The sequence below is a fragment of the Clostridium homopropionicum DSM 5847 genome (assembly GCF_001263795.1).
Classification (GTDB): Bacteria; Bacillota; Clostridia; order Clostridiales; family Clostridiaceae; genus Clostridium_H; species Clostridium_H homopropionicum.
This window is the reverse complement of the sequence record NZ_LHUR01000047.1, coordinates 1-57,671: the sequence shown is the minus strand read 5'-3', so window position 1 is coordinate 57,671 and position 57,671 is coordinate 1. Positions and strand designations below refer to the sequence as shown.

At 32.2% G+C, this 57,671-nt stretch carries 53 protein-coding genes, 2 pseudogenes, 1 riboswitch and 1 other annotated feature (1 of these 57 running past the window's edge); of the genes and pseudogenes, 18 read left to right on the top strand and 37 right to left on the bottom strand.

Going from position 1 to position 57,671, the window contains the following annotated elements:
* The 7 genes from mbhE to CLHOM_RS17645 all read right to left on the bottom strand — a co-directional run.
* On the bottom strand, window positions 1-61 hold the beginning of the coding sequence (gene mbhE, locus CLHOM_RS17675) for a hydrogen gas-evolving membrane-bound hydrogenase subunit E (RefSeq protein ID WP_052223002.1). The gene continues 224 nt to the left of window position 1, outside the view; 61 of the gene's 285 nt are visible here — the first part of the coding sequence; its start codon is at window positions 59-61; its stop codon lies off the left edge, out of view.
* 4 nt (window positions 62-65) lie between these two features.
* Entirely contained in the window at window positions 66-296 is a 231-nt protein-coding gene (locus CLHOM_RS17670) for a hydrogenase subunit MbhD domain-containing protein (protein WP_052223001.1), read from the bottom strand.
* Window positions 293-601, bottom strand: coding sequence for a monovalent cation/H(+) antiporter subunit G (gene mnhG, locus CLHOM_RS17665; RefSeq protein ID WP_052223000.1), 309 nt, complete (start codon window positions 599-601; stop codon window positions 293-295). Before mnhG ends, CLHOM_RS17670 begins: the two co-directional genes overlap by 4 nt.
* Window positions 598-867, bottom strand: coding sequence for an MrpF/PhaF family protein (locus CLHOM_RS17660; protein ID WP_052222999.1), 270 nt, complete (start codon window positions 865-867; stop codon window positions 598-600). Before CLHOM_RS17660 ends, mnhG begins: the two co-directional genes overlap by 4 nt.
* Window positions 860-1,348 carry a Na+/H+ antiporter subunit E gene (locus CLHOM_RS17655; protein ID WP_052222998.1) on the bottom strand — a complete coding sequence of 163 codons (489 nt, stop codon included), beginning with the start codon at window positions 1,346-1,348 and terminating at the stop codon, window positions 860-862. Before CLHOM_RS17655 ends, CLHOM_RS17660 begins: the two co-directional genes overlap by 8 nt.
* A 258-nt stretch (window positions 1,349-1,606) precedes the next feature.
* Complete coding sequence (locus CLHOM_RS17650) at window positions 1,607-3,586, bottom strand: sigma-54-dependent Fis family transcriptional regulator (protein ID WP_082204472.1); 1,980 nt, start codon at window positions 3,584-3,586, stop codon at window positions 1,607-1,609.
* A 41-nt stretch (window positions 3,587-3,627) separates the two neighbouring features.
* Entirely contained in the window at window positions 3,628-3,831 is a 204-nt protein-coding gene (locus CLHOM_RS17645; RefSeq protein ID WP_052222997.1) for a hypothetical protein, read from the bottom strand.
* A 141-nt stretch (window positions 3,832-3,972) separates the two neighbouring features.
* Between CLHOM_RS17645 and CLHOM_RS17640 the strand changes: the two genes are divergently transcribed.
* On the top strand, window positions 3,973-4,623 hold the full coding sequence (locus CLHOM_RS17640; protein ID WP_052222996.1) for an ABC transporter ATP-binding protein: 651 nt from the start codon (window positions 3,973-3,975) through the stop codon (window positions 4,621-4,623).
* Window positions 4,616-5,395, top strand: a complete 780-nt coding sequence (locus CLHOM_RS17635) for an ABC transporter permease (RefSeq protein WP_052222995.1) — start codon at window positions 4,616-4,618, stop codon at window positions 5,393-5,395. The genes CLHOM_RS17640 and CLHOM_RS17635 overlap by 8 nt, the downstream gene beginning before the upstream one ends.
* A 49-nt stretch (window positions 5,396-5,444) precedes the next feature.
* Here CLHOM_RS17635 and CLHOM_RS17630 read toward each other — a convergent pair whose 3' ends face one another.
* From CLHOM_RS17630 to CLHOM_RS17605, 6 genes are all read right to left on the bottom strand, one after another.
* The gene (locus tag CLHOM_RS17630) at window positions 5,445-7,097 is read right to left on the bottom strand and encodes a glutamine--tRNA ligase/YqeY domain fusion protein (RefSeq protein ID WP_052222994.1); all 1,653 of its coding nucleotides are present in this window, start codon (window positions 7,095-7,097) and stop codon (window positions 5,445-5,447) included.
* 183 nt (window positions 7,098-7,280) lie between these two features.
* Window positions 7,281-7,985: an ABC transporter ATP-binding protein gene (locus CLHOM_RS17625; RefSeq protein ID WP_052222993.1), complete on the bottom strand. Its 705-nt coding sequence runs from the start codon at window positions 7,983-7,985 to the stop codon at window positions 7,281-7,283.
* Between the two features lie 2 nt (window positions 7,986-7,987).
* Window positions 7,988-8,761 (bottom strand): ABC transporter ATP-binding protein, encoded by a 774-nt coding sequence (locus CLHOM_RS17620; RefSeq protein ID WP_052222992.1) that lies wholly within the window; start codon window positions 8,759-8,761, stop codon window positions 7,988-7,990.
* Window positions 8,739-9,689, bottom strand: coding sequence for a branched-chain amino acid ABC transporter permease (locus CLHOM_RS17615; protein ID WP_052222991.1), 951 nt, complete (start codon window positions 9,687-9,689; stop codon window positions 8,739-8,741). Before CLHOM_RS17615 ends, CLHOM_RS17620 begins: the two co-directional genes overlap by 23 nt.
* Before the next feature lie 10 nt (window positions 9,690-9,699).
* On the bottom strand, window positions 9,700-10,584 hold the full coding sequence (locus CLHOM_RS17610) for a branched-chain amino acid ABC transporter permease (protein WP_052222990.1): 885 nt from the start codon (window positions 10,582-10,584) through the stop codon (window positions 9,700-9,702).
* 101 nt (window positions 10,585-10,685) lie between these two features.
* The gene (locus CLHOM_RS17605) at window positions 10,686-11,858 is read right to left on the bottom strand and encodes an ABC transporter substrate-binding protein (RefSeq protein ID WP_052222989.1); all 1,173 of its coding nucleotides are present in this window, start codon (window positions 11,856-11,858) and stop codon (window positions 10,686-10,688) included.
* A 156-nt stretch (window positions 11,859-12,014) separates the two neighbouring features.
* Window positions 12,015-12,243 (bottom strand) — a binding site (T-box leader).
* A 280-nt stretch (window positions 12,244-12,523) separates the two neighbouring features.
* On the opposite strand from CLHOM_RS17605, the gene CLHOM_RS17600 reads away from it, so the two are divergent.
* A complete protein-coding gene (locus CLHOM_RS17600) occupies window positions 12,524-13,732 on the top strand; it encodes an NADP-dependent isocitrate dehydrogenase (RefSeq protein WP_052222988.1) in 1,209 nt (402 codons plus the stop codon).
* 58 nt (window positions 13,733-13,790) lie between these two features.
* Here the strand turns inward: CLHOM_RS17600 and rluF are convergent, their stop codons facing one another.
* From rluF to CLHOM_RS18425, 10 genes are all read right to left on the bottom strand, one after another.
* Window positions 13,791-14,555 carry a 23S rRNA pseudouridine(2604) synthase RluF gene (gene rluF / locus CLHOM_RS17595; RefSeq protein WP_052222987.1) on the bottom strand — a complete coding sequence of 255 codons (765 nt, stop codon included), beginning with the start codon at window positions 14,553-14,555 and terminating at the stop codon, window positions 13,791-13,793.
* 47 nt (window positions 14,556-14,602) lie between these two features.
* The gene (locus tag CLHOM_RS17590) at window positions 14,603-14,794 is read right to left on the bottom strand and encodes a GNAT family N-acetyltransferase (RefSeq protein WP_052222986.1); all 192 of its coding nucleotides are present in this window, start codon (window positions 14,792-14,794) and stop codon (window positions 14,603-14,605) included.
* Window positions 14,795-14,949: 155 nt separating this feature from the next.
* Window positions 14,950-16,659, bottom strand: coding sequence for a phosphoenolpyruvate--protein phosphotransferase (ptsP, locus tag CLHOM_RS17585; protein ID WP_052222985.1), 1,710 nt, complete (start codon window positions 16,657-16,659; stop codon window positions 14,950-14,952).
* 32 nt (window positions 16,660-16,691) lie between these two features.
* Window positions 16,692-16,952 (bottom strand): HPr family phosphocarrier protein, encoded by a 261-nt coding sequence (locus CLHOM_RS17580; protein ID WP_052222984.1) that lies wholly within the window; start codon window positions 16,950-16,952, stop codon window positions 16,692-16,694.
* Between the two features lie 39 nt (window positions 16,953-16,991).
* Complete coding sequence (locus tag CLHOM_RS17575; RefSeq protein ID WP_052222983.1) at window positions 16,992-18,869, bottom strand: PTS fructose transporter subunit IIABC; 1,878 nt, start codon at window positions 18,867-18,869, stop codon at window positions 16,992-16,994.
* Between the two features lie 16 nt (window positions 18,870-18,885).
* The gene (pfkB, locus tag CLHOM_RS17570; protein WP_052222982.1) at window positions 18,886-19,803 is read right to left on the bottom strand and encodes a 1-phosphofructokinase; all 918 of its coding nucleotides are present in this window, start codon (window positions 19,801-19,803) and stop codon (window positions 18,886-18,888) included.
* Window positions 19,781-20,551: a DeoR/GlpR family DNA-binding transcription regulator gene (locus CLHOM_RS17565; protein ID WP_052222981.1), complete on the bottom strand. Its 771-nt coding sequence runs from the start codon at window positions 20,549-20,551 to the stop codon at window positions 19,781-19,783. The genes pfkB and CLHOM_RS17565 overlap by 23 nt, the downstream gene beginning before the upstream one ends.
* A gap of 268 nt (window positions 20,552-20,819) precedes the next feature.
* Window positions 20,820-22,025 (bottom strand): aspartate aminotransferase family protein, encoded by a 1,206-nt coding sequence (locus CLHOM_RS17560; protein ID WP_052222980.1) that lies wholly within the window; start codon window positions 22,023-22,025, stop codon window positions 20,820-20,822.
* A 414-nt stretch (window positions 22,026-22,439) separates the two neighbouring features.
* Window positions 22,440-22,829, bottom strand: a complete 390-nt coding sequence (locus CLHOM_RS17555) for a hypothetical protein (RefSeq protein WP_052222979.1) — start codon at window positions 22,827-22,829, stop codon at window positions 22,440-22,442.
* Window positions 22,807-22,977 (bottom strand): hypothetical protein, encoded by a 171-nt coding sequence (locus tag CLHOM_RS18425; protein WP_161803237.1) that lies wholly within the window; start codon window positions 22,975-22,977, stop codon window positions 22,807-22,809. The genes CLHOM_RS17555 and CLHOM_RS18425 overlap by 23 nt, the downstream gene beginning before the upstream one ends.
* A 243-nt stretch (window positions 22,978-23,220) precedes the next feature.
* On the opposite strand from CLHOM_RS18425, the gene CLHOM_RS17550 reads away from it, so the two are divergent.
* The 9 genes from CLHOM_RS17550 (at window position 23,221) to CLHOM_RS17510 (ending at window position 32,427) form a co-directional block, all read left to right on the top strand.
* Complete coding sequence (locus CLHOM_RS17550; RefSeq protein WP_052222978.1) at window positions 23,221-23,616, top strand: VOC family protein; 396 nt, start codon at window positions 23,221-23,223, stop codon at window positions 23,614-23,616.
* Window positions 23,617-23,807: 191 nt separating this feature from the next.
* Entirely contained in the window at window positions 23,808-25,754 is a 1,947-nt protein-coding gene (locus CLHOM_RS17545; RefSeq protein ID WP_052222977.1) for a U32 family peptidase, read from the top strand.
* A gap of 14 nt (window positions 25,755-25,768) precedes the next feature.
* A complete protein-coding gene (locus tag CLHOM_RS17540) occupies window positions 25,769-27,058 on the top strand; it encodes an aspartate aminotransferase family protein (protein ID WP_052222976.1) in 1,290 nt (429 codons plus the stop codon).
* A gap of 1 nt (window position 27,059) precedes the next feature.
* Window positions 27,060-28,508 (top strand): menaquinone biosynthesis decarboxylase, encoded by a 1,449-nt coding sequence (locus CLHOM_RS17535; RefSeq protein WP_052222975.1) that lies wholly within the window; start codon window positions 27,060-27,062, stop codon window positions 28,506-28,508.
* The gene (locus tag CLHOM_RS17530) at window positions 28,495-29,364 is read left to right on the top strand and encodes a UbiA-like polyprenyltransferase (protein WP_052222974.1); all 870 of its coding nucleotides are present in this window, start codon (window positions 28,495-28,497) and stop codon (window positions 29,362-29,364) included. Before CLHOM_RS17535 ends, CLHOM_RS17530 begins: the two co-directional genes overlap by 14 nt.
* Before the next feature lie 21 nt (window positions 29,365-29,385).
* Entirely contained in the window at window positions 29,386-29,961 is a 576-nt protein-coding gene (locus tag CLHOM_RS17525; RefSeq protein ID WP_052222973.1) for a UbiX family flavin prenyltransferase, read from the top strand.
* A 3-nt stretch (window positions 29,962-29,964) separates the two neighbouring features.
* Window positions 29,965-30,915 carry an ABC transporter substrate-binding protein gene (locus CLHOM_RS17520; protein ID WP_052222972.1) on the top strand — a complete coding sequence of 317 codons (951 nt, stop codon included), beginning with the start codon at window positions 29,965-29,967 and terminating at the stop codon, window positions 30,913-30,915.
* A gap of 16 nt (window positions 30,916-30,931) precedes the next feature.
* Window positions 30,932-31,687 carry an ABC transporter ATP-binding protein gene (locus CLHOM_RS17515; protein ID WP_052223009.1) on the top strand — a complete coding sequence of 252 codons (756 nt, stop codon included), beginning with the start codon at window positions 30,932-30,934 and terminating at the stop codon, window positions 31,685-31,687.
* Window positions 31,684-32,427: an ABC transporter permease gene (locus CLHOM_RS17510; protein ID WP_052222971.1), complete on the top strand. Its 744-nt coding sequence runs from the start codon at window positions 31,684-31,686 to the stop codon at window positions 32,425-32,427. The genes CLHOM_RS17515 and CLHOM_RS17510 overlap by 4 nt, the downstream gene beginning before the upstream one ends.
* Window positions 32,428-32,474: 47 nt before the next feature.
* On the opposite strand, the gene CLHOM_RS17505 is transcribed toward CLHOM_RS17510, so the two are convergent.
* Window positions 32,475-33,770 (bottom strand): hemolysin family protein, encoded by a 1,296-nt coding sequence (locus tag CLHOM_RS17505; protein ID WP_052222970.1) that lies wholly within the window; start codon window positions 33,768-33,770, stop codon window positions 32,475-32,477.
* A gap of 192 nt (window positions 33,771-33,962) precedes the next feature.
* Between CLHOM_RS17505 and CLHOM_RS17500 the strand changes: the two genes are divergently transcribed.
* Both CLHOM_RS17500 and CLHOM_RS17495 read left to right on the top strand, forming a co-directional pair.
* Window positions 33,963-34,991 carry a threonine aldolase family protein gene (locus CLHOM_RS17500; protein ID WP_052222969.1) on the top strand — a complete coding sequence of 343 codons (1,029 nt, stop codon included), beginning with the start codon at window positions 33,963-33,965 and terminating at the stop codon, window positions 34,989-34,991.
* A 256-nt stretch (window positions 34,992-35,247) separates the two neighbouring features.
* Complete coding sequence (locus CLHOM_RS17495) at window positions 35,248-36,039, top strand: flavodoxin family protein (RefSeq protein ID WP_052222968.1); 792 nt, start codon at window positions 35,248-35,250, stop codon at window positions 36,037-36,039.
* Window positions 36,040-36,131: 92 nt separating this feature from the next.
* On the opposite strand, the gene CLHOM_RS17490 is transcribed toward CLHOM_RS17495, so the two are convergent.
* The 4 genes from CLHOM_RS17490 to CLHOM_RS17475 form a co-directional block, all read right to left on the bottom strand.
* A complete protein-coding gene (locus tag CLHOM_RS17490; protein WP_423230645.1) occupies window positions 36,132-38,159 on the bottom strand; it encodes an ABC transporter ATP-binding protein in 2,028 nt (675 codons plus the stop codon).
* A 1,250-nt stretch (window positions 38,160-39,409) separates the two neighbouring features.
* A complete protein-coding gene (locus CLHOM_RS17485) occupies window positions 39,410-41,137 on the bottom strand; it encodes an ABC transporter ATP-binding protein (RefSeq protein WP_052222967.1) in 1,728 nt (575 codons plus the stop codon).
* 45 nt (window positions 41,138-41,182) lie between these two features.
* Window positions 41,183-41,635: a MarR family winged helix-turn-helix transcriptional regulator gene (locus tag CLHOM_RS17480; protein WP_052222966.1), complete on the bottom strand. Its 453-nt coding sequence runs from the start codon at window positions 41,633-41,635 to the stop codon at window positions 41,183-41,185.
* A gap of 182 nt (window positions 41,636-41,817) precedes the next feature.
* Entirely contained in the window at window positions 41,818-43,062 is a 1,245-nt protein-coding gene (locus CLHOM_RS17475) for a dicarboxylate/amino acid:cation symporter (RefSeq protein WP_052222965.1), read from the bottom strand.
* 128 nt (window positions 43,063-43,190) lie between these two features.
* On the opposite strand from CLHOM_RS17475, the gene CLHOM_RS17470 reads away from it, so the two are divergent.
* A complete protein-coding gene (locus CLHOM_RS17470) occupies window positions 43,191-44,054 on the top strand; it encodes an AraC family transcriptional regulator (protein ID WP_052222964.1) in 864 nt (287 codons plus the stop codon).
* A gap of 146 nt (window positions 44,055-44,200) precedes the next feature.
* On the opposite strand, the gene CLHOM_RS17465 is transcribed toward CLHOM_RS17470, so the two are convergent.
* From CLHOM_RS17465 to CLHOM_RS17445, 5 genes and pseudogenes are all read right to left on the bottom strand, one after another.
* Window positions 44,201-44,857 (bottom strand): ATP-binding cassette domain-containing protein, encoded by a 657-nt coding sequence (locus CLHOM_RS17465; protein WP_052222963.1) that lies wholly within the window; start codon window positions 44,855-44,857, stop codon window positions 44,201-44,203.
* A 2-nt stretch (window positions 44,858-44,859) separates the two neighbouring features.
* Window positions 44,860-45,783: a sensor histidine kinase gene (locus CLHOM_RS17460; protein WP_052222962.1), complete on the bottom strand. Its 924-nt coding sequence runs from the start codon at window positions 45,781-45,783 to the stop codon at window positions 44,860-44,862.
* Between the two features lie 75 nt (window positions 45,784-45,858).
* Window positions 45,859-46,479, bottom strand: coding sequence for a response regulator transcription factor (locus tag CLHOM_RS17455; protein ID WP_341377418.1), 621 nt, complete (start codon window positions 46,477-46,479; stop codon window positions 45,859-45,861).
* Between the two features lie 87 nt (window positions 46,480-46,566).
* A pseudogene (locus CLHOM_RS17450) lies at window positions 46,567-47,703 on the bottom strand (serine hydrolase domain-containing protein); the annotation flags it as partial.
* A gap of 105 nt (window positions 47,704-47,808) precedes the next feature.
* Window positions 47,809-48,042, bottom strand: a pseudogene (locus CLHOM_RS17445) (winged helix-turn-helix transcriptional regulator); the annotation flags it as partial.
* Window positions 48,043-48,192: 150 nt separating this feature from the next.
* Here CLHOM_RS17445 and CLHOM_RS18610 point away from each other — a divergent pair.
* Window positions 48,193-48,429, top strand: a complete 237-nt coding sequence (locus CLHOM_RS18610; RefSeq protein WP_052222960.1) for a hypothetical protein — start codon at window positions 48,193-48,195, stop codon at window positions 48,427-48,429.
* 169 nt (window positions 48,430-48,598) lie between these two features.
* On the opposite strand, the gene CLHOM_RS17435 is transcribed toward CLHOM_RS18610, so the two are convergent.
* Window positions 48,599-49,768, bottom strand: coding sequence for a phosphoribosylaminoimidazolecarboxamide formyltransferase (locus CLHOM_RS17435; RefSeq protein ID WP_052222959.1), 1,170 nt, complete (start codon window positions 49,766-49,768; stop codon window positions 48,599-48,601).
* A gap of 52 nt (window positions 49,769-49,820) precedes the next feature.
* Window positions 49,821-49,902: riboswitch (ZMP/ZTP riboswitch) on the bottom strand.
* 229 nt (window positions 49,903-50,131) lie between these two features.
* Here CLHOM_RS17435 and CLHOM_RS17430 point away from each other — a divergent pair.
* Window positions 50,132-52,189 (top strand): two-component system response regulator, encoded by a 2,058-nt coding sequence (locus CLHOM_RS17430; protein ID WP_052222958.1) that lies wholly within the window; start codon window positions 50,132-50,134, stop codon window positions 52,187-52,189.
* 77 nt (window positions 52,190-52,266) lie between these two features.
* On the opposite strand, the gene CLHOM_RS17425 is transcribed toward CLHOM_RS17430, so the two are convergent.
* Window positions 52,267-52,686, bottom strand: coding sequence for a hypothetical protein (locus tag CLHOM_RS17425; RefSeq protein WP_052222957.1), 420 nt, complete (start codon window positions 52,684-52,686; stop codon window positions 52,267-52,269).
* Window positions 52,687-52,830: 144 nt separating this feature from the next.
* Between CLHOM_RS17425 and argC the strand changes: the two genes are divergently transcribed.
* A complete protein-coding gene (argC, locus tag CLHOM_RS17420) occupies window positions 52,831-53,871 on the top strand; it encodes an N-acetyl-gamma-glutamyl-phosphate reductase (RefSeq protein ID WP_074782942.1) in 1,041 nt (346 codons plus the stop codon).
* A gap of 83 nt (window positions 53,872-53,954) precedes the next feature.
* On the opposite strand, the gene CLHOM_RS17415 is transcribed toward argC, so the two are convergent.
* Together CLHOM_RS17415 and CLHOM_RS17410 are read right to left on the bottom strand one after the other, a co-directional pair.
* Window positions 53,955-56,915, bottom strand: a complete 2,961-nt coding sequence (locus CLHOM_RS17415) for an ABC transporter substrate binding protein (RefSeq protein WP_052222955.1) — start codon at window positions 56,913-56,915, stop codon at window positions 53,955-53,957.
* Window positions 56,916-56,970: 55 nt separating this feature from the next.
* Entirely contained in the window at window positions 56,971-57,411 is a 441-nt protein-coding gene (locus tag CLHOM_RS17410; RefSeq protein ID WP_242846802.1) for a LysR substrate-binding domain-containing protein, read from the bottom strand.
* Between the last annotated feature and the right edge of the window lie 260 nt (window positions 57,412-57,671).

Here is a 57,671-nt window from a genome sequence, read left to right as displayed (position 1 = left end):
CTCCTAAAAGTAAAATTAATATTAAACTCCCTGTAATTAATATAGCTGCTAACCTTTTCATATTTTTACTCCTTAATTCTCTTTAATGTAAGCATAAATAGCACTGTAGTTACACCTGCACCTACAGCTGCCTCTGTAATGGCTACATCTGGTGCATTAAGCTGCTGCCAAATAACCGCCATAATTAAGCTGTAAACCATAAAAATAATAATAGCTGCCAAAACATTTCGCATTATAGCAACTGCTATGGATGATCCAATCAAAAACATAAGCATAATTATACTTAATAAGGTCATCTTTCTATTCCCCCTCCTTTTATTGACTTCTTAAAGCTCTGCTCAGTATTTGCTTTTGCAATTAAATGCGTTGCAGTTGGGTTTGTAAGCCAAAGAAATAAAATTATAAGTATAAGCTTTAGACTTACTATATTTAATCCATTGTAAATTATTAAAGCAGTTAATATTAAAGCAGCTCCTAAGGTATCGCATTTTGCTGCACTATGCATTCTTGTGAGCATATCTGGAAATCTCATTAATCCAATAGTTCCTACCACTAAGAAAAATAAACCTCCTATAGCTAACATTCCAAAAACTATAATCATGTCTTTTTCTCCCCCCATTTTTTAATGTATTGAGCTATAACAATAGAAGCAATGAAGCTAATTAAAGCATAAACTAAGGCTACATCTATGAAGTAAGTTTCATGAAGTATAAATGAAACTACTAGTATCAATATAATTGTCTTTGTTCCAACAACATTTATTGCAATAAGCCTATCTCCTGCAGTAGGACCTTTAACTGCTCTAAATATACAAAGAAATATGGTTATACATAATATTAAGGTTACAAAAACTAATATTTTAATCATTCATACTCCCCTCTATTCTTAATAAAATCTTCTCAAACTCTGAATTTACTAGCCCCTGTCCATATTCTCTTTTTAAACAATGTACTTCAAATTCATCACCAATCACATCTACAGTTACGGTACCTGGAGTTAAGGTTATAGAATTCGCTAAGATAGTCCTTAGAAAATCTGATTTTAGATTAGTAGTAAACGTTGTCATGCAAGGGGATATTTCTACCTTTGGAGTTAGAACCACCTTAGCCACATGAATATTTGCTAAAACAATTTCCCTAAGTAATACTAAAAGAAATAATGCCCAATACTTAATTTGTAAACCTATATTCTTAAAGCTTCTTTGGTGTATTCTCACTAGAGTATATCTTTTGTTGAATACTCCTATAACAGCAGAAATACCCGTTCCTATAACTATACTTTCCATGCTGTTGCCTTCAGATAGTATTAACCAAAACATTATATACATAAACATAACTTTAAATATCATATTAAATACCTCCTTTACTTGTTATATTAACTTTATAAAGCAATTATTGTGCCAATTATATATAGGATTAAAAAATATTTGTAAACCCTTATTTTTACTTATTCTCATCCAGTGTTTTTTAGAAAAATAAAAAAAACAATTACATAATACAGTAATTGTTTTTTTAAATGTTTCATTAAGAAACACATTTTCAATTTATGTCATTTTTCGTGTTTCATTATGAAACGAATGTTTCATGATGAAACACTTTATTACAAGCTATTTTTCTTCAATATTATATTTTTTCATCTTTCTATACATGGTTGTTCTTCCTATACCTAAAGCTTTTGAAGCTGCTGCTATATTGCCGTTACATTCTTGTATAGCCTTACTTATATAGTTCTTCTCTAATTCATCAAGTGTAACTAGTTGCTTGCCAAATTCCATATTTTCCTTAGAATCTTTATCTACAATGTATGGTGGTAAATCCTTAATTGTTAGTGTAACATTATTATCCACCATGTTAATAACTCTTTGCATTACATTTTGTAATTCCCTAACATTACCTGGCCAATTATAGCTTAGCATAGCTTTATAAAAGCTTGATCCAATTCCTTTGACTGTTTTATTAGTAGTTTTACACAACTTCTCAATAAAGTAATCTATTAATATTCTTATATCTTCTTTTCTTTCCCTCAAGGTAGGGGTATATATAGGCATTACGTTTATTCTATAGAATAAGTCGCTTCTAAAATTACCAAGCTCAACTTCCTTCTTTAAATCCTTATTTGTAGCAGCAATCACTCTAACATCTATTGGTATAACCTCATTTCCCCCAACTCTTACTATTTTTTTATCTTCAAGTACTCTTAACAAGCTTACCTGAGCATCTAGAGGCATATCTCCAATTTCATCTAGAAATATTGTTCCTCCATCAGCTAATTCAAACTTGCCAGGATGACCTCCTCTTTTAGCCCCTGTAAAAGCACCCTCAATATATCCAAAAAGCTCACTTGATACTAATTCTCTAGGTATGGCTCCACAATTTAAGAATACAAAGGGATATCCTTTTCTATCACTTTCATTATGAATAGCCTGTGCAAACATTTCCTTACCAGTACCGCTTTCCCCCTGAAGCAGAATAGTTGTATTAGTATTAGCCGAAACAGAAGCAAGCTTTATTGCTTTGTTTATGGCATCACTTTTCCCTAGAATATCACTAAAGGTAAACTTGGCATTTGCACCTACAATTTTATTTACTAAGCTATGAAGCATTTTTGTTTCCCTGAAAGTAATTACAACCCCTCCAGCAGATTTTATAGGAGTAATATTAGCAATACACGCTTTTTTTCTACCATTCCTAGTCTTAAAGTTAACCTCTTCTTCCACATGACTTTTTCCATTTATAATTCCCTTAAGTATATCTTGTCTGTTATCTGGACTAAGAATTGTTTTAATATCTTTTCCAATAATATTTGCTTCACTAAAGGAAAGTAATTTACGAGCAAACCTATTTATACTAACTATATTCTCTTTATCATCCACTCTTATTATTCCTTCAGAAACTGATTCTGTTATTTGATAAAATCTTTCATTAATAGCTCTTAGCTCATTGTTATACTCTTCAAGTTTAATTTCTTTTTCTATAGCTTCTGCTGCTGCAACTATCATACCTAAAGTATGTGTATGGACTTGCTTGTAACTCCCAGTTATGCTTAAAACTCCAAGTATTGTTCCATTTTTATCTTTTATGGGGCATGCCGACGATGTCAGCTTGTGATATTCCTTTAAATAGTGTTCTCCTCCTACGACCTGCATTGGTTCACCAGTAATAAGTGCCATGCCAATAGCAGTAGTACCGACGAACTCCTCTTTTACATTATATCCGTCATCTGCGCCTATAGAGAAATACATATCCACTATTTTTTCTTCTCCAATATGAGTTAATACAAATCCATCTTTATCTGTTAACCTTATGATAAAATCTGTATCCCTAACTATTTTATATATACTTTCCATAAATGGCTTTGCTGTTTTCAATAGTAAGTTTGATTCTTTGTGCCTCTTCTTTAGTTTTTCCTCGCTAAGGCATTTTGTAAAATCTTGAGAATAAGGATTTACTCCATAAGCCTTGCTCCTTTTCCAAGAATCTGCAATAGATTTTCTAATTTCTTTCTCATTCAATATATCTTCTTCAATAAATAGTTCCCATTTTTCAACAATCTCTTCATTGTAATTTATGAAGTTTTTCTCAGGCAATAAAACCCCTCCATTAAAATTTAGCTTTCATAAAATTAAACTTAATTTTTATTCTTCTTTTCATTTTCCTGTATTTCTTTTTTTTCTTCCTTTGGTTTTGATTTAAACCAATCTTCAGGGTCTTTTATTTCAAAGGGGAAAATGTTTCCATTAAACTCTCCTGAGTCATCCATAGGATTTTCTAACATTTTTAAAACTATTATAACCAGTATTATTAATACAACAGCACCCAAAATCATCATCATTCTTTTACCCCTCTTTCCTTTATTTATACTATTATTATATCACAGCATAAATATAATTATATCCTAATGTTAATTTTATGTAATTCTATTGAATTTATATTTTTGAAATAGTAAAGTAGAACTATCAGAAGGAGGTATATTATGTATACTCTTAAAGCCGTAAAATACAAAAATATATTGAAAATAGATGAACTTCATATTCCTAAAGAAAAAGTTACCTGTATAATAGGTCAAAGCGGAAGTGGCAAAACAACCTTAATTCGCCTATTAAACAAATTAATAAGTTGCGAAGAAGGAGAAATTCTTTATAAAGGTAAAAATTTAAAAGAAGTAGATTCAATTCTACTTAGACGAGAAGTTATAATGCTGCCTCAGAATCCCGTAATATTCCCTGGTACTATACAAGAAAATCTACTAATAGGATTAAAATTTTCTGAAAAGCCTTTAGTAAGTGAAAATGAACTATTAGAAATGTTAAGTTTCTTGAACTTAGAAAAATCTCTTAAGGAAAATGCAGAAAAATTATCTGGTGGAGAAAAACAAAGAATTTCCTTAGGAAGAATTCTATTGATGGAGCCAGAAGTATTATTATTAGATGAACCTTCCTCAGCACTGGATGAAGAGACAGAGAATCTAATTATTTCAAAGGTAATAACTTATGTAAAGTCTAATAAAAAAACTCTTACAATGGTAACCCATTCCTCTAGAGTTGCAGAGATCTTTTCCGATAACATAATAGAGATTGCTAAAGGAAAAATTATAAACCATACAGGAGGTAAAAACCTTGGATAGTGTTTTAAATCTTAATCTATGGCAAATGGCTTCAGCATATATTTTCGTTCTAGTTCTACTTGCTATAGTTAAAATAAAAGGTATATCTCGAGAAAAGGAAATCATAATTTCAACAATAAGAATGACTCTTCAATTAATATTAACTGGGTATATTCTCTCATATATATTCCAAAATAGTAACGCTTTTTACACCATATTCTTTATGATATTAATGGAACTTTTCGCAATTTATAATACCTTTAAACGTGTAAAGGTAGAACTTTCAAAGCAAATGAAGTTTACCATTGGAATTTCTATGATTTCAGGAACCTTAATAACCATTCTTTACTTTATTTTTGTTGTTTTAAGACTTGTACCTTGGTTTGAGCCAAGATATTTTATTCCAATTGGAGGCATGATAATCGGAAATTCTATGACAGGCATATCCTTAGGAGTTACTAAACTTGTAGATGGAATGACCAATAAACGAGACTTAGTTGAAATGGCTCTTATGCTTGGCGCTACCCCTAAAGCTGCATCTAAGTCAATTGTTGATAGTGCTTTTGATTCCTCAATTCTTCCAACAATAAACTCTATGGTTGGCATGGGAATTGTGTTTCTTCCTGGAATGATGACAGGTCAAATCCTATCAGGAGTTTCTCCTTTTACAGCTATTGAATATCAAATTGCCATTATGCTTGGAATTTTAGGTAGTGTAGCCTTAACAGTAATAATGTTTGTGCAATTAGGATATAAAACCTTCTTTAATGAAGAAGATCAGTTAAATATATAATAAAATAAAAGAGGGAATGTTAGTCCAAACCCTCTTTTGCTATTTTATATTATAATTTAAAAGAACTCTTTAAAGATACTATTCTGTTAAATACTATTTTATCTTTAGAAGTGTATTTTGTATCTACATTAAAGTAACCATGTCTAAAGAATTGGAATTTTTCTCCTCCTAATAGACCTTTCATATTAGGCTCAATAAAGCCTTGTAATACTTCAAGTGAATTCGGATTTACTTGCTCTAGGAAATTTTTATCCTCATCATTTTCATCATCTAGTATTAGAGAATCATATAATCTAAACTCAGCTGGAACAGCATTACTTGCTTCAACCCAATGAATAGTTCCTTTAACCTTTCTTCCAGTGAATCCGCTTCCACTCTTTGTCTCAGGATCATAGGTACAGTGTATTTCTACAACATTTCCTGCTTCGTCCTTTATCACATCATTACAAGTAATGAAATATGCATTTTTTAATCTTACTTCATTTCCTGAGAATAGCCTAAAGTATTTCTTTGGAGGATTCTCCATGAAATCTTCCTGTTCAATATATATTTCCCTAGAGAATGGAATCTGTCTAGTTCCCATTTCAGGTTTGTCTTGATTGTTTTCTGCCTCAAGCATTTCAACCTTTCCCTCTGGATAATTTGTAATGACCACCTTTAAAGGTCTTAAAATTGCCATCGTTCTTGGTGCCTTTTCATTTAAGTCTTCTCTTAGGAAATGCTCAAGCATTTGGTAATCTACTATACTGTTGCTTTTAGCTACACCGATTTCTCTACAGAAATTACGGATTGCCTCAGGTGTAAATCCTCTTCTTCTTAGCCCTGCAATTGTAGGCATACGTGGATCATCCCAAGCATCTACAAATCCTTCATCTACTAATTGCTTCAATTTTCTTTTACTCATTACTGTATTTGTAAGGTTCAATCTAGCAAATTCTATTTGCTTAGGCTTGCTTTTCATTTCACATTCATTAATTACCCAATCATATAGCGGGCGGTGATCTTCAAATTCTAGTGTACATATGGAGTGAGTAACCCCTTCAATAGCATCTTCAATAGGATGCGCAAAATCGTACATAGGATAAATACACCATTTATCTCCAGTATTATGATGTTCTGCATGAGCAATACGATAAATTATCGGATCTCTCATATTTATATTTGAAGATGACATATCAATCTTAGCTCTTAATACCTTTTCTCCATCTTTAAATTCTCCATTTTTCATTCTTTCAAAAAGGTCAAGATTTTCTTCTATAGTTCTATTCCTATATGGACTTTCTTCTCCTGGTTTAGTTAAAGTACCTCTATATTCTTTTATTTCTTCAGCAGATAAATCACATACATAGGCTTTACCCTTCTTAATCAAAATCAAAGCGCGATTATACATTTTCTCAAAATAATCAGAAGCAAAATATAATCCGTCCCATTGAAATCCTAGCCACTCAACATCTTCTTTAATAGATTCTACATATTCTGTATCTTCTTTAACTGGATTTGTATCATCAAAACGCAAATTTGTTTTACCCTTAAATTCATCAGCTAATTCAAAATTTAAGACTATTGATTTTGCATGCCCTATATGCAAATATCCATTTGGTTCTGGTGGAAAACGAGTTATTATCTCTTTATGTTTCCCTGATTCTAAATCCTCAACAACAATATTTCTAATAAAGTTTGACGAACTGCGTTTATCCTCCATGTCTGTTACCTTCCTTTTCTAATGGTGTTCTTATTTTTCCTCTACATTGAAATAAATATATCATAAAATGATTTATTTTTCTACTTTAGCTAAAAATTAAATTTACTATAGAAAAGGACTGATGTAAGCTTATATATTATAACTGCTTAACTTCAGTCCTTCTAAATCTAAAAAATAATATTTTTATCCACCTAAATATGCACTTCTTACCTTTTCATCGTTAAGAAGCTCATTTGCTGGTCCTTCCATTTCCACACGTCCATTTTGAATTACATAAGCTCTATTAGCAATGTTAAGTGCCATTGCAGCATTTTGCTCTACCAGTAAAACAGTAGTTCCTTTTTCATTTATATCTTTAATAATTGAAAAAATCTGTTTTACTACTAATGGAGCAAGTCCCATAGAAGGTTCATCTAGGAGTAATAGCTTTGGTCTTGACATTAAAGCACGACCTATAGCAAGCATTTGCTGTTCTCCTCCTGAAAGGGTCCCTGCCATTTGATTTTTACGTTCTAATAATCTTGGAAAGGTTTCAAATACCATTTCATAGTCTTTTTTAATTTCAGCTTTATCTTTTCTTGAGTAAGCTCCCATTTCGAGATTTTCCATAACTGACATACTGGAGAATACTCTTCTACCTTCAGGTACATGGGAAATTCCAAGACTTACAATATTACTAGCATTCACCTTATTTATCTCATTTCCTTGAAACTTTACTACACCAGTTTTAGGTTTTAAAACTCCAGAGATTGTTTTAAGTGAAGTAGTTTTACCTGCTCCATTTGCACCTATTAAAGTAACAATTTCCCCTTCATTAACCTTTATGCTTATCCCTTTTAATGCATGAATAGCACCATAGTATACATTAACATCTATCATCTCTAACATGACTAGTCATCACCTCCAAGATAAGCTTTTATAACTGCAGGGTTGTTTTGAATTTCTTCAGGTAATCCTTCAGCTATCATTTTTCCATAGTCTAAAACATATATTCTATTGCAAACATTCATTACTAATGACATGTCGTGTTCTATAAGTATAATTGTAATCTTGAATTCATCTCTAATCCATCTGATTAGCTCCATTAGCTGGTTTGTTTCATTTGGATTCATACCTGCAGCTGGTTCATCAAGAAGAAGTACAGTAGGCTCAGATGCAAGTGCTCTTGCTATTTCGAGTCTTCTTTGTTCTCCGTAAGGCAAGTTTTTTGCAAGTTCTTCTTTTTTATCTAAAAGCTTAAAAACTTCAAGCAATTTTTCTACTTTATCTTGTGCAATTTTCTCTTCCTTATAGAATACAGGAAGTCTAAAAAAGGATGAAATTGCACCACTTTTTATGTTATTGTGTAATCCAATTTTAATATTTTCCTCTACAGTCATATTACCAAATAGTCTTATGTTCTGAAAAGTTCTAGAAACACCTAAGGCAGATATTTCATAAGGCTTTTTATTTTTAATTGAAAGCTCTTTATCAAAATTATATACTATATCACCTTCTGTAGGTGAATATATTCCCGTTAGCAGATTAAAGAGAGTAGTCTTTCCTGCCCCATTGGGTCCAATAAGACCAACTATTTCCTCAGAGTTTATGTCCATATTTACTTCAGATACAGCCTTTACTCCTCCAAAAAATCTAGATAGGTTACTTACCTTTACCACTGACATGTTCGGCTCCTCCTCTCTTAAAGAATTTTATTTTGTAATTACCCATAATTCCTTGTGGTCTGTAAACCATTATTACGAAAAGAATTACGGAATATATAACCATTCTGAGTTCAGGTACACTTTGAAGTACTAATGAAATTATTGAAAGAGCAACAGCTCCAACAACAGAACCCACCATACTTCCCATGCCTCCGAATACAACAATTACAAGTATGTCTATAGATTTCATAAATCCAAAAGCATCAGGTTTTATAAAGTAAAAATACCCAGAATATAATCCACCAGCTATTCCCGCAAAAAGTGCTCCTATTGCAAAAGCAAGTACTTTATAGTAAGTAGTATTTATTCCCATAGCTTCAGCAGCAATTTCATCTTCTCTAATTGCTATACAAGCTCTACCACTTTTTGAATCTATAAAGTTTTTTAGTAAAACTAAAGTTAACGCTACCATGAAAAAAAGCCATGTCCAAGTAGTATACTGTGGTATGTCATTCATTCCACTGGCTCCGCCTACATATTCATTGTTAAGTATAACAATTCTAACTATCTCTCCGAAACCAAGAGTAGCAATAGCTAAATAATCTCCCTTTAGTCTTAAGGTAGGTATTCCTATTATAATTCCTGCTAATGCAGCACATATAGCAGCTACAATTAATCCAACTACAAATGGTAACCCAAGCTTTGCTGTAACTACAGCTGAGGCATAAGCTCCTATTGACATAAAGGCTGCATGCCCTAGGGAAAATTGTCCTGTAAAACCTGTAATAAGATTAAGACTTACAGCTAATATTATGTTGATTCCTATTACAACTATATTAAGCAAAACATATGAATCAATAGTACCCATTCCAATTAATATTTGTCCTAATGCATAAAGGAGTAGGATAACTACTAATGATATGATATTCTTCTTATTTACTGCTTTCATAATATCCCTCCTACACCTTTTCTTTAGAGTTTTTACCTAATAAACCATTAGGTTTTATTAAAAGAATTATAATCAAAATTGCAAAGGCAACTCCATCTTTATATAGTGAGCCTCCATAAGCACTTACCATAGTTTCTGTCATGCCAAGGAAATACCCACCAAAAACAGCTCCTGGTATAATTCCTATACCGCCTATTACAGCTGCAACAAAGGCTTTAAGACCAGGTAAAATACCCATTAAAGGATTAATTGAGTTATAGTATACTCCCACAAGTACACCTGCAACTCCAGCTAGAGCAGATCCTATTGCAAAAGTAAAAGATATTGTTCTGTCTATGCTGATACCCATATATTGAGCTGCTTCACTATCCATTGATACGGCTCTCATTGCCTTACCGATTTTAGTTTTGTGAATTACATATTGAAGTAATAACATAAGAACTACTGTAATCACTATTATGTATATATCTGTAGTATTTAAAACTACTCCGCCATTAAAAAGCTTTATGCTTTTATTTGCTAGAACGCTTGGAAATGTTCTTGTTTCTGCTTTTACAAAATACATTGTTCCATACTCTAAAAACAAAGAAACTGCTATTGCAGTAATAAGTGCAGCAATTCTTGTAGATTTTCTGATTGGTTTATAAGCTACTTTTTCAATTATTATTCCGATTATTGCACAAGCTACCATAGCTATTATAAGTGCTGGGAAAAATCCAAGATGAAGAGAGGTTGTTACTGCAAATCCTATATAAGCTCCAAGCATGTATATATCACCATGTGCAAAATTAATCAGGTTTATGATTCCATATACCATTGTATATCCTAGTGCGATCAAAGCATATATACTTCCCAGAGAAAGTCCATTCACTAACTGCTGTAAAAACTGTTCCAATTCTTCTCACTTCCTTTTAAAAATTTATTAGAGAGCACAAAATTATTCAATTCATAAATGTACTCTCTAATAATAAAATTTATGGTTACTTTAGTTAATTCTTATTGTGGTGCTAATTTCTTTAAGAAAGTTTGTTCACCATTTTTCATTTCAAGTATAGTTATTGATTTTACTGGGTTATGATTTGCATCTATTGAAATTTCTCCAGTAATTCCTTTAAAGTTTTTAGTTGCTGCTAAAGCATCTTTAAGTTTAGTAGAATCTGCTTCTCCTGCTCTCTTTAAACCATCAGCAAGGAAATATGCAAGGTCATATCCAAGAGCGTTGAAAGCATTTGCTTCTTTATTGTATTTAGTCTTGAAAGCTTCTCTGAACTTAGTAACTTCTGGTGCAGTATCCATTGGAGAGTAGTGGTTTGTAAAGTAAACTTGATTTAAAGCAGCTTTTCCTGCAAGTTCTGCAAGTTTTGGAGATTCATATCCGTCTCCTCCAAGTACTGGTACGTTAAGACCAAGCTCTCTTGCTTGTTTTACTATTAAACCTACTTCTTCATAGTATCCTGGAAGGAATAATATATCAGGATTCGCTCCTTTAATCTTAGTTAAAACAGCTTTAAAATCTGTATCTTTTGCTTGATAAGCTTGTTCAGTTACTATTTGTCCTCCAAACTTAGCGAAAGTTTCTTTAAAGTTCTTAGCAAGTCCTTTACTATAATCACTTGTACTATCTATAAGTAAAGCAGCTTTTTTCTTTCCTAAATCTTGTGCTGCAAAGTTACCCATGATAACTCCTTGGAAAGAGTCACTGAAACAAGTTTTAAATACATATTCTCTTACTTTACCATTACTATCAACAGTAACGTCATCTGCTGTTGCAGAAGCTGAAATTAGAGGTACCTTATTTTGTATTGCTATTGGTGCTGCTGCTTTAGTATTTCCTGATGTTGCAGGTCCTAATATAGCAACAACCTTATCTTTAACTGCAAGCTTTGAAGCAACATTAGCTGACTCAGCATTATCCGACTTGTTGTCAACTTTAACTAATTCAATTTGTTTGTTTAAAACTCCACCATTTTTGTTTATTTCCTCTACCGCTAATTCAATACCCTCAACGAGTCCTTGTCCGTATGTTGCTACTCCCCCTGTTAGCTCATAGTTAAGACCCACTTTTATTGTTTTTGAATCTTTTGATGAGGTTGCTGCACTTTTGCTGCATCCAACAAAGGAACTAACAACTAATGCTGATGCTAGTAATAATGATAACTTTTTTTTCATAATATTTCCCCCTTTATAAATATTAAGAATTTGCCCTATTTCGAGAAAATTTAACAATTCTATAATTTTTAAACAATTATATGGAATTTATAAGATTTTCTGCATAAATATAGACTAAATTTTATAAAAAAAACGTCTCTACATGTATTTCATACACATAGAGGCGTTATTTACGCTGTACCACTCTACTTCACTATTAATTTTCATTAATAGTCTCCATTAGGTTCTTTTGACCCTAGCTTATTAACGCAGCCATGCGATATAACTTACTGAGATTCAGTTATACAACTCGGGAGTGAGTATTGCTACAAGATTTTGCCAGTTTTCAGCTGCCCCGGCTCTCTTTAAAAATCTTTAATAGTTTTGTCTCCGTCATTATTTTTATAAAAATATACAATAGATTTTAATCAATTTTTGTTAACTTACCTTAGTAAGTTATCAATGATGATATCATATTCTAAGCCATATGTCAACTATCATCTTTAATATTTGATAATGTGTTAAAACAATTATAATTGGCTCTGATATTATTATCCATTTTCACCATTCTACTTGTATCTAAATTAAACTAATGATAAAATAATGAATAATTATACTTAATATTAATCATTATATATGATAATGTATTTTGTTAATATTATTTTGGAAAGGAATGGAGTTTTTTTATGGAAAAAATTAAAATGAACGTGCCTCTTGTGGAGATGGACGGAGATGAAATGACTAGAATAATCTGGGCTAAGATTAAAGAGCACCTTTTGGAGCCTTATATAGATCTTAATACAGAGTACTATGACTTAGGTCTTGAGAAAAGAAACGAAACTGATGATAAAATAACTACAGACTCTGCAAATGCCATAACGAAATATGGTGTTGGAGTTAAATGTGCTACTATAACTCCTAATGCTGCTAGAGTTAAAGAATATAATTTAAAAAGTATGTGGAAGAGTCCAAATGGAACTATCAGAGCAATATTAGATGGTACTGTATTTAGAGCACCTATTATAGTAAATAACATTAAGCCTTCCGTAAAAACTTGGACAAAACCAATTACTGTTGCAAGACATGCTTATGGTGACGTATATAGAGATGTAGAAATTAAAGTTGAAGGAGCTGCCAAAGCTGAATTAGTAGTTACATATGCAAATGGAGAAGTTGCAAAACAAACTATTCACGATTTTTCAGGAGCAGGTGTAGTTTTAGGAATGCATAACACCGATAAATCTATTGAAAGCTTCGCAAGATCTTGCTTCAATTATGCACTAGATCAAAAACAAGATATCTGGTTTGCTACTAAGGACACTATTTCTAAAACTTACGATCATAGATTTAAGGATATTTTCCAAGAAATTTATGATAATGAATATGATGATAAATTCAAAGCTGCTGGCATTGAATACTTCTATACTCTTATAGATGATGCTGTAGCTCGTGTTGTAAAGTCAGAAGGCGGATTTATTTGGGCATGTAAAAACTATGACGGAGATGTAATGTCAGATATGGTAGCTACTGCATTCGGCAGCCTTGCTATGATGACTTCTGTTCTAGTATCGCCTGAAGGATTTTATGAATATGAAGCAGCTCATGGAACAGTTCAACGTCACTATTATCAACATTTAGAAGGAAAAGTAACTTCTACAAACTCCATGGCTACTATTTTTGCTTGGACAGGAGCTTTAAGAAAAAGAGGAGAGCTAGATAACAACGAAGCTCTAATAAACTTTGCAAACAAATTAGAGGAAGCTTCAATAAAAACTATTGAAGAAGGAGTAATGACAAAAGACTTAGCTTCTCTTGCAGAAGGTACAAATATAAAAACAGTAAACACAGAAGAATTCTTACTAGAAGTTAAACAACGTTTAGAAACTTTAATCTAAAACAAATGGTACTGGGGCTAAATTTCTTATATTTTCAGATTTTTTAGCCCCAGTACCATTACTTATTTAAATAAGAAGCTTCTTCTGTTTTAATTGATTCTCCTACTAACTTATTAATCTGCCTTATCTCTTCCTTTGTTAAGTATCTCCACTTTCCAGTAGGTAGCTCCCCTAACTTTACATTCATGATTCGTATTCTCTTAAGTTTTACAACATTATACCCTAGGTAGTCGCACATTCTTCTTATCTGTCTATTTAATCCTTGAGTTAAAATTATTCTAAATATATACTTACTCTTTTTTTCTACAAAGCATTTTTGAGTTACAGTATCTAAAATAGGTATACCATTTCCCATTCTTTTAATAAATTCAGGTGTAATTGGCTTATCTACTGTAACTATATATTCCTTTTCATGATTATTTCCTGCCCTTAAAATCTTATTTACTATATCTCCATCATTAGTTAAAAAAATAAGTCCCTCTGATGGCTTATCTAATCTTCCAATAGGGAAAATCCTCTTTGGATGATTTATGTAGTCTATTATATTGCCCTTAACTTTATGTTCAGTGGTACAGGTAATGCCCACTGGTTTGTTAAAAGCTACATATATAGGTTCTTCTTTAGCTTTTATAGGCTTCCCATTTACACTGACCTGGTCTTCATATGTAACCTTAGTTCCCATTTCTGCAACTATCCCATTAACTATCACTTTACTCTGTTCAATTAACTTATCTGCTTCTCTCCTTGAGCAAATTCCAGTTTCACTTATAAACTTATTTAATCTTATAGGTTCTCTACAGTTATCCTGCTCCTTATTCTTCATCTTCTACCTTCCCTTATATTATAATGTAATATACATTTCGTACTGAGCTAGCTTTTCTTTTGTAAAGCCTCATCTTTATGTAGGTTATAAAGTGCATTACTTATACCTAGCCCTCTATAATTAGAGCTTAAAGCTAAAGTTCCACACCTGATAGTTTTTATACCTTCATAATTTTTAATTCCACCAAGAATAACTCCTACAGGTTCATCTCCCTCTATTGCAATGATAATATTTAACACACCGCTTGTCTACCCCAAATTTTGTAAGACTTTTATAGGATAAGATCATAACTAGTTAAATCATTATTTAAATAAAATAATAGGAGGCGTTTATTAGATAAATTATCTAACAAACGCCTCCTTAGAGTAAAACATTTAGAATTATATAAACACTACTATTTATTTATTAAGCTCTTTATATAATTATTTATATCTTCATCAGTTTCCAAGCCTAAAACCTTATCAGCTATTTTTTTTGCATCTTCGTATTTTAGCGAATTTATAAGTTTTCTAGCAGGTAAAATAGATATTGGACTCATGCTGAATTCATCTAGCCCCATTCCCAATAGAATAGGAATCATTCTCTCATCTCCTGCAGATTCTCCACACATTCCCACCCATTTTTGTGCCTTGTGTGCATTATCAATAACCAGCTTTATTAATCTTAATACTGCTGGATTAAATTGATTATAAAGATGAGTTATCTTCTCATTCATTCTATCTACTGCACAAGTGTATTGTATTAAATCATTTGTTCCAATACTAAAGAAATCTACATATTTAGCAAGTATATCTGATATTATTGCTGCTGAAGGAACCTCTATCATCATACCAACTTCTATATTTTCAGAATATGAAAGCTTTTCTTGTTTAAGTTCCACTTTAACCTCTTCCAATATAGCTTTTGCTGATAAAAGTTCTTGCAGGCTGGATATCATAGGAAACATAATCTTTAGGTTTCCATAAACACTTGCCCTTAAAAGAGCCCTTAATTGAGTCTTAAACAAATCCTTTTTATCAAGGCAAAGCCTTATAGCTCTATATCCTAGGAAAGGATTCATTTCTTCTTCAATTTTTAAATATGGAAGCTTTTTATCTCCACCTATATCTAGGGTTCTTATAACTACTGGTTTATTATTTAATGCTTCTAGTACAGTCTTGTAAGCTTCAAATTGTGCCTCTTCACTTGGGGCTTCCTCCCCTTCCATATAAAGAAACTCTGTTCTATAAAGGCCTACACCTTCAGCATCATTTTTTAATATACCACTAATATCCTTAACTGAACCCATGTTGCTAACTAACTCTACTATTCTTCCATCTACAGTTTTTGTTTCTTTGCCAATAAGTCCTTGAAGCTCTTCTTTTTGTTTTGTATACTTTGCTTTTAATTGTTTAAATGCCTCAATAGTTTTATCGTCAGGATTAATAAAAACTTCCCCCGTAGATCCGTTAAATGCTATATAATCTCCATCTTTCACTCTGTCTGTTATGTCCTTTAGTCCAACAACTGCTGGTATTTCTAAGGATTTTGCCATAATTGCTGTATGAGAGGTCTTTCCTCCAATATTGGTTGCAAACCCTAAAACTTTAGTCTTATCCATAATAGCAGTATCTGAAGGAGTCAAGTCATGGGCTACAAGTATTACTTCTTCTTCTAAGCAAGATAAGTCAATATGCTTTATGCCTAAAATATGCCTTATAATTCTACTTGACACATCCTTTACATCTGCTACTCTTTCTTTCATATAATCATCATCCATGGCTTGAAACATATCAACGAACATATCTCTAACTTCTGAAATAGCATATTCTGCATTAACCTTATCTTCTCTTATTTTTTCAAATGCAGAATCTATAAATCCAGGGTCCTCTAGAACTAATAGATAGGTCCCAAATATTTTGGCCTTATCTTCTCCAAAGTCTTTCATAGCCTTATCTTGAACTTTAATTAGCTCTTTTCTTGATTCTTCTACAGCATCCTGTAATTTTTTTTCTTCCATTTCAGCGTTTTCAATATTTAATTTGCTAATTTCAAATTCACTGTGTTCAATTTTTAATACTTTCCCCAAAGCTATACCGGGTGAGGCATTAGTTCCTTTCAACATATTAATATCTCCTCATAAATATTAATTTTACTCTATTCGCCAAAGCCACTTTCGACAAGTTCAACTAAAGCATTTAATGCTTCCTCAGCATCTTCTCCATTGGTTATTATTGTTATTTCATTACCTTTCTTTAGCCCTAAGCTCATTAATATCATTACAGATTTTCCATTAACTTTTTTCCCTTTAAAATCAATTTGAACTTGTGATTTATATTTTGAAGCTGTTTTTACAAACTCTCCAGCTGGCCTAATATGAATTCCTTTTTCATTTTTTATTACAACTGTTTTTTCCATTATATTATCCTCCAAATCGCTTATAATTTATACTAAACTTTACTCTGTTACTGGCTTTTTTAGTGCTCCTAACATAAATGCTGTTACTAAAGAACCTATTAAAATTGCTAGAATATAAAACCAAGGATTTCCCTTAACTATTGGAATAACAAATAGTCCACCGTGAGGTGCTGGCAGTCCTATATTAAATAACATTGTTAATCCTCCAGCGATAGCTGATCCTACAATAATTGAAGGAATTACTCTAGCTGGGTCTGCAGCAGCAAATGGTATAGCTCCTTCAGTTATAAATGATGCTCCCATTACATAACAAGTTTTTCCTGCATCTCTTTCATTTCTAGTAAACTTATTTTTAAATATAGTAGTTGCAATAGCTATTCCTAAAGGTGGTACCATTCCACCTGCCATTATGGCAGCATGTGGTGCAAAATTTCCAGCATCTATCATTGCAATTCCAAAGGTAAAAGCTGCTTTATTTATTGGTCCGCCCATATCAACGGCCATCATACCGCCTAAAATTACTCCAAGTATTATTCTATTAGCTGCGCCCATACCGCTTAGCCAGTGTTGTAAAGCAAGATTCATACTCTTTACAGGATCAACTATCAAGAATAACATAATAGCTCCAGTAATAAATATACCTAATAGCGGATATAAAAGTACTGGTTTTATACCTTCTAAAGATTCCGGCAATCTACTAAATAGTTTTTTCAAAAATACTACTACATATCCACCTAAGAAACCTGCTATTAATCCGCCTAAGAAACCTGCTCCATTATTTGCTGCTATGAATCCTCCTACCATAGCTGGCGCAAAACCTGGTTTATCAGCTATACTTAATCCAATAAATCCCGCAAGCACAGGTACCATAAGTGAGAAAGCACTACCTCCACCTATATCCATTAACAATTTTGCAATTGGATTAAAGGCTGGGTCCTTAGGATCAAAAGCCTTGATTCCAAACATAAAGGATATAGCTATTAATATACCTCCACCTACTACAAATGGAAGCATATTTGAAACTCCGCTCATAAGGTGTTTATAAAAACCTGTTCTTTCATGTTTTACAGAGGAAACTGATTTATTTCCTCCTTTATGATGGTATATTTGTCCTTCTCCGTTTAATCCACTATTCAATAAACCTTCAGGATCTTTTATAGCTTGTGCTACAGGAACTATAATAACCTTCTTCCCTTCAAATCTTTCCATTTCTACTTGTCTATCAGCAGCAACTATTATAGCTTCTGCTTCTTCTATCTCTTCATTTGTTAATCTATTTTTAACTCCTGTAGAACCGTTTGTTTCTACCTTAACTTTTACTCCCATTTCCTTAGCTTTATTTCTAAGTGAATCCGCTGCCATGTAAGTGTGAGCAATTCCTGTTGGGCATGCTGTAACTGCTAAAATAAGTTTATCTGACTTCTTTTCTTCAATTTCTATGCTTTCTTCTTCTAATGAATTTTTCTTATCTTCCTCATCAATCAAGTTAAGTAACTCTTCTTTGCTTTTAACTTGAGCTACCTTTTCTCTAAATTCCTCATTTAAAAGTATCATGGATAATTTTGATACAGTTTCTAGATGCTCATTATTAGCTGTTTCTGCCCCAGCTATCATAAAAAATATATGCGCTGGCTGTCCATCCATTGAATCAAAATCTATTCCTTCCTTAGAATATCCAAAAGCTAAGCTTGGCTTTGTAACTACAGCACTCATAGCATGTGGAACTGCTACTCCATCTCCTACTCCAGTAGTAGATAATTCTTCCCTTTTCCGTATAGCTTTTTTAAATTCTCCCTTATCCTTTATATTTCCCGCGGAATAAAGTTTATCTATAAGTTCATCAAGTACTTCAATCTTTGTCTTAGCTTTTAATTCTAATATAATAGTCTCTTTGCTTAACAAATCTGTTATTTTCATAATTATTCTCCCTTCCTTATAATTTAATTTTTGTAATTTTTACTTCATTTATTAAATTCTCAACGTCTTTTTTCGTACATAGATCCATCGAAAAAGCTGTAGCACTTCCTGAAGCCGCTGCCCATTTAAATGCTTCAACTACATTAAAGTTTTTTGAATAATCTGCAAGGAACCCTCCTATCATTGAATCTCCTGCCCCTACAGAGTTTTTAACTATCCCTTTAGGTGCCGATGCATGATAATAACCTTCACTGCACACTAAAAGTGCCCCTTCTCCTGCCATTGAAATTACTACATTTTGCGCTCCCATTTGGATTAGCTCTTGCCCATATTGTAATGCCTCTTCTCTAGTAATTATATGAGCATCAAATATCTCAGCTAATTCTTTTATGTTAGGCTTAACTAAAAAAGGTTTATATTCTAAAGTACTTACTAAAGCTTCACCAGTTGTATCCACAATAAACTTTACCTCTTTATCTGTACAACCTTTTTGAATTTCTGTATAGACATTTCTTGGTAAACTACTCTGTGCATTACCCGCAAGCACTATAAAATCTCCTGCTTTAGCATTTTGAACTTTCTTTATCAGCTCTTCTAAATGTGTTTTTTCAATATTAGGTCCTGCACCATTAATTTCAGTCTCCTCATTGGATTTAAGTTTAACGTTTATTCTTGTATCTTCTGTAACATTAATAAAATCTGTCTCTATTCCCTCATTTTCAAGAAATCTCTTAACATATTCTCCAGTAAATCCTCCAGTAAATCCTAGGGCCTTATTTTTTATATTAAATCCATTTAGAACTCTTGATACATTTATTCCTTTGCCTCCAGGATACTTTTGGTCCATTTCGACTCTATTTACTTCACCAGCTTTGAAATTTTTCACTCTAACAATGTAGTCAATAGATGGATTAAAGGTTATTGTGTAAATCATCTTCCGATACCACCTTTATTTTAGTTTTCTCCTTGTATATCTTATAGTTTTCCACTCTTGCGTTGGTTATTATACTTGCTTTATTCAGCTCAGCAACCTTACAAAAGGTTATCTCACCGAATTTGCTATCATCAGCAAGAACAAAGGACTCTTTAGAAAATTTTATAGCATTCTCCTTCATCGCTGCTTCCTCTATATCTGGAGTTGTATAGCCATAATTAAAGTGAATTCCGTTTATCCCTATAAATGCTTTGTCAAATCTAAATTTTTCAATACTTCTTACAGCATCTATTCCAATAATTGCTTTAGTTATTGCTTTTACTTTGCCTCCAAGGATGTAAGCGTTTATTCCTTTTTCAACTAGAGCATCTAAGTGCTTTAACCCATTAGTTACAACAAAGATATTAGACTTATTTATGTGTTTTATCATTTCAAAAGTAGTAGTTCCTGCATCTAAGTATATACAATCTCCTTCTTGTACTAAGGAAGCTGCATATTCAGCTATAATTGACTTTTCATTTATATTTTTATCAAGTTTTTCATTGTAACTGAGTTCAGTATAGCTTCTATTTAAAAGCGTAGCTCCTCCATGAACTCTTTTAAGAGCATTTATACTTTCTAAGTAAGTCAAGTCACGTCTTATGGTAGATTCAGAAGTATCAGTTAAGTTAACAAATTCATTAATTTTTACAATTCCTTTTTTTGATAAAATATCTATTATAAGTTTATGTCTTTCTTCAGTTAACATGTAATCACCTCTCTATGCAATCATTATAATCCAAAATCAATCAAAAAGCAATCGATTTCATTTAAATTTCAATCATTTTTAATCAAAAATAATCAACACTGATCATTCATAATCAAAACCTATTATCCCTTAACTTATTCATAAGTAAACTAAGGTATTTTTATTAATTTATTAATTAATAATTTTTACATAAATAAAAAAGATGCTGCTGGTTAAAATACTACTTATATTCAGAAACATCTTAAATTTAAATTTTTGATTATATTTTCTACAATAATACTCTATCTAGTACCTTGCAAAGAATACTTATCATATCATCTGTATCCTTCTGAGTAACTATTAAAGGTGGCATAATACGAATAATATTAGGCCTTGGTGAATTTAATAAAAGTCCTTCACTTAAGCATCCCGCTGCAACCTCACTGCCTTTATCTTCAGGAAGATCAAAAGCTATAAGCAATCCTCTTCCCCTTATATTTGTTAATTCGTATTTATCTTTTATTTCATTTAGTTTTTCTACTATATATTCACCTTGCACTTTGGCATTATATGAAAGATTTTGATTGATTATTTCACTAACTACAGCCTTTCCTACAGCCATACCAAGTGGCTGAGCGGAATAGCTACCTCCTTGATCCCCAGGTTCAAATATATTAAACTCTTCTTTGACTAGTAATGCAGATAAGGGATAACCGCCCCCTATTCCTTTTGCAAGGGTCATTATATCTGGCTCAATTTCATAATATTCATAAGCAAATAAACTACCGGTTCTTCCAAGACCAGTTTGAACTTCATCAAAAATCAGAAGAATACCATGTTTTTTACATATCTCACTGACTGCTTTTACATAATCTTTACTTAGTTCGTAAACTCCACCTTCCCCTTGTATAGGTTCTAACATAACTGCACAAGTATTAGAGGTTATGGATGTTTTAATAGCCTCCAAATCATTTATTGGTACATGTTTGAAACCTGGAACCTTTGGCTCATATAACTTATCCCAAGCTGCCTTACCAGTTGCGGACATTGCAGCAAGAGTTCTTCCATGAAAACTATTAATGTTTGTGATTATTTCATAAGCTCCATTAAAAAACTTAGCTCCATATTTTCTTGCCAGTTTTATAGCTCCTTCATTTGCTTCTGAACCACTATTGGCGAAAAATACTCTATCAAAGCACGACTTATCTGTAAGAAGTTTTGCAAATTCAATCATAGGCCTATTATAAAATGAAGGACTTGCATTTATTAAAGTGTTACCTTGATTTATCAGAGCTTCTTTAAGAACCCTTGGACAATGTCCCAAAGCTGTCACAGCCCATCCACCAATAAAATCAATATAACTCTTCCCTTCAGTATCCCGCAAGTACATACCTTCTCCACGCTCCATTACAATGTTGGGACGCACCGTAGTAAAAAGAATGGATTTGTTAGCTTCTTTTATAAGTTCATTTGTATCATTTAAATCATACCCCATAAATTTCAACACCTCTCATATTTATTTATCACTATAATTAATAGACTTTTTATAATTATACTATATTATGCATAATTATAAAATAGTTAGCATTCAATTTCATTGGGCATTTTTTCGACATTTTAGCATAGTCATCGCTTAATCATCATTATGTATCCATTAGAATAATTATTAGGATAATAAACTTTTATGAATATTTATGCAGCAGATGATGCTTTATATGAAATAGCTTTTAGCCTAAATTTGTAAAATTTAAAAGGATGTAGAGTCAAAACAATAAATGTTTATTACCTCTACACCCTTTTATAATTTGTATTTCATAGATTTCTATTGAAATCTTATCAATTCTTTCAAAAATATCTTTAAAAACATTTTTAGTGCTATTTGTATTTTGGGTTTCATTATCTATCATTTCTACAATGTTTTGTGTAAAGTAAACAGACTTTTAACCTTCATGTCTAATTGATTAACGGTAGTACTTACTTTTTTTGCAAAATCATTTATATTAAGTATATCCTCAATACTATTATTTACATATCTTTCTCCATCAAGGGCAAGCTTTGATAAAACGCTTGATATATCATTTGCACTTTCTGTACTTGTCTCTATATTTTCTATTGAATTGACAAAACTATTGATACCACTATGAAATTCATTAATATCTGATGTAGTGTTTTCAGTTGCATATAGTATTTTACCTAGGTTACAATCAATTCCTTCTATATTGCTCTTTGAATAATTAAATACCTCTAATAAAGTTACTGATACCTTGCTTATTGCATCATTTATTTTTTTCAATCTCATCAATTACCAATCCTAATTTTTTCTTTACTTCTATTTCATTATTTAATGTACTATCTAACTTTCTATTATTCTCTTCTGATTTATACTGATTTATACCAGCAATGAAAGCAAATATTCCTAGAAAGATAGGTGCAGTATCGATTACCATTAATAAAACATTGAATTTATGTAACGCTACTATGCCCTCATAATTAATATTAATATTTATTATTATTTAAAAATATTATACTTCTTCTTATTATGTTTTGTAAATTAAATGTCCAAATTTACCACATTATATTAATAATTTATATATCTTTAAAAGAATTTCAAGAAAATTTATTTCAAGGTAAAATATGTTGAGTTATAATTATTGATATAAATAAAATTTTTTATGAAGGGATTGAGACATATGAAAAAAATTATTCCTGAAATATATGTTAAAGATTGTAAAAATGCACTTGAATATTATGAAGAAATATTTGGTGGAGAAATTAAAAATGTTCAAATGGCTGATGGGAAAGAAATGTTCAAGGGCTTTGAAGGAAAAGTAATCCATTCGGAACTTCATATAAATCCTAATTGTGTAATATATTTTGTAGATATATTTGAAGAGAAAAACTATGTATCAAATATTAATCTAGTATTAGAGTTAGAAAGTGAAGAAGAAATTAATAGAGTATATAAAGCTTTAATGAAAAATGGATCAATAAAATTTGAATTACAAAAGACCTTTTGGGGTGCTTTTCATGCAGTAGTAACTGATTGCTATGGTATTACATGGGGGTTAAATTATTCTCTAAAATAAAAAATAAAGTTAATTATTTCTAAAATAGTAGCACCAACTAAAAGTGGATGCCTGCTATTTTTATTTTTCTCCTTTCTCCGGTGCCTGGCACCTTATCTCCTTATCTTTTATTATTCCATTATTTATGTTAAGATTTATTTGTAAGATTTATTAGATAATATAATTTATTACATTGTAATAGAGGTGAAAACATGACAAAATACTTTAACAGAAAAAAGGTAGAACTACTAGCTCCTTCTGGTACCATGGAGACCTTTAGAAGTATGGTTAATGCGAACTGTGATGCCATTTACTTTGGTGGTAAATCCTTAAATATGAGAATGATGAGAAAAGGGTATAACTTTTCTGATGAAGAAATTTCAGAAGCTGTTAAAATGGCACATAATGTTGATAAAAAGGTTTATGTAACTGTAAACAATATGCTTAATGATTTTGAGATAAATGAAGCAACTGAGTACCTCCACTTTTTAAATGATGAAAAAGTTGACGGTATTATAGTTCAGGATCTTGGTATCTTACAAATTTGCAAAGAGAGAAATTATAACAATTTTGAAATTCATTCTTCTATTATGATGAATGTACATAATATAGAGTTTGTTAAAAAGCTAAAGGAACTTGGAGTATCTAGGGTGGTGCTTTCAAGGGAGATGAATTTAGAAACAGCAAAACATCTTCAAAAAGAAACAGGCATAGAAACAGAGTATTTTGTCCATGGAGATATGTGCGCTGTAGATGGGGCAAACTGTTACTGCAGTTCTGTTGTACTAGGCAATAGCTCCAACAGGGGTAGATGTTTTAAGCCTTGCAGATGGCCTTATCTTGTAAAAAAAGATGGTTCTGTGTTTTCTACAGAATATCCTCTTGCAGCAAAGGATATGTATATGTACGAGCATATACCTGAATTAATCGAGGCAAATATAACTTCCTTTAAGGTAGAGGGGCGTATGAGAGATACTGACTTCATAGTAAAACTTGTAAACATTTACGGTGATGCTATCGATAGATATATTGAAAATCCTTTAAGTTTTAATAGAAAAAAGCAAGCTGATGAACTATACAAAAATAGGAAACGTGATTTTACTACTGCTTATGCCTTTTCGAAGCCTGGATTAAAGTTTATTAATACAAGATATGAAGGTACAGGCAAGTTCTATTCTACAGGTAAGGTCTTTTCTACACCTACACAAGAGCCTAATATAACTGATGATATTATAAATGATACTAAAGCTGAATTAACTAGTTATGCTGAGAATAGCTATGATAAAAATCAGCCTTCCAAACACAGGTTATCTATTAAGGTAAATAATTATGATCAAGCTAAGCTGTGTATAGAGCTTGGAGTAGATCGTATCTATTTACCTTGTGAAGTTTTGTCTCCAGACGAATTTATCAGCGTAGAACAGCTTAAAAACCCAGTTGATTCAAAGAACTCTACTGAAATTTATCTGGATTTACCTCAAATTATGGATGAGCTTCAATTTGATATAACAGACCATTATTTAGAAAAGTACGGTTATCTCTATGATGGATTATTAGTGTCCAACCTAGGAGCTATAAGAAAATATGCTGGCAAATATCCATTAATAACAAATTATAATTTAAATATTTATAACCATAAGGCTCTGGAGTTTTATAAGAATCAAGGGATAAACGAAGCTACTATATCTATTGAAGCAAAACAGAGAGAACTTCCAAAATTTATTTCTATGGCAGAGACACCTTTAGAACTTATTGTTCACGGTCCATTAAGAGTTATGTACTTAGATCATAACTTATACGATAACGTATCTGCATCTAAGATTATAGAAGCAGGAGATAATAAATATGTTGATAATAGTATATTGGTATTAATGACTGACAAGGGTGAAAATCCTGTGTATATAGATCAGAATGAGAGAAACCATTTATTTACCTCTAAAGAACTCTGTATGCTTCCAGTACTTGATGCATTGAATTTTGATAAGCCTATAGGCTTCCGTATTGAAGGACAAACCTATAGCTTAGAAGAATTAAAAAGTATAATAGAAGTATATAAAAAAGCAATTGAAGATAAAGCTAAATGCACAGAATTATTCCAGAATATGAAATCATATAGAGCTGGTTTTACTCTAGGCGCTCTAACTTTTAAAAACATATAGAGGAGGAATTGTTTATGAATTATATAGGTCCAGCAAAAATACTTGAAAAAAGAGGAGAATACTTTTTCCCTGCCAACTCATGTTTTTATAAGAATCCACCTCAAATAGTTAGGGGTTCCATGCAGTATCTTTTTGATCAGGATAATAAAAAATATATAGACTTTTACGCTGGGGTTTCTGTAATGAATTGCGGACATTCAAATCCTAAGATTATTGAAACTGCAATAGAACAGCTAAGTAAGCTTCAACATACAACTACTTTATATTTAACTCAGCCCATTGTTGACCTTGCAGAAAAACTCTCTAAAATTCTTCCTGGAAATATTAAAAGAACCTTCTTTTGTGTAACTGGATCAGAGGCCAACGAAGGTGCTATGGCATTAGCAAGATTATACACTAAAAAGAATGGATTTATCGCTTTAAATGGAGGACTGCACGGCAGAACTCACTTGACCTTAAGTGTAACAGGAATTCCCATGTGGAGACTTGATGATAATTTAGTTAAAGAAGATATTTTTTTCATCGACAGACCATATTCTCCTGACACTAGCTATGAGAAAGCTATGAAAAAATCCTTAAAACAGCTGGAAGCTGTTTTAAAGGAACATGGCCATAAGATATCTGCAATGATATTAGAGCCTATACAGGGTAACGGTGGAATCATCATGTATCCAAAAAATTATATAAAACAGGTCAAACAGTTATTAGAATCCTATAAGGTTTTATTAATCGTTGATGAAGTACAAACTGGCTACGGTAGAACAGGCAAAATGTTTTGTATAGACCACTACGGAGTTGTTCCAGATATTATAGTTACTGCTAAGGCCCTAGGAAATGGAATCCCTATATCCACCTTCTCTACCACAGATGAAATTGCAAAAGCTTTTAACAGTCCTTCCGCGTCTACTTTTGGTGGTAATCCAGCAGCTGCTCAAAATGCTTTAGGTGTACTTGATTATATAGAAAAAAATCACCTAGTAGAAAGAGCTGATGCCTTAGGAAAACTCTTAAGAGAGAGATTAGAAAGGCTTTCTTCCCCATTTATACAGGAAGTTCGGGGTGCTGGCTTAATGATGGGATTACAAATTCAATCAAACAGTGATAAGCTTTCTTCTGCAGAAATTACTGACTTTATTTTAGAGGAAATGAAGGATTTAGGTTTTCTCATTGGTAAAAACGGCTTAAATAGAGATGTTTTGGCTTTTCAACCTCCTCTTGTTATTTCAGAAGAGGATATAAACGCTATGGTTACAGCATTAGAAAAAACTCTAGAAAAAGTTTATCTTACAATTAAGGAGAAATAAGATGGCGTATAAAGATTTACAAGCCTTTATTAAACACTTAGATGAAAAGGGCTTACTAAAAAGAATATCAACTGAAGTAGATCCCGAACTAGAAATTACTGAAATAGCAGATAGAATATCAAAAAAGTATGGTCCTGCACTTTTATTTGAAAAGGTAAAAGGCTCACCATATCCAGTACTTATCAATGCTATGGGAACCTATGAAAGAATGAGCATGGCTCTTAATGTTGAAAAGCTTGATGATATAGGCAGCGATATTGAAGAATTTATTGATATGTCAAATTACTTAGGACTTATGAATAAGATTCACTCCTTGCCAAAGCTTGCACGAATGGCAATGGTATTTCCTATTAAGCTTCCAACTAAGGGGGCTTGTCAGGAAATTATAGAAAACGCTCCTGATTTATCCACATTACCAATATTAAAATGCTGGCCAGGTGATGCAGGAAGATTTATAACCCTTCCACTTGTTATTACTAAAGATCCTGAAAGTGGCATTCAAAACATGGGAATGTACAGGTTACAGGTCTTTGATAAAAATACCACCGGCATGCACTGGCATCTTCACAAGGATGGAAGAGAAATATACGAAAAATATAAGCTTCAAGGGGGTAAAATGCCAGTGTCCGTAGCTCTAGGCTGTGATCCTGCCATTACATATTCGGCTACAGCACCTCTTCCAAAGATGATTGATGAAATGATGTTCGCAGGATTTTTAAGAAAAGCACCAGTGAAGCTTGTAAAGTCTATTACTAACGATATATATGTACCTGCTGATGCAGAATTTATAATTGAAGGTTATGTAGATGTTAATGAAGAATTAAGACTTGAAGGACCTTTTGGAGATCATACTGGATATTATTCTCTTGCTGATTACTACCCTGTATTTCATGTAATCTGCATAACTCATAAGAAAAATCCAATATATCCAACAACCATAGTTGGTAAACCTCCTATGGAAGACTGCTACATGGGTAAAGCAACAGAGAGAATTTTCTTACCACTACTAAAGATGCAGCATCCTGAAATAATTGACTTTAATTTCCCTTTAGAAGGGGTATTCCATAATTGTGTTATCGTGTCAATAAAGAAGCGTTACCCAGGTCATGCTAAGAAAATAATGAACTCATTATGGGGTATGGGTCAAATGATGTATACAAAAATGATAATAGTTGTTGATGAAAACATTTCTCCTCAAGATTTATCCACAGTAGCTTGGAAGGTATTCAACAATATAGACGCTAAGAGGGACATAGTTATATCAGAAGGACCTTTGGATGCTTTAGATCATGCATCAAATCTGCCTCATTACGGATATAGAATGGGTATAGATGCAACTAAGAAATGGCCAAGTGAAGGTCATACTAGAGAATGGCCAGATGATATTGAAATGACAGAAGATATTAAGGATCTAGTTACAAGGAGGTGGACTGAGTATGGTATTGACTAAGGTTATAAAAAAAGCTCATGACTACGGAGTTTTAGTCATGTTTTCACATACTATTTTTTCACTATCCTTTGCCCTTATTTCTATGCTTCTTGCAAGTGAAGGGCTCCCTTCTCCTTATGTGATATTCTGGATTCTAGTTGCCTTTATGGGTGCTAGAACTGGTGCAAACGCTATAAATAGAGTCATTGATGCTGAAATTGATGCTAAAAATCCAAGAACTGCAGTAAGGCAGCTACCTCAAGGACTTCTTAAGAAAAAAGAAGTCATAGTATTTACTGCAGCATGCTTTCTGATAATGGTCATAGCAGCAGCTATGCTAAATCCAATATGCTTACTGCTTTCTCCTGTTGGACTATTTTTAATGATAATATACTCATATACTAAACGGTTTACTTGGGCATGCCACTTGGTCTTAGGAATTACTTCTGCGGCAGCCCCTGTTGGAGCCTGGCTTGCAGTTACAGGAAAAATCTCTTGGCTACCTCTCTTTATGGGTGCAGCTAACACTCTCTGGGTAGCAGGTTTTGATATAATTTACGGTTCACAGGATTACGACTTTGATACTAATAATGGCATTCATTCAATACCTGCCAGGTTTGGAGTTAAAAATGCTTTGCATATTGCTACCTTTTTTCATGCAATTACAATAATTTTATTAGTTTTTGTTGGAATCTTAAGTAATCAGCTTGGAGTAATTTATTACACTGGATTAGCAATTATATCTGTCTTGTTTATAGCAGAGCATAAGATGGTATCACCTGATAATTTATCTAATGTAAAAATTGCCTCATACAGTATAAATCAGCTCATAAGTATCTCATTTCTAGTTTGTGGAGTAATTGATGCATTAGTATAATAATTTTAGAGGTGATTTTCCGTGAAAAGCATTATTATTGGCATTACTGGTGCCAGTGGAAGCATATACGCTATTAGATTAATTGAAGAACTCTTGAAAAATAATATAAATATTTATGTGATTTGTACAGAAACCGGAAGAAAAGTTGTAAAGTTTGAGACAGGAACTGATATAGATGAATGGATAGGCAACTTAAGTAAAGCCTCTAACAATATTCATTTAGAGGATATAAATAATCTATTTTCTTCAGTTGCCAGCGGCTCCTTTAAATTTGATTCCATGATTATATTGCCTTGTTCCATGGGAACACTTGCAGAAATCAGTAATGGCTTAGCTAAGAATTTGTTATGCAGGGCTGCTGATGTAGCCCTTAAGGAAAACAGGCGTCTAATCATCGTTCCAAGGGAAACCCCTTTTAACGCTATACATCTTGAAAATATGTTAAAGCTTTCAAGACTAGGAGTTACTATTCTTCCTGCAATGCCCGGATTTTATCATAAACCTAAGACAATAGAAGATCTAATAAACTTTGTTGTAGGAAAAATCTTGGATTCACTTTCGATAGAAAATACCTTGTTCAAAAAATGGGGGGATTAATAAATGATTAATTATAAAAAAATATTTTCACTAATTATAACTTCTATGTTCGCAGTATCCTTAGTAGCTTGTTCGCCTTCTAAAAACGCGGGGACTTCCTCCAAACAAACCTTAAACTTCGGAGCTATGGGGTCTGTAGATGCTGTTCCATTTGTAATAGCTAATGAAAAGGGCTTTTTTAAAGAAGAAGGGGTAGATGTTAACTTCCAAATATTTAAAAACTCTAAAGATAGAGATGCCGCACTGCAAGCTGGAAAACTTGATGGAATAATTGGCGATGAAGTGGCTATCTGTCTTTACCAAAATGCAGATTTTGATGTGAAAATAACCGGAGTTACTGATGGCGATTTTATGCTAATAGCAAATGGCAAAACCGGAATAAAATCAATAAAGGACATTAACGGTAAAAGTGTAGCTATATCTGAAAAAACAGCAATTGAATATTCCCTAGATAAAATACTTGAGAAAAACTCACTTAAACCTGAAGCTGTAAAAAAATCAATAGTTCCTCCTATTCCTACTAGACTTGAAATGTTAAGAAATAATAATGTTGACGCAGCCTTACTTCCAGAACCCTTCTCCAGTCTTGCTATTAAAGATGGGGGTATACTTCTTGGAAGCGCAAGAAGTATTGGAATTTATTCTTCAATATCAGCCTTTACACAAAAATCAGTAGATGCTAAAGCTAACGATATCAAGGCCTTTTACAGAGCTTATAATAAAGCTGTTGATTATCTAAACAATACTTCTATAACAGAATTTGAGGATGCAATAATAAAAACCGTTGGATACTCTGCAGATATGAAAGGTAAGATTAAACTGCCTAAATTCAGGAAGAATATCCTTCCATCAGAGGCTGAAGTTAAAGAAGCTATTGATTGGACAATAAATAAAGGACTTGTAAAAAAGAATCTTGACCCTAAGAGTCTAATGAATGATATAGGGGTTAACTAATCTTATGGAGGATTCTATGCTTGAGATAAATAATCTTTCTGTAAGTTATAATTCCAATAAAAGAATAGTGAAAGCATTAGGCCCTATTAGTATGAGAATAGAAGCAGGAGAAATATATGCAGTTATAGGTCCCTCTGGCTGCGGAAAATCCACTTTGCTTCATACTCTAAGTGGACTAATACCAGTTTTTCATGAAGAAGTATTGCTCAACAATCATCCATTAAATCCAAAACAGCATAATATAGGATTTATACCTCAAAACTTTGGGCTTCTTCCTTGGAAGACTGTTGAAAAAAACTACTTACTTTCTCTAAAAATAAAAGGAAACTCAATTGATGATACTCTGAATGAAAGAATTGAACATATTTTAAATAAATTAAATATTAATCATTTAAAGGAGAGATACCCAAGTGAGTTAAGCGGAGGCCAGAAGCAAAGGGTTGCAATTGCTAGAGCCTTTATAATGAATCCAGACTTACTATTGATGGACGAGCCATTTTCAGCCTTAGATGCTCTTACAAGAGAAGAAGCTCAAGAACTTTTCATAAGTTTATGGAATCAATATAAAATTACTACACTATTTGTAACACACAGCATTGAAGAAGCTATATATATGGGAAAAAAGATTGTAATTATGTCCAATTGCCCTGGTACCATAGTAGAAATAATTAATAATCCCCTTTTTAACACTGAAAATTTAAGACAAAGTGAAGAATATATTAGATTATCATCGTATTTAAGAGGCATTATAAAAAAAGGGTGGTCACTGTGAATACAATAAAAAAGATTAAGATTTTCCTTCAAGGTTTTTTAATGGTTAATATTTTATGGTACCTTCTATCAATAATAATTAACTTAAAAGTTCTACCAAAGCCAATAGATGTATACATTAATATGAGTAACTTGTATGACGAAAAGTTATATACCCATATCTTAGCAAGCTTGTACAGGGTAGTTAGTGGAATTAGCATTTCTCTAGTTTTAGGTGTATCTTTAGGATTATTAATGGCTTATTCGAGTATATGGAATAAAATATTGAATCCATTAGTTTATTTTTCTTACCCTATTCCTAAGACTGCCTTACTGCCTATAGTAATTCTTTTATTTGGGCTTGGTGATATATCAAAAATTATAATAATAATATTAATATTAGTGTTTCAGATTATTGTAACTGTTAGGGATGCCATACTAAATATTCCTTCTGATACCTATGGACCCTTAAAAAGTCTTGGAGCCTCAAAGCTTCAAATATTCGCAAATGTTACAGTACCAGCTATACTGCCAGAATTGCTCACAAGCTTAAGACTTTCTATAGGAACAGCACTTTCTATATTATTTTTTACTGAAGGCTATGGAACCCAATATGGTATAGGTTATTATATTTTAGATGCTTGGACTAGAATAGATTATATTGGAATGTATGCTGGTATAATAGTATTAAGTATATTAGGTTTTATTATTTTTATTTTGATAGATGCTTTAGAAGAGACGGTATGTAAATGGAAAGCTTAAAAAACAACTCTTATCGCTAATAAGTTTAACTATAAGAGTTGTTTTAATTATTCTTCTGGTAACTTTTTAATTAGTACTCTGCTTATTCTCTTCCTATCACATTTTAATATAATAAATTGATAATTTTCATAGGTAACTTTATCATTAATTTGAGGATATGCCGTTAACTGTGAGTAAACCCATCCTCCAATGGTATCAATATTTTCAACTTCAATTTCTGTTTCTAACAGTTCATTAATATCATCAATTATGACTTTTCCATCTACAATATAATTACCATCTTCAGTTTTAGCGATTTCGTAGCCTTCTTCATCAAACTCATCCTGAATTTCTCCAACGATCTCTTCTAAAATATCTTCAATAGTTACTAATCCAAATGTTCCTCCATACTCATCAATAACTATAGCCATTTGTACTTTTTCTCTTTTAAATACTTTTAATAATTCACTTATTGACATAGATTCTGGAACAAACTTAATCTCACGAATAATGTCTTCTATATTTTGATTATTGCTCTCAATTTTCTGCTTATATAAATCCTTTATGTGAACAAAACCAAGAACATTATCTTTGCTTTCCTTGCATACTGGGTATCTTGTTAACTGTTCAGATAAGGCATATGTTATAATTTCCTCGAAAGAATCCTCTAAAAAAATACATGCCATATCTGTACGAGGTATCATTATTTCCTTTACGGTTTTCTCAGAAAAGTCAAAAATATTGTCTACAAAAGTTAATTCAGTTTTATCTATTAAACCATGTTTATAACTTTCTTCCACCAATAACTTTATTTCTTCATCCGTATGAGCAGCTTCATGTTCATCAACTTGTGAAATCCCAAATATCTTTAATACCAAATCAGTACTATGATTAAAAAGCCACATAACTGGATAAGTTACTTTATAAAACATTATAAGTGGTAAGGCTGTACCCATAGCTATCTTTTCTGCACTTATAATTGCTAATGATTTAGGAGCTAATTCCCCAAGTACAATGTGAAATCCCGTAATAATTGAGAATCCTATTATGAATGAAATTGAGTGTACAGCAGTTTCTGAAAGATTAAATAAATTAAATAACGGCTTTAACAAACCCGCAACAGCCGGTTCCCCTACCCACCCTAAGCCTAAAGATGCTAAAGTTATCCCTAGCTGACATGCTGATAAGTAATCATTTAAATCTTTAACAACCTTTAAAGTGTGTTTTGCTCTTTTATCTCCTTCGATAACTAAGGTTTCTATTCTTGACTTTCGCACTTTAACCATGGCAAACTCTGTGGCAACGAAAAAAGCATTCATAAATACCAATAATAATGCAATAACGATATTTGCTAAGATAATCATATATTAGCAGTTCTCCTCCCAAGTCAGTATATCTTTATTATTTATAAAACTATCCTAAATTATAATTATCATTATACCATAAATAACTAATTTTACTACAAAGTTATTTTTTAATTAAAGTTTAAAGGTATAAATAATAATATTTATGATACAATCTATCTGTAATGTAAGTTCAAAAGGAGGCACAATAAAATGTACAGTTTTAAGAACGATTATAGTGAAGGCACTAATCCAAGAATATTAAATGCACTAATAGAATCCAACCTTGAGCAGGTAGATGGTTATGGAGAGGACCACTATACACTTGAAGCAGCTGAACTGTTAAAGCAGAAAATTAAATTGAGCAATATTGATATTCATTTTTTATCAGGAGGTACTCAAACTAATCTTATTACTATCTCAGCTTTCCTAAGACCTCACGAAGCAGCAATAGCTGCAAACACTGGCCATATCTTTACTCATGAAACAGGCTCTATAGAAGCTACAGGTCATAAGGTAATTTCAGTAGAAGTTAATGACGGAAAACTTAGCCCTGATCATATAAAATCTGCCCTAGGTATGCATACGGATGAACATATGGTAAAGCCTAAACTAGTTTATATATCAAATCCTACTGAAGTAGGCTCAATTTATTCAAAGACCGAGCTTGAACAACTAAGTAGCTTCTGCAAGAAAAATAATCTAATTCTATTTATGGACGGAGCAAGACTAGGATCTGCTTTATGCTCTAAGGAAAATGATTTGCAGCTTTCAGATATTGCCAAATTAACGGATGCTTTTTATATTGGTGGCACAAAAAATGGAGCCCTATTTGGTGAAGCACTAGTAATCTGTAAAGATTCTTTAAAAGAGGATTTCAGATTCCACATGAAGCAAAAAGGTGCACTGCTAGCTAAAGGAAGGGTTTTAGGAATACAGTTTCTAGAACTTTTTAAGGATGAGCTTTATTTTGATCTGGCAAAGCATGCAAACAAAATGGCTGACTTGCTTAGAAAAAATATTGAATCAATGGGTTATAAGTTTTTAACCTATTCACCATCAAATCAGATATTTCCTATTTTTCCTAACAAAATCATTGAAAAACTACAAGAAAAATATTCATTTTTGGTATGGTCAAAGATTGACGAAGACAGCTCCTCAGTTCGTCTTGTAACCTCCTGGGCTACAAAAGAAGATGCGGTTAAAGCTTTCCTAAAAGATTTAAAAAATCTCACTTGTTAATTTTAATTTACATTTTTGAAAAAGCAATATGTACTAAGAAACCATCTAAATTCCAGCCACGTAATAGCAAAATTCAGATGGTTTTTATTTTACAGCAGAGCTTTTCTTACTATTTAAACCTTAATTATATTGAAAATAATGTTATAATTAGAATGTAGTCCTGTTATTTTCTATTACGTATATGTATAGATAAATTGAAAGCATATCTTCTCTATTTTTATAGATGAAAAACCTGTTACTAAAGGGGATTAAAAAGATGAGAATAATTTCTATTATTAGTAGTGCTAGAAAAAATGGAAATACAGAACGTATTGTAAAACATATTGAAGAAGATTTTTTATATATGTCAATTGAAAAAGGCTTAAAGGCAGAGTGTGAACAAATACATCTAGCTGACTCAGATATTAAGCTTTGTAGAGGTTGTCGAGTTTGCTTTGATAAGGGTGAAGATTTTTGTCCTTTGAAGGATACGCTTTTAAATATTAGAGATAAAATTATCCAAGCTGATGGTGTAATATTTGCAAGTCCTGTGTATGTTGAAGATATAAACGGTATAATGAAAAATTGGATTGATCGCATGGCATTTAATTGTCATCGACCTGCCTTTGCGCATAAGACTGCAGTGATTGTTGTAACCTCAGGCGGTGGTTCCTCAAATCATTCAATAAAAACAATAAAATCAGCTCTACTCACATGGGGATTTCATGTTTCTGCACAAGGTAAGTTCCGAGCTGGTGCTTTAATGGAAAATGACCAGATTAAATCTCGTTATGGCAATGATATCAAAGTTATTGCAAATAAGTTATTTAGTTCTATCCATGATCATAGAGCTGAATATCCTTCATTTTATTCACTTATGGTATTTAAAGTACAACAAAAATGCTGGCAAAAAGTTATAAAGGAGCAAAACACCTTTGATTGTTCCTATTGGGAAAATAAAGGTTGGCTTGAAAAGACCTGCAGCTACTATATACCTCATAATTCAAATCCAATAAAGATAAAACTGGCAAGAATTGCAGGAAGTATCATTTCAATATTTTTTCTATAGATATTACAATTAAAATTGCATATTTCTAAAAATTAATGAAACAAAAGCATCTATAGATTTGATTTTTCAAACCTTTAGATGCTTTCTTATTTTTATACTGCTTCTTCTGAATTAGTAAATTGACTATTGTAAAGATTAGCATAGAAGCCACCCTTACTAATCAATTCCTTATGGTTACCCATTTCAATAACTCTTCCCTTATCCATAACTAGTATAAGTTCAGCGTCACGTATGGTAGAAAGTCTGTGAGCAATTACAAAACTTGTTCTACCTTCCATTAAATTAGCCATAGCCTTTTGAATTAATACTTCTGTTCTTGTATCAACGCTACTTGTAGCCTCATCAAGAATTAAAATTGTAGGATCTGCGAGTATAGCCCTGGCAATAGTTAAAAGTTGTTTTTGTCCCTGTGAAATATTAGTTGCTTCTTCATTAAGAACTGTATCATAACCTTGAGGCAGTGTTCTTATAAAGTGATCTGCATGAGCAGCTTTTGCTGCCCGTACAATTTCCTCCATAGTTGAACCTTCTTTTCCATAAGCTATATTATCCTTAATTGTTCCATTATATAGCCATGTATCTTGAAGTACCATACCAAACATTTTACGTAACTCACTGCGTTTTATATCTTTTATGTTAACACCATCAATGCTTATCTTACCTGAATTTATTTCATAGAAACGCATTAATAGATTAACAAGAGTTGTTTTACCTGCACCTGTTGGTCCAACAATAGCAATTGTGTGTCCCTGTTTTATATCTAAATTCATATCTTCTATAAGTGGAACATCTTCCTTATATCTAAAGTCTACATGTTCAAAGGTAACGTCACCTCTTGGATTTTCTAATACCACTGCTTCTTTGCTATCAGCAAGCTCCTCCTCTTCATCAAGTATCTGGAATACACGCTCAGCACAAGCAATTGTTGATTGAATAACATTTGCTATATTTGCAGTCTGAACAATTGGCATTGTAAAAGACCTTGAGTATTGTATAAAGGCTAGTATATCACCTAAACCAAGCAAACTTTTTGTAATCCAAAGTCCGCCAACTATACTGATACCCACATATCCTAGGTTACTTATAAAGTTCATAAGCGGGAACATTACTCCAGATACAAACTGTGCTCTCCAACCTGCATCCTTAAGTCTGTCATTTATAGCTTCAAACTTTTCTATTGAGTCTTTTTCATGTCCAAAAGCTTTAACTATTTTGTGCCCTGTATACATTTCTTCTACATGTCCGCTAAGCTGTCCAAGCTCTTTCTGTTGAACGGAGAAATACTTTTGAGACTTCTTTGCAATAAGCGCTGTTGAAATAACATATAAAGGCATTGTAGCTATTACGATTAATGTTAAAATAGGACTTATTGTAAGCATCATAATAATATAACCAATTATAGTTATAACAGATGTTATTATCTGCGTTAAACTTTGTTGTAAGGTTGTAGCTATAGTATCAACGTCATTAGTAACACGACTTAGTATATCTCCATGAGGATGTGAATCAAAATATTTAAGCGGCAATCTAGTAAGCTTATCGTCAACTTCTCTTCTTAAATCACGGACTGTCTTTTGAGCAACACCTGACATTACAAGACCCATGATTAAACTGAAAATGGCACTTATTATATACATACCTATTAGTATTAGAGCAATAACTCCAATGTAATGGAAATCATATTCTCCATTAGTTTCTCTTATTGCTGTAATAGCTGAATTTATTTGATCATCAGTAAGCTTTACATTATCTTTAGCACTTGTTGAAGCATTGTCCATAGTGCCTTCCATTTCCTTACTTAAATCTAAAATCTTTTTAGCTACGTCAGCCTTTTGATTTGCATCTTTCAATGTATCAAGCCTTGGCAAAGCAATAAACTCTTGTACTGATTTTATACTCTTAGAATCAAATTTATCTTCTGAGTTAGTTTTATCAGTAGTTGTACCCATATCTGGCATTTTGCTGAATATATCAAGCATTTGGCTTAAAACATTAGTTTTTTCAGTAGAATCAGTTATTTTATCTAACATAGGCAATTTAAGTAATTGCTGAACATTCTTAAGCTGCTCAGGATTCATCATCTCATCTGATTTTGCATTATCTTTATTCATATCAGGCATTTTGCTAAATACATCAACCAATTTTATTACAGCTGCTGTCTTTTCATTTGGATCTTTAATACTGCTTATATCCGGTAAAGCTAATAATTCCTGAATAGTTTGCAAATCTGTCGAATTAAACTGACTTCCAGAGCTTGCTGTAGTACTTGCCCCTGAAGTATTAGGCATGTTTTTAAATATATCAATAAGTTGAATTAAAGTACTTCTTTTTTCTTTAGCATCTTTTATTTCATTAATCATTGGAAGCTTCATCAACTTCTCAACAGAGTCTATTTCTTTTTGGTTCATTTTATTTGTTGATTTTGAGCTAGAAGTAGTACTAAAATCTTTTATCTCAGGAATTTTTGCAAGTGCTTTATTCATTGTGTTTGTATCAAGCTGCATTGAAGTACTTGAACCAGGCATATCTTTTGCCATAGCCATAAACTTTTTTATTATATTGATCTTTTCTTGTGAATTTTTAACACTATCAAGCATAGGAAGACTTAATAATTCTTTTGCTGAAGCTAATGATTTTGTATCTATTTGGCCATTTGCAGGCATACTTTCAAGAATATCAATAAATTTAATAGTAGTTTCAATCCTTGTTTGTCTATCACTAATTGAATCAATCATAGGAAGCTTCATTAATTTTTGTATAGCATCAATTGTCTTAGCATCTACCTGCTGAGGCATCTGAGTTGAACTCTTTTGCATTTGAGCTATTAATCCCTTTTGAACCAAAGCCATTTGTGAGGTTATTTTATCAACGGCAGTCTTTTGTCCAGAAACCACACCTTGATGTAATTGAATAGCCATGTTTTTGTAAATTTCATTTACTGCTGTTACTTGAGCATCGCCCATACTTTTTGTTATTTGATCTACAGCTTTCTTCTGACCTTCAATCATCTTTTCATTAATCTTGTCTACAGTTTCTATTTGAACATCTCCCATTTTGTCTTTCATTTTATTTACTGCTTCAGTTTGCCCCTTTGACATTTCGGATATCATTTTACGAGCCATATAAGCATCTTGTAATTTATTCATTGCTTTACTTGTTATTTTGGGAGCAGATATGGTAAATAAAGTACTTAAAATAGCAAATATTAATACAATGATTAAATTAATTCTATGAGGTCTTAAGTAACGAAGAAGTCTTTTAAAGGTACCTTTAAAGTCCTTTGCTTTTTCTACAGGTCTTCCCATTTGACCCATTGGGCCTCCTCTTCTGCCTCCCATTTGAGCATTATCTATTCTCTTTCTATCTTCACTCATGCTATTTCCTCCTCTGAAAGTTGTGAGGATACAATTTCACGGTATACATCACATTTGTCTAATAATTCTTTATGAGTTCCAATTCCAACAATAGAACCTTCATCTAAAACTATAATTCTATCCGCATCCATAACAGTACCAACTCTTTGTGCAACAATTAAAACAGTTGATTCTAAGGTTTCCTTTTTAAGTGCAGCTCTTAGTTTTGCATCTGTTTTAAAGTCAAGAGCTGAGAAGCTATCATCGAAAATGTATATCTCAGGTTTTCTAACTAATGCACGAGCTATAGAAAGACGCTGTTTTTGACCACCGGATACATTAGTACCGCCTTGAGAAATTTCGTGATCAAAGCCTTTGTCCATAGTTTCTATAAACTCTGTTGCTTGTGCAACTTCAGCAGCATGTATAATTTCTTCATCTGTTGCATCTTTATTACCAAACCTAATATTTTCAGTTATTGTTCCAGAAAATAAAACTGCCTTTTGAGGTACAAAACCTATTTTATTTCTTAGATTCTCTTGAGAAATTTCTCTCACATCTATTCCATCTACAAGAATGCTTCCACTATCAATATCATAAAATCTTGGAATTAAATTTATCAGTGTAGATTTACCAGCACCTGTACTTCCAATAATGGCAGTAACTTCACCAGGTTTTGCTGAAAATGAAATATTTCTAAGAGCTGGTTCTTCAGCTCCAGGATAGCTGAAAGTTACATCTTTAAATTCTACATAGCCTTTTCCAATAAAAGAATCCTTTGTTTCTTCTGCATCTATTATTTCAGGAACTGTATCAAGAACTTCATTAATTCTTACAGCTGCAGCCTGTGCACGAGGAACCATAATAAACATCATCGCTAGCATAAGCATTGACATCATAATTTGCATAGCATATTGAGTAAATGCAGCAAGTGCACCTAAATCCATACTTCCTTCACTTATACGTATACCACCAAACCAAAGAATAGCAAGTGAGGTAAAATTCATAATAAGCATGATAGAAGGCATCATGAAAGCCATTATTTTATTAACCTTAATGTAGTTATCTGTAAGATCTACATTTGCCTCATCAAAACGCTTTCTCTCACGTTCAACAGTATTAAATGCACGAATAACTCTTATACCTGTAAGCTTTTCACGTAAAACAAGATTTATTTTATCAATCTTTACTTGCACTAATCTGAAAAGCGGTATCATTCTTGATGCTATAAATGCCACAACCCCTGCAAGTACAGGTATTGCCACTGCTAACACTAATGTAAGAGGCCTGTCTTTCTTAAGTGCCATTATAACTCCACCAACAGCCATGATTGGCGCACTAATCATTAAACGCATTATCATAACTGTAACCATTTGAATTTGATTAATATCATTTGTAGTTCTTGTAATAAGAGTCGCAGTACCTAATTTATCAAATTCATATAAAGAATAGCTTTCAACTCTTCTAAATACCTTGCTTCTTAAGATTGTTCCCAAGCCTGCAGAAGCCTTTGAAGATAATAAGCTAGCAATAACCGAACATATAACTCCTCCTCCAGCTACTAAAAGCATTAACCCTCCAATTTGAAGAATTCTATTTGTGTCTCCTTGCATAACTCCTTCATTTATTATGTTTGACATAAGTGTTGGAAGATAAAGATCTCCCAAAGTTTGCAAAGTCACAAAAATTATTACTGCTACAACCATAGCAGTATATGGTTTCAAAAATTTATATACCTTAATCATTAATAATCATCCCCCAACAAAAATATCCTTACTGTACTTAGTGTCTTAAATATCTAATTTATTCTCACTTGCTTCCACTAGATTATCTCTCATCTTCATCAGTAATTTGCGTAGTGATTCTTTTTCATCATCTGAAAAGTTACTAAAACATTCTCCATTTAAAGCAATAAAAACCTGTTTTAGTTGTTCACAAACTCTTTTACCTTTTTCAGTGATGTAGACTCTGGATATTCTTTGATCTTCTGCATCTTGTCTTCTTGTTACAAGCTCTGATTTCTCCATTCTTCCTAACATAACTGTAATAGTTGCAGGTTTAATTTTGATTTTTTCTGCAAGTTCTTTCTGGCTTTGACCATCTTTATGATATAATGACAGTAACATTGGCGGCTGCCCTGGATATATTCCAAGCTTATCAAGCAAATTATGAGAGCGATGATAATGAAGTCTTATGATTTCGCCAAATATATGATATAAACTGTCTGAATGATAACAATACATTATGTACCTCCTTTACACATCATTTGTTTTAAAGTTTCTATTTCAAAAATATTATTTAGCCACCTAACTTAAATCATACTATCATTTAGCCAGCTAACAGTCAATAAAAATAATTCAAGTTTACAAATTGTTATTTTTTTTAAAATAAATTCCCTCAAGCTATTCGGCTGAGGGAATTTAAACTACTTTAACCAATTTCGTCCGTCAACAAATCTCGAAACTAACATTGAACATACGGTGTTTCCAGTTGAATTTAGCACTGTAGCTGGTGCATCTATAATTGTGCTGATAACAGCTATTACAGGAAGGGCTTCAGGTGAAAATCCATAAACACTTATTATAAGCATCTCTCCAATCATTCCGCCCCCTGGTATTGCTCCCATGACTGCTCCTACCAGAAAGCCCACTGCTAATATTGACAACAATGTTGGAATATTGTTAATGTCTTTACCGAATAATCCAAATAGAAATACAATTTTTAATACCCCTCCAATAACTGACCCGTCCTTATGGGTATTAACTCCAAGTGGTATAACAGTTTCTGCAATATCCTTTGAGACACCTATTTTTTTAGCAGCTTCAAGATTAACTGGAATTGATGCAGCACTTGAGCAGGTAGCTAATGCTATTACTGTTGGAGGAATAGCATTTCTCCAAAATGCTTTAAATCCTATCTTACCTGCTGCTATATATGAATATACACTAAACAATATAAAATAACTTATTACAGATAACCCTAAATATAGCAGGAATGCCTTCAGATACCCTTGTAATATCTGTGTTCCTAATTGCCCTACAATAGAAGCAAAATAACATCCAAGTCCAATTGGAGCATAGTACATAATAATTTTTATGATTTTCATCATTACAGCTGAGGCTGAGTTTAAAAAGTTTTTTATAACTGTTCCTTTTTCACCAGCCAAAGCTGTGGATAAACCAAATAAAACAGAAAAGATGATTAATTGAAGCATATTACTTTTTGAAAATAGGTCTAAAAAGTCTCCTACTGTAATTGTCTTTACTAATTGCTTTGATAAAGATAATTTTTCAGCATCCTTACTAACTTCTATGCCGGATTGAGATAAGATAGTTTTAATAGCTTCAGCATCTAAACCTTTTGTAGGATTAAATAGGAGAGCTCCTATAATAGCCAATATGCTAGATATTAAGGCAGTAATTATAAAAACTATTGCAATATTAATTATTATTTTACCTAATCTATGCATCCCACTCATATTAGCTATAGATGATGTCACACTAAAGAAAACTAAAGGTACTATTATGGTAAACATCAAATTTAGAAATATTTGCCCAAATGGTTCCAACACTGTTGCCTTTGGTCCTAAAATAACTCCGATTATTCCGCCTATTAATATTGAAACAAGCAGTACTAATGACATTTTATAATTCTTTAATAAATTCCCCATACATATTCATCTCCTTACTTCCTTCATATTAACTATTATATGTGCTCTATTTGCAATTTTTATTGTATTTACTGTTCAATTTATTGCATATAATGCTATAATTGGTTATGTTGGTGGAGGTGAATAGTATGGATGATAATGCTTCTAAAGAAAAAGTAAAAAGAGGTTATCTTAATGAAGATTTCCATTTTTTTAATCTAAAAGATCAGAAGAAAAATGAATTTGAATTTCATTACCACGACTTTAACAAAATAATTATTTTTATATCAGGCGACGTCACCTATATAATTGAAGGAAAGTCTTATAAACTAAAGCCTTGGGATATATTATTAGTTGGCAGAAATGATCTCCACATGCCAATAATAAGTCCAGCCACTTCCTACGAAAGAATGATTCTCTGGTTAAATCCACTATTTTTAGAAGAACATAATAAAAATAATTGTAACCTTTTGAGCTGCTTTGAATTAGCAGCTGAAAGAAAGTTGAATCTCATTAGATTAAGTATAAAGGATATAAATTCAATAAAGCAAAATCTTGCAGATCTTGAAGCTGCAATTAATGACAAAGCTTTCGGCAGCCATATATTAAAAAATGCACTATTTCTTCAGCTTATAGTAAAGATAAATAGATTATTTCTTGGAATGAAGCTTAATGAAAACATTGATGATATTAAATATGATCCTAGAGTAGAAGATATATTAAGCTTCATAAATTCAAATCTAGATAAGGATTTATCTATAGATATTATTTCTGAAAAGTTTTATCTAAATAAGTATTATCTCATGCACTTATTTAAAAAAGAAACGGGCTATACCCTATATGGATATATACAAAAAAAGAGAATAATAAGAGCCTCAGACTTAATAAAGAATGGCCTGCAGGCTGGAGAGGTTTGCTCCCTATGCGGTTTTGGAGATTATTCTACCTTTGTAAGAGCATTTAAAAAGGAATTTAAGTTGTCACCAAAGCAATATTATAAGTTTAATAGATAGTAAACAAACTTATTTAATAATGCATAATCCCCTTAAATCTCTTCTTTAAAAAAATAAATTATTGCTGCAATAAATCCCAAAATTGATATAGTAAAAAAGGAAATGTAAGAGTACCCAATAGAATATTTTATGGTAGTCATATTATTTCATATAACTAGTACTGCTGACCAAGGATATAAGGCCATATATTTTGAATTAATTACTAGAATATTTATCATAGTAATAACAGCAGAAAATACAATACTGTGCACATAACTTTTAAATTTTATAGCAATAAACACAGCTGGAGATGCGATCAGAAAAAGAAGGCTGCCTCCTAAGAAAAATTGTTTAAAGGATCTTATTAAAACTACTGTGAATAATTCAATCTCATTTAGCTTATGGCTGGAAATAATAATAGTAACACCTTTCTCATCCCGTAAGCTTATAAGCAAATCTCGAATTTCCTGAACACCCTTAGGATCAAGTCCATTAGTTGGCTCATCCAAAATAAGCAATTCAGGTTCATGCATAATTGACATAGCTATCCCTAATCTTTGCTTCATTTCAATTGAATATTGCGCCGCTATTTTATTAGCTGACTCTTGTATTCCTAATCTTGCGATAGCATACTGAACAGCATCTGCTCGGTGGATTCCTCTTAACCGTGCCATTATTTCTAAATTCTCCCGGCCCGTTAAATTTTCATAAAATCCTGGTACTCCAATAATTGATCCAACTCGAGAATAAATTTTTTTAGGACTTTTATCTATGCTTTTATCAAAGATTTTGACATAACCTGAAGAATGCTTAATTAATCCCATTATCATCCTAAGAGTATTGGAATAGATACCTGAACAAAGGTTTTAGTATTGGGAATACTCTTCATATAAATTTTACCCTTCATCTTCTGAACTAATTCCTTAGCTATTGCAAGTCCTAGCCCATGCCCTTTTGTCCTTCTAGAAGAGTCGGATTTATAAAGCCTGTCAAAAACTTTGGATACTTCTTCCTTCGACAGCCCAGGTCCTTTATCCCACACCTGAAAACATACATCATTTTCGTACTTCCATGCATGTACCCCAATGAAGTTTCCTCTTCCCCCATAGCGTACAGCGTTTTGAAGCATGTTTCTAAAAACTCTAGTTAATGCGTGTTGATCAGCTATTATAAAACACTCCTCATCTGGGATTTGAACTTCAAGTGTTATGTTTTTATTTTGCAACTCTGGAATCCATCCGATTAATTCACTACGCAGCAATTCAAACAAATCCACTGATTCAAAATTAAGCTGCATCTCCTCTGCATCTATTTTGGTCATTGTAAACAGTTCATCAATGTATTCTTTAAGTTCATAGGCTTTTATTTTAGCAGTTTGTAAATAATCATCCATGTCTTTTTCATCAACTCTTAAATCACATAAGGCATCAAGATACCCTAATACAGATGTTAGCGGTGTACGCACATCATGAGATAAATTAGAAAACATCTGTTTTCTTGATTGCTCTTTCCTATATGTTTTTATTTTTATTTCCTGATAAGAAGCTGCTAACTGATTAATTTTAAACACTAAAGGTGCAATAGGATCATTGTATCCAATATGGATCTTTAGATTTTCATTTCCCTTCAATATTTCTTCTAATATTTCGGTAGTCTTCCTAATTTGAAATTTATATTTATGATTCTGATAAACAAGAAGTATTAAACATACTACAACTATGACTGCAAACCCAATTTCTACTTTAGTCATTTTTTATATCTCCATTAAATTTATACCCCATGCCCCAAACAGTTAAAATAAATATAGGCTTATCAGGGTCTGGCTCTATTTTTTTCTAAGTCTTCTTATATGTACCATAATATTATTATCGTCGTAAGAATACTCATCTTGCCATACGTTTCTATAAATCTGCTTTTTTGTAAAAACTTGTCCAGGATTTGTTGCAAGAAAATACAACAAGTCGTATTCCTTTCCTGTAAGTACTATATCTTCACCCTTATAAGCTACTCTCATATATACTGGATAAATGGCAAGATCTCCAAAAACGACGGAATCGGGATCTCTTGGCGAGGCTCCCAATACCATATATCTGCGGATTAAGGAATGAACTCTTGCTGTTAATTCAGATAGACTAAAGGGTTTTGTAATATAATCATCAGCACCTAATCTAAGTCCAACAACCTTATCCATTTCATCACCTTTTGCAGAGAGCATGAGAATTGGTATGTTTTTTGTTTTTCTGATATGGGTTAACACAGAAATCCCATCCATTTCTGGCATCATAATGTCTAAAATAACCAAATGAAATTCATTGTGACTCAAGGACTCTAAGCCTTCTACTCCATTATGAGCAACACTAACCTCATACCCTTCATTCTCCATGCATCTGTTAAGTAATCTGCATAGTTCAACATCATCATCAATAATTAATATATTATTCTTCATATAAGCCTCCTGTTTGAAGCAGTTACCTTTATCTTAACATTTCTACCATAAACTACAAAATTACTATTATTATAACATAAGCATAACCTAAGCAATAATTCCCTCTTTAGCTTTCTTCTTACTTTTGGTAAAAAATCCAGTAACGAAGAAAACCAGCAGCCATGCAAAGATTATGATTACAGCATTTTTTAAACCACCTTGAAGTGGCAATATATCCATTTTATAAGAGATAAAGTATATAACACCTGCTAAAATCATAGGAATTAATATTCTTATAAGGAATTTTACTAGAGATATATTGCCTTTTCTTGTAACAAAAAGTTTTTTCCCGTGCTTTAATTTAACTATAAAAAATAAAATGTATACTGCTAAAAGAACTGTAAAAGTAATAACTATCTTCGCGTTTAAATTTCTTGACTTTTCCATTGCGTAATATTGTTGTGGCATTACTCCAGTTTCATATTCCAGCCAAAAATTATATATATCTTGTCTTAAGTCTATTCCATTATCGCTATTTGTAAATAAAACTATTCCTTCTCTTTTCTCTGGGATGAATCCATATAAGGAATGCCATCCTCGATTATCTCCACCATGATATAAAAATGTGCTGCCATCAGATAACTCTTTTGAAAAAATACCAAGCCCTGAATCAGATTTTACTGGAATATGCATTAAATCTACACTTTTATTCGTTAAAACATTGCCGCCTCTAACTTGATCATTATATCCATCCATATTTGCTAAAACAAATTTAGAAAAATCAGAAACTGTAGTTTTTAATCCTGCTGCAGCCTTCTCTGTAAAATTATAATTTGGAACTTCTTGCCCAAAATATCCATAAGCCTTTGACATATTGCTTTTGTTGTAATCGTCACTATATGAACTGTTTTCCATTCCTAAAGGTTTTAATACTTCCTTATCCATGTACTTGCTAAAAGTGATGCCTGTTACTTCTTCTATAATTAATTGCAGCAAGGTATATCCTCCCCCAGAATAGATTACCTGGCTTCCTGGCTCATTAATAATTTTCAAGGGCTGATTAATCAATCCAATTCCTGACAAAGATTCTTCTATTGAAGGTACCTTTTTATCAGGATCTATTCCTAAATATCCATGAACTGATAAGCCTCCAGTATGACTTAATAGACTTTTAATAGTTACCTTATCTTTATTGAACTTAGAATCTGGTAAATGCCAACGAGTAAGATATTTCTCAACAGGATCGTTTAAGCTTACTTATTTCTTACTCTTTCTTACTTTTTGCTAGTGGTTCGCAGATAAATAATCAGCTATGCTGAAAATTGCATAGCTGATTATTGTACTTAATCATTATTCATCTATTTTTTCAATGGAGTTTTTACTTAAGATCATATAATCCTTTCCCCAACGTCCCATAGTATTTAATATAGGAATAAAAGTTTTTCCTATTTCCGTTAACGAATATTCAACTTTTGGAGGCACTTCTTTGTAAATCTCTCTATGCACAAGCCCACTATCTTCAAGTTCTCTTAACTGCTTTGTGAGTATTGTCTGAGAAATATCTCCGCACAGCCTTTGAAGCTCATTAAATCTCCTTAAAGTTACCTAATGCATTCTTTACCAGCCCATCTGATATACTTACTCATTACGTTTTTTCCAGTAAACCCCACTATATACTAATGCATAATTATGGTACAATATCCTGGTAAATATACTGACCACAGAAGGATGGCTGTGGAGGTTTTGAACGTTTTATCCTCCTGGGCTATTGGTGAATTATTCACTGTAGCTAAGGGGGTGGTATTGGATATGTTGGATACTTTTATTAAGCATGCATTAATTGTTTATGTTATTAAACTTGTTTTAAAACATAACCTTTTTATACATTCCTTAAAAATTAAGATTAAGTTACTTGGTTTTGAAATAGAAGTTAGAATCAAAGAAAAAAGTGCTCCATCCTCACAAGATTAGCACTTTTTCTAAGATTCATAATATAACATAAATCTAATCCAATAGCCCTAAAACAAAATAAATGTTCTAAGGATGCTTAGTGCTACCAACACTAAGCATTTCTTATTTATATTATATCAAAATTCTTAAAATATAAACATATTATTTTATAATTTATGTTATAGTTTTTTTAGTGATGGAACAATCTCAATCCAGAGTGTACCATAACCATACCGTATTCATTACATGCATCGATTACTATATCATCTCTTACTGAGCCGCCTGGCTGAACAATATACTTAACTCCACTTTGAGCTGCTCTGTCAATATTATCACGGAATGGGAAGAACGCATCTGAACCTAATGAAACTCCCTTTAAAGTTGAAAGCCATTGAGCTTTTTCTTCTTTAGTTAGTTGAGCTGGAACTTCTTCAAAAACATCACTCCAGCCTTGTTTTTCAATTTCAGTTACATCATCTCTTAAAAATTGATCTATTGCATTATCGATATTTGGACGTGTTACTCCTGCTTTAAAACGTAGGTTAAGTACAGTAGGATGTTGTCTTAAGTACCATATGTCAGCCTTTGAGCCTGCAAGTCTTGTACAGTGAATACGAGATTGTTGTCCTGCTCCACATCCAATAACCTGACCATCATAAGCATAGCATACTGAATTTGATTGAGTATACTTTAGAGTAATCATAGCCACAATTAAATCTCTTTTTGCTTCTTCTGGAATTTCTTTATTCTTTGTTACTATATTAGTTAACATATCATAATTAGGTAATACAGTATTTCTATTTTGTTGGAAGATGATGCCATATACCTCTCTAGTTTCAAGCTCTTCTGGCTCATAGTTAAAATCCATTTCGATAATACAGTAGTTACCATTTTTCTTTTTCTTTAACAATTCCAATGCTTCATCAGTATACCCTGGAGCAATTATTCCATCTGAAACAGATCTGCTTAAAATTTTTGCTGTAGGTAAATCAACAGTATCACTTATAGCAGCCCAATCACCAAAGGATGACATTCTGTCTGCCCCTCTTGCTCTTGCATAAGCTGCTGCCACAGGAGATAAGTCTATGTCCTCAACAAAATATGATTTTTTCAATTCATCACTTAATGGAATTCCTACTGCAGCACCTGCTGGACTAACATGCTTAAAAGAAGCAGCAGCTGGTAAATTTAATACTAACTTTAATTCTTTAACTAATTGCCAAGAATTAAAAGCATCTAAGAAATTAATATACCCTGGAGTTCCATTTAATATTTTGAATGGCATTTCTCCTTGTTTAGAATAAATTTTAGCTGGTTTTTGCTGTGGATTACATCCATACTTTAGAATAAACTCTTTCATTGATAATACCTCCATAATCATTTTTAAAACAAAAAAACCGCCTGGATAAATATTATTCTACCCAGGCGGTCGATACTTTCCTTAAATCATGCTCCCTATGGTTAATTCCATTTCCGCCAGTTACATGACTATTTTTATTAATTTTTCACATTGTAACATGTATATATTATTAAATCAAGTATGCTGGTTAATTTATTGAGGAAAAGAAAGATGAATATAAAGCTTTCATGGCTTGCATATAAATAACTCTCAACATATAATTATGATATTAAATCTTTATTACGTTACTTAGCTATAGAAAAAATAGACAAAGACTTAAATCTCAGTAAAGAACTACTGAAGCAAGAGGAGTATTTCAAAAATATGATTGATAAAATATTTGATAAAAAAAATTTTCTAGTCCTTGTGGCAGATGACTCTAAATTTATACGATTTACTATGAGAAAAAATTTAGAAGAAGAAGGATATAAAGTCATTGAGGCTGAAAATGGTAGGCAAGTACTTTCACTTTTACAAGAGTTCAAACCTGATATCATTTTAATGGATTATATAATGCCAGAGTTGAATGGAGTTGATGCATGTTCTCAATTACGCCAATTACCTGATGGCAAAGATGTTCCTGTTATCATGATCACCTCTCTGGAAGATGAAAATTCTGTAAATACAGCCTTTGAAGCTGGAACTACTGATTATATAAGTAAACCCATTAATTGGGCAGTCCTTCGTAAACGCATAAGTAGGATGCTTTATACAAGACATACGGAAAAAGTTCTTAATCGAAGTGAGGCATTTGCACATTCTATAATCAACCATGCAGTTGAGGGAATTATCACTATAGATATTAACGGAAATATAGAGTATATCAATCCTGCTGTTGAAAAAATTTTTAATTATTCAACTGCAGAATTATTAGGTAAAAATATTCATCTCCTTATTTCTGAACTTTATTATAAGGATTCAAGTCTACAGAATACAAATATAGAGCTAATTGGTCATCGAAAGGACAAATCAACTTTGCCTATAGAACTTACTATAATTAAATTCTATGTTGACAATAAGTGCTTTTTCACCATTATATTTCGTGACATTACAGAACGAAAAAATTATGAGGAAACAATTAGGTATCAAGCTCTTTATGATTCTTTAACTGGTCTTCCTAATCGTTTTTTGCTAAGAGAACGTATTGCTCATGAAATTTCTCATGCTAAACATACAAATATGAAACTTGCCGTAATGTATCTTGATTTAGACAGATTTAAGCTGATTAATGATACTCTTGGTCATGACGTTGGTGATAAACTATTGCAGGAAGTAGCTAAAAGATTTCAAAATTCTTTGAACTCAACGGATACACTTGCTAGAATAGGCGGAGATGAATTTATAATATTATTACCTGAAATAGTTCGAGAAGAAAATGTAGCAAAATTAGCCAATAAACTTCTTGAAGTTACTAGAGAACCATTTATAATCGGCCCTCATGAATTTTATATTTCTGTTAGTATTGGAATTACCATTTATCCAGAGGATGGTGAAACTGCTGAAACTTTAATGACTAATGCGGATGTTGCTATGTATCGCGCTAAAGAAAATGGAAAAAACACCTTCCAAATCTATACTGCAGCTTTAAATGAAAAAGCACTAGAAAGATTAGCCCTTGAAAATAGTTTGAGGCGTGCTATAGAATATAAGGAATTTACAATTTATTATCAGCCAAAAGTAAATACTATAACAGAACAAGTGGTTGGTATGGAGGCCTTAATTCGCTGGCAGCACCCTAATTGGGGACTAGTTCCGCCTCAAAAATTTATTCCTTTAGCTGAAGAAACAGGTTTAATTATACCTATTGGTGAGTGGGTATTGCGTACAGCTTGTGCTCAAAATAAAGCCTTGCAAAATGCTGGATTCCCTCCATTAACTGTAGCTGTCAATCTCTCTCCTATTCAATTTGAATTGCAAGACCTAGCAAAAATAGTATCTCAGATACTAGAAGAAACAGGATTAGAGCCTCAATACTTAGAGTTGGAAATTACAGAAAGCATAGCTATGCAAAATGTAGAACATACTATAAAGACCATTAACGAATTAAAAAGTATGGGAATTAAATTTGCCATCGACGACTTTGGAACTGGATATTCTTCTTTAAGTCAATTAACTAGTTTCTCAGTCAACAAATTAAAAATAGACAAGTCTTTTGTATGCCAAATAGATGGAGATTATGATAATTCTATTATTGCTTCAACAATTATGGCTTTAGGTAAAAGCCTTAAAATAGATGTAGTTGCTGAAGGTGTGGAGACACAAGAACAAGCTAACTTCTTCAAGGAAAATACTTGTCATGAAATGCAGGGTTATTTTTATGGTAAGCCTATGTCTAATGAGGATTTTTTGAGGTTTTATTGTAATAAACTCAGAGACGCCTAATTAATCATTAAAAATACGCCTGGATAAATATTAATTTACCCGGGCGTTCTATACTTCAGAAAATCATATTAATATGTTTAACCCCTCAAATTTTTTAGTATTAAATCATCCTCATCTATATTTTCGAGTCCTCTAGGTATTCCTCCATTAGGGTCCTCAGTGGTTCCACCCATTCTTCGGATTATCTCCCTTGCATTCTCTGTATCTCTATCCTTTGCTTCAACAACTACCTTGCAATTTACATTTGCTATTTCTTCAAAGCCTCCCATGCCGCTTGCCATTGGACTTGCTGCTGCTAGTGAAGAACCCTGCTCATCTCCAAAAATCGCCTGAGACATACTTGATATATCTCTTGAGCCTAAAACTCCACTTTTCGTATATGCATTATTCATATGCTCGTTGATATCTGTAAAAGCTCCCTTAAAGCCTTCACTTTTAAGCTTTCCAACAACTTCATTTGCTGTTTTTATGTTAGAGAAATATCCCTCTATTTTCATAAAAAATCACTTCCTTTTCAATATTTTAAAACTTTCCATTAGTATCTTAATCTATTTTTAAGAAAAGTACTTCTAAATTAGTACCAGTTTTATTATTCCAAAGGACTAGAAAATTATCCTTCTTTAGCTTTGACTTTATATTGACTGAAAAAGAATGTTAATGTATTATATATCCAATACAATATTATATTAAGCGAGCATCCTCAGGTAAAGATAGCGTGGGCTACCAGTAGAAGTGGTCAGCCTGTTGAAGCTTTTCATAAGAACTTTTATGGATCAGGCATAAAATTAGTCAAGCCTGAAGAAGTAACAACCTGTGATGTTGTTTTTGCAGCATTACCTACAGGAAATGTAATGAATATTACTAAAGAATTACTTGAAAAAGGAAGTAAAGTTATTGATTTAGGTGCTGATTTTAGATTAAAAGATAGGCATGACTGGGAAACCATCTACGGCATGAAACACTCATGTTGGGATATTTCTAAAGGCGCGGTATATGGTATAACTGAATTACATCGAGAAGAGCTTAGAAAGTCCAACCTTATTGCTAATCCTGGGTGTTATTCTTCAGCTTCTATTTTAGGGCTTGCCCCATTAATAAAAGAAGATTTAATTGATAATGAAAAAATAGTCATTGATGGTTTATCTGGTACTGCAGGCGCTGGTTCAGAGCTAGATATTGCAATTCACCACCCTGAAATTAGTAATAATCTTGTACCATATAATGTTGTTAATCATCGCCATACCTATGAAATCGAACAAGAACTAGGCATAATTGGAGATTCAAAAGTTATAGTACATTTTACAACTACCTATGTTCCTATTACAAGAGGAATATTAGCTATATGTCATTGCTTCCCTAAAACAAAAGTAAGCAGAACTGAACTTCTGGATTTATATAAAGAATACTATAAAGATGAGTATTTTATTAAGATAATTGATATTCCAAAGGAAGAGAATGCCAGCTGGCAATATGTACCTTATCCATGGGTTAACTCTGTTTCTGGTACTAATTATTGCCACATTGGTTTAGATATTGATGAAAAAAGAAATAGAATAGTTGTATTTAGTGTACTTGATAGTATAGGAAAAGGCGGAGCACATGCCGCAGTTCAAAATATGAATCTAATGTTTGGCTTAGAGGAAACCTTAGGGCTAAAGAGATATGGTTTGCATCCATATTAGTGTAAACTTCATCTTATATATTATAAGTAGGTACAGCCTAAAAATGGGGCAGTTTTTACTGCTCCATTTTTAATATATTATCTCTATTTTGGAATTGTGAACCAAATTTTTGTGCCTTCATCTTTCTTTGAGTACAAACAAAGTTCCGTTCCATAATAATTCATTAAACGTCGTCTAATATTTGTTAGACCAACACCAGTTTCAGTACTTTTCAATGCTTCTCCTTCCTTTAAAATTCCTTCAGTATTCTCAATTCCCATGCCATCGTCTTCAACAAAAACTTTTATCATATCTTCTTCCACTTTAACCTGTATCTTCACAGTTCCACCACTTTCTCTCTTCATAAGACCATGCCTTATGGAATTCTCAACTAGAGGCTGAATTGTCAGGGGCAAGGTACTATGTTTCTTAACATTCTCGTCTATGTCAAATTTTACAGATAGCCTATCACCAAATCTAGCCTTTTCAATTTCTGCATAAGCTGCTGTCAACTGAAGTTCACTTTCAAAAGTTACCGTTGCAGAAGTGCTATCGATATTAAAGCTTTTATGCAGGTACTGACTTAAGTAAGACAACAACTCTGCAGCTTTTTCTCCATCGGTGAAGCAGAAAGACATGATAGTACTTAAAGCATTAAATAAAAAATGCGGTTTTATTTGTGCCTGCAAAAAAGCCATTTCATTTTTCAGAGCCTCATGTACTGATTTTTTTAAAAGCAACAAATTTGATATTCTGGCCAGCAGTTCTTTAGCTACAAATGGTTTTACAACAAAATCATTGGCTCCTGCCTCAAAGGCTGTAGCAACATCTTCTGGAGTATCTCTCACTGTCAGCATTAATATTGGCAGGTCGTATATTGAATAGTATTCACGTACTCTCTCACAAGCTTCATATCCTGAAATTCCCGGCATCATAACATCCATCAATACAATATCAATATCCTGACGGCTCCTTATAATTTCAATTGCCTCCTTACCGTTTGATGCTGTTAATATCTCATAACCCTTACTCCTTAATAGAGATTTCAATATTCTTAGATTAGTGGGTTCATCATCTACCGCAAGCGCAACGAAGTCTGAAGAAATTTTATTCTCAATCTCTTTTACATTTATTTCAGCTTCTATAACTTCCAGTACTTCTCTTTTGATATCCTCTAAGATCTCATTGGATTTTGGAAGTATAAAAGAAAAGCAAGACCCTTTTCCAAACTCAGACCATTGAAGAAATATTTCTCCCTTCATAAGCTCCAATAATTTTTGTGTTACATAAAGCCCTAGACCGCTTCCACCATACTGGCTCTGTATATCTTCTCCTCCTTGGGTAAAAGCGTTGAACAACTTTCCCTGCACATCCTCTGAAATTCCTATTCCAGTATCTTCTACGCTTACTTTTATGAATTCATTCTCTTCAACTGCAGATATAGTAATAATCCCTCTCTCAGTAAATTTAACTGAGTTACCAAGAAGATTATATAAAACCTGAATAAGTCTATTTTCATCTGCAAATACAGGTGGGATATCTTCAGGAATATCAAGTATAATATCAATGTCTTTTCCAATAATTAAGTGCTTAAAAACACCTGAAACCATATCACAAAGAGATTTTATGTTAATAGTTTGAAAATTAAACTGGATTTCGTTTCTCTTTATTCTTTCAACGTCTATTATGTCTTTTACTAAAGAAGATAATCTTTTTGATAATGCCAATATAACCTGAAGTTCATCTCTTTGTCTTTGGTTAATTGTGCCGTGGTTCCCTTCTGTAAGAGTTTCAGTTATATTTATTATCCCATTAAGAGGCGTTTGAAGTTCGTGAGAGGTATTGCTCAAGAATTCATCCTTCATCTTATCAATACTTATAAGCTTTTCGGTTAATTTTTGAAGAGAGGAATTACTTATTATTAATTCTTTTTCAGCAGATTTTCTCTTCTTCCTATTTATCATAAGACCAAGTATCAGCATTGTCTGAAGTATAATCAATACAAAGCCTGCACAAATGTAACCCCAATACTGCTCCCATATACTTACTTCCCTGTACTTTATTTCACTGCCTTGCGGTAACTTACTTTCATCTATTCCAAACCTTTTTAGCTGACGCCAGTCAAATTCATATACATTAGATACGCTGGCGATCTCCTTATGCACTGTGCTTTCTTTTCCTTCTAATATTTTTATTATAATATCTGCCGCTACTTGTCCAGCAACCTGCTGCTCTTTTACATAGCCACCAAGGATTCCACTGCCAAGGAACTGTGCATCAGTTCCATACACCGGTACTTTTGAAACCTTACATATATCATTGATCACTTCTTCAGGAATAAAGCTTTTTCCTTCAATATCAGTGAGCCAGCGAAAATACAGAACTGCCGAATCATCTTCTGCCTTTTTTACAGCTTCAATCATTTGATTGTAGGAGAACGTATTCATAAAAACAAATTGAATCTTATCTATGTATTTCTTCTCAACATCTTTAAATCTTTCTACAAATATGCGCTCATCTGCAGAATCCCCAATTACAATATATATTTTTTTAGTCAATGGCTTTATCTGTAGAATAAGCTGAATATTCTTTTCCGCTTCTGTTGATTGTTCAATAAAAAAATAGTTGGAATGTCCTTTAATCTCCTGCAATCCATTATTATCCTTTGTAATAATTACAGGTACACCTGAAAATATTTCTTTATCATATTTTTCAAGAAGGGGAAGCAAGTTAGCTTGGGTAACAATAAAATCAGGTTTATAATTTTTATATTTAAGCTTAAGGTATTGTGCAATATTATCAAAATACCCCTTTTCTTTTGAATGACGTGCAAAATCTAGATATTCATATGAATAGATGAATTTATATTTCTTATTTTGCTCTAATTTATCTTTTATACCTTTGTTATATTGCATGTGTATCGGATATTCAGGTGCAAAAGCATGAAGAATTAATATATGTTTCTCAATTTTACTTTCAGCAAAGGCTACCTTATACATATTGCTAATTGCTAATAAGAATATTAAAAATATCATAGTACATATTCTACAAAATTTATTTTTCAATTCATTTCCCCCGATAACATATAATTAGAATTTATAATAATAAAGCAACAAATATCTATCCTTCTGAAAGCATATTAATAAAATTATTAACTGGATGATTAATATTTGAATCATTTCGCTTAATAAAGTATATTGTCACTTTATTAAGCTCATTAGGCAGCTGATGGACACATACTCTATCATTATTTTTTACTAAGCTTTTAGGTAAAAGCGATATACCCATGCCATCTTCTACATATTTTATAATAGCTTCTGAAGAATCAAACTCAATAATCCTATTCGTTGTTCCATCATTTAAAATAATCCACTTTTCCAATGTAGCACGAAAAGTACAATCAACATTATTACTTATAATAATAGGTTTTTGTAGCAATTCATCTGTTTTTTTAATATCTATTGAAGATATAATAGCTAGTTCTTCTATAAAAGAAAAATAAGAAGAAATAGATTTTTCATAGGCTACCATTTGAAATATTTTTAAATCATTACTTTCCACTATCTAACTTCCTTCTCTACTTTTAATAATCATTATTTTAACATATTTTCACAATCAATATTTATTAATCTTGATATTATTTTTAACTATTATTCATATTCCCTGACTTACTATATAATAAATCTAGATATAGAAAGTAATCTAGTGATTTAAATTAGATAGTCTTTATAGTAATTTTAATAGCATTTTTCTATATCTAGTAATCTATAAAGAAAGTTAAGTTAGTGAGATTATGTATAGTTTAAATAGTATTAACACAC

What these genes read in the sequence shown, in the direction of transcription:
- CLHOM_RS17535 (WP_052222975.1), top strand. Translation starts at nt 27,060, where the DNA reads ATGGCGTATAAAGATTTACAAGCCTTTATTAAACACTTAGATGAAAAG.
- CLHOM_RS17550 (WP_052222978.1), top strand. Translation starts at nt 23,221, where the DNA reads ATGAAAAAAATTATTCCTGAAATATATGTTAAAGATTGTAAAAATGCA.
- CLHOM_RS17495 (WP_052222968.1), top strand. Translation starts at nt 35,248, where the DNA reads ATGAGAATAATTTCTATTATTAGTAGTGCTAGAAAAAATGGAAATACA.
- CLHOM_RS17645 (WP_052222997.1), bottom strand. Translation starts at nt 3,831, where the DNA reads ATGATGATGATTTTGGGTGCTGTTGTATTAATAATACTGGTTATAATA.
- CLHOM_RS17520 (WP_052222972.1), top strand. Translation starts at nt 29,965, where the DNA reads ATGATTAATTATAAAAAAATATTTTCACTAATTATAACTTCTATGTTC.
- CLHOM_RS17465 (WP_052222963.1), bottom strand. Translation starts at nt 44,857, where the DNA reads ATGGGATTAATTAAGCATTCTTCAGGTTATGTCAAAATCTTTGATAAA.
- ptsP (WP_052222985.1), bottom strand. Translation starts at nt 16,659, where the DNA reads ATGTTGAAAGGAACTAATGCCTCACCCGGTATAGCTTTGGGGAAAGTA.
- CLHOM_RS17555 (WP_052222979.1), bottom strand. Translation starts at nt 22,829, where the DNA reads ATGAGATTGAAAAAAATAAATGATGCAATAAGCAAGGTATCAGTAACT.
- CLHOM_RS17430 (WP_052222958.1), top strand. Translation starts at nt 50,132, where the DNA reads ATGATTGATAAAATATTTGATAAAAAAAATTTTCTAGTCCTTGTGGCA.
- CLHOM_RS17545 (WP_052222977.1), top strand. Translation starts at nt 23,808, where the DNA reads ATGACAAAATACTTTAACAGAAAAAAGGTAGAACTACTAGCTCCTTCT.
- CLHOM_RS17455 (WP_341377418.1), bottom strand. Translation starts at nt 46,479, where the DNA reads ATGAAGAATAATATATTAATTATTGATGATGATGTTGAACTATGCAGA.
- CLHOM_RS18425 (WP_161803237.1), bottom strand. Translation starts at nt 22,977, where the DNA reads ATGGTAATCGATACTGCACCTATCTTTCTAGGAATATTTGCTTTCATT.
- CLHOM_RS17640 (WP_052222996.1), top strand. Translation starts at nt 3,973, where the DNA reads ATGTATACTCTTAAAGCCGTAAAATACAAAAATATATTGAAAATAGAT.
- CLHOM_RS17470 (WP_052222964.1), top strand. Translation starts at nt 43,191, where the DNA reads ATGGATGATAATGCTTCTAAAGAAAAAGTAAAAAGAGGTTATCTTAAT.
- CLHOM_RS17475 (WP_052222965.1), bottom strand. Translation starts at nt 43,062, where the DNA reads ATGGGGAATTTATTAAAGAATTATAAAATGTCATTAGTACTGCTTGTT.
- CLHOM_RS17515 (WP_052223009.1), top strand. Translation starts at nt 30,932, where the DNA reads ATGCTTGAGATAAATAATCTTTCTGTAAGTTATAATTCCAATAAAAGA.
- CLHOM_RS17560 (WP_052222980.1), bottom strand. Translation starts at nt 22,025, where the DNA reads ATGGGGTATGATTTAAATGATACAAATGAACTTATAAAAGAAGCTAAC.
- CLHOM_RS17600 (WP_052222988.1), top strand. Translation starts at nt 12,524, where the DNA reads ATGGAAAAAATTAAAATGAACGTGCCTCTTGTGGAGATGGACGGAGAT.
- rluF (WP_052222987.1), bottom strand. Translation starts at nt 14,555, where the DNA reads ATGAAGAATAAGGAGCAGGATAACTGTAGAGAACCTATAAGATTAAAT.
- CLHOM_RS17500 (WP_052222969.1), top strand. Translation starts at nt 33,963, where the DNA reads ATGTACAGTTTTAAGAACGATTATAGTGAAGGCACTAATCCAAGAATA.
- CLHOM_RS17540 (WP_052222976.1), top strand. Translation starts at nt 25,769, where the DNA reads ATGAATTATATAGGTCCAGCAAAAATACTTGAAAAAAGAGGAGAATAC.
- CLHOM_RS17625 (WP_052222993.1), bottom strand. Translation starts at nt 7,985, where the DNA reads ATGTTAGAGATGATAGATGTTAATGTATACTATGGTGCTATTCATGCA.
- CLHOM_RS17605 (WP_052222989.1), bottom strand. Translation starts at nt 11,858, where the DNA reads ATGAAAAAAAAGTTATCATTATTACTAGCATCAGCATTAGTTGTTAGT.
- CLHOM_RS17565 (WP_052222981.1), bottom strand. Translation starts at nt 20,551, where the DNA reads ATGTTAACTGAAGAAAGACATAAACTTATAATAGATATTTTATCAAAA.
- CLHOM_RS17485 (WP_052222967.1), bottom strand. Translation starts at nt 41,137, where the DNA reads ATGATTAAGGTATATAAATTTTTGAAACCATATACTGCTATGGTTGTA.
- CLHOM_RS17480 (WP_052222966.1), bottom strand. Translation starts at nt 41,635, where the DNA reads ATGTATTGTTATCATTCAGACAGTTTATATCATATATTTGGCGAAATC.
- CLHOM_RS17670 (WP_052223001.1), bottom strand. Translation starts at nt 296, where the DNA reads ATGACCTTATTAAGTATAATTATGCTTATGTTTTTGATTGGATCATCC.
- CLHOM_RS17490 (WP_423230645.1), bottom strand. Translation starts at nt 38,159, where the DNA reads ATGCCTGATATGAATAAAGATAATGCAAAATCAGATGAGATGATGAAT.
- CLHOM_RS17435 (WP_052222959.1), bottom strand. Translation starts at nt 49,768, where the DNA reads ATGAAAGAGTTTATTCTAAAGTATGGATGTAATCCACAGCAAAAACCA.
- CLHOM_RS17580 (WP_052222984.1), bottom strand. Translation starts at nt 16,952, where the DNA reads ATGGAAAAAACAGTTGTAATAAAAAATGAAAAAGGAATTCATATTAGG.
- CLHOM_RS17505 (WP_052222970.1), bottom strand. Translation starts at nt 33,770, where the DNA reads ATGATTATCTTAGCAAATATCGTTATTGCATTATTATTGGTATTTATG.
- CLHOM_RS17655 (WP_052222998.1), bottom strand. Translation starts at nt 1,348, where the DNA reads ATGATATTTAAAGTTATGTTTATGTATATAATGTTTTGGTTAATACTA.
- CLHOM_RS17530 (WP_052222974.1), top strand. Translation starts at nt 28,495, where the DNA reads ATGGTATTGACTAAGGTTATAAAAAAAGCTCATGACTACGGAGTTTTA.
- CLHOM_RS17425 (WP_052222957.1), bottom strand. Translation starts at nt 52,686, where the DNA reads ATGAAAATAGAGGGATATTTCTCTAACATAAAAACAGCAAATGAAGTT.
- CLHOM_RS17630 (WP_052222994.1), bottom strand. Translation starts at nt 7,097, where the DNA reads ATGGAGGATAAACGCAGTTCGTCAAACTTTATTAGAAATATTGTTGTT.
- CLHOM_RS17615 (WP_052222991.1), bottom strand. Translation starts at nt 9,689, where the DNA reads ATGAAAGCAGTAAATAAGAAGAATATCATATCATTAGTAGTTATCCTA.
- pfkB (WP_052222982.1), bottom strand. Translation starts at nt 19,803, where the DNA reads ATGATTTACACAATAACCTTTAATCCATCTATTGACTACATTGTTAGA.
- CLHOM_RS17575 (WP_052222983.1), bottom strand. Translation starts at nt 18,869, where the DNA reads ATGAAAATAACAGATTTGTTAAGCAAAGAGACTATTATATTAGAATTA.
- CLHOM_RS17660 (WP_052222999.1), bottom strand. Translation starts at nt 867, where the DNA reads ATGATTAAAATATTAGTTTTTGTAACCTTAATATTATGTATAACCATA.
- mnhG (WP_052223000.1), bottom strand. Translation starts at nt 601, where the DNA reads ATGATTATAGTTTTTGGAATGTTAGCTATAGGAGGTTTATTTTTCTTA.
- CLHOM_RS17620 (WP_052222992.1), bottom strand. Translation starts at nt 8,761, where the DNA reads ATGTCAGTGGTAAAGGTAAGTAACCTATCTAGATTTTTTGGAGGAGTA.
- CLHOM_RS17460 (WP_052222962.1), bottom strand. Translation starts at nt 45,783, where the DNA reads ATGACTAAAGTAGAAATTGGGTTTGCAGTCATAGTTGTAGTATGTTTA.